Annotated in this window: 53 protein-coding genes; 35 read left to right on the top strand and 18 right to left on the bottom strand. The window is 38.1% G+C overall.

Features of this window, described 5'->3' with window-relative positions; translation table 11 throughout:
* Positions 1-403 precede the first annotated feature (403 nt).
* From FNN09_RS05205 to FNN09_RS05185, 5 genes are all read right to left on the bottom strand, one after another.
* Entirely contained in the window at positions 404-724 is a 321-nt protein-coding gene (locus tag FNN09_RS05205) for a hypothetical protein (RefSeq protein WP_143300431.1), read from the bottom strand.
* Positions 725-1,020: 296 nt separating this feature from the next.
* Positions 1,021-3,504, bottom strand: a complete 2,484-nt coding sequence (locus FNN09_RS05200) for a TonB-dependent receptor (protein WP_255434037.1) — start codon at positions 3,502-3,504, stop codon at positions 1,021-1,023.
* A gap of 33 nt (positions 3,505-3,537) precedes the next feature.
* The gene (locus FNN09_RS05195; protein ID WP_143300430.1) at positions 3,538-4,419 is read right to left on the bottom strand and encodes a FecR family protein; all 882 of its coding nucleotides are present in this window, start codon (positions 4,417-4,419) and stop codon (positions 3,538-3,540) included.
* Positions 4,416-4,904 (bottom strand): RNA polymerase sigma-70 factor, encoded by a 489-nt coding sequence (locus FNN09_RS05190; RefSeq protein ID WP_221932422.1) that lies wholly within the window; start codon positions 4,902-4,904, stop codon positions 4,416-4,418. The genes FNN09_RS05195 and FNN09_RS05190 overlap by 4 nt, the downstream gene beginning before the upstream one ends.
* Before the next feature lie 151 nt (positions 4,905-5,055).
* A complete protein-coding gene (locus tag FNN09_RS05185) occupies positions 5,056-6,000 on the bottom strand; it encodes a hypothetical protein (RefSeq protein ID WP_143300428.1) in 945 nt (314 codons plus the stop codon).
* Positions 6,001-6,458: 458 nt separating this feature from the next.
* Here FNN09_RS05185 and metH point away from each other — a divergent pair, with 458 nt between their 5' ends.
* Positions 6,459-10,196, top strand: a complete 3,738-nt coding sequence (metH, locus tag FNN09_RS05180) for a methionine synthase (RefSeq protein WP_143300427.1) — start codon at positions 6,459-6,461, stop codon at positions 10,194-10,196.
* 143 nt (positions 10,197-10,339) lie between these two features.
* A complete protein-coding gene (gene metF / locus FNN09_RS05175) occupies positions 10,340-11,293 on the top strand; it encodes a methylenetetrahydrofolate reductase [NAD(P)H] (protein WP_143300426.1) in 954 nt (317 codons plus the stop codon).
* Positions 11,294-11,353: 60 nt separating this feature from the next.
* Here the strand turns inward: metF and FNN09_RS05170 are convergent, their stop codons facing one another.
* On the bottom strand, positions 11,354-12,766 hold the full coding sequence (locus FNN09_RS05170) for a carbohydrate porin (protein WP_143300425.1): 1,413 nt from the start codon (positions 12,764-12,766) through the stop codon (positions 11,354-11,356).
* Positions 12,767-12,940: 174 nt separating this feature from the next.
* Between FNN09_RS05170 and FNN09_RS05165 the strand changes: the two genes are divergently transcribed.
* Complete coding sequence (locus FNN09_RS05165) at positions 12,941-13,555, top strand: ankyrin repeat domain-containing protein (protein WP_143300424.1); 615 nt, start codon at positions 12,941-12,943, stop codon at positions 13,553-13,555.
* Here the strand turns inward: FNN09_RS05165 and FNN09_RS05160 are convergent, their stop codons facing one another.
* The 6 genes from FNN09_RS05160 to FNN09_RS05135 form a co-directional block, all read right to left on the bottom strand.
* Positions 13,556-14,572, bottom strand: coding sequence for a glycosyltransferase family 9 protein (locus tag FNN09_RS05160; RefSeq protein ID WP_143300423.1), 1,017 nt, complete (start codon positions 14,570-14,572; stop codon positions 13,556-13,558). It abuts the gene before it with no gap.
* 111 nt (positions 14,573-14,683) lie between these two features.
* The gene (atpC, locus tag FNN09_RS05155) at positions 14,684-14,935 is read right to left on the bottom strand and encodes an ATP synthase F1 subunit epsilon (protein WP_143300422.1); all 252 of its coding nucleotides are present in this window, start codon (positions 14,933-14,935) and stop codon (positions 14,684-14,686) included.
* A gap of 4 nt (positions 14,936-14,939) precedes the next feature.
* Positions 14,940-16,448 carry a F0F1 ATP synthase subunit beta gene (gene atpD / locus FNN09_RS05150; protein WP_143300421.1) on the bottom strand — a complete coding sequence of 503 codons (1,509 nt, stop codon included), beginning with the start codon at positions 16,446-16,448 and terminating at the stop codon, positions 14,940-14,942.
* 34 nt (positions 16,449-16,482) lie between these two features.
* Entirely contained in the window at positions 16,483-17,457 is a 975-nt protein-coding gene (locus tag FNN09_RS05145) for a polyprenyl synthetase family protein (RefSeq protein ID WP_143300420.1), read from the bottom strand.
* A gap of 12 nt (positions 17,458-17,469) precedes the next feature.
* Entirely contained in the window at positions 17,470-19,881 is a 2,412-nt protein-coding gene (locus tag FNN09_RS05140; protein WP_143300419.1) for an RND family transporter, read from the bottom strand.
* Between the two features lie 70 nt (positions 19,882-19,951).
* Entirely contained in the window at positions 19,952-20,992 is a 1,041-nt protein-coding gene (locus tag FNN09_RS05135) for a hypothetical protein (RefSeq protein ID WP_143300418.1), read from the bottom strand.
* Positions 20,993-21,211: 219 nt separating this feature from the next.
* Here FNN09_RS05135 and FNN09_RS05130 point away from each other — a divergent pair, with 219 nt between their 5' ends.
* The 18 genes from FNN09_RS05130 to FNN09_RS05045 all read left to right on the top strand — a co-directional run bounded on the left by FNN09_RS05130 (position 21,212) and on the right by FNN09_RS05045 (position 38,678).
* Positions 21,212-21,724, top strand: coding sequence for a YfiR family protein (locus FNN09_RS05130; RefSeq protein WP_143300417.1), 513 nt, complete (start codon positions 21,212-21,214; stop codon positions 21,722-21,724).
* Between the two features lie 9 nt (positions 21,725-21,733).
* Positions 21,734-23,452 (top strand): methyl-accepting chemotaxis protein, encoded by a 1,719-nt coding sequence (locus FNN09_RS05125; protein WP_143300416.1) that lies wholly within the window; start codon positions 21,734-21,736, stop codon positions 23,450-23,452.
* A gap of 9 nt (positions 23,453-23,461) precedes the next feature.
* A complete protein-coding gene (locus FNN09_RS05120) occupies positions 23,462-23,782 on the top strand; it encodes a hypothetical protein (RefSeq protein ID WP_143300415.1) in 321 nt (106 codons plus the stop codon).
* Between the two features lie 15 nt (positions 23,783-23,797).
* Positions 23,798-24,163 (top strand): response regulator, encoded by a 366-nt coding sequence (locus FNN09_RS05115; protein WP_143300414.1) that lies wholly within the window; start codon positions 23,798-23,800, stop codon positions 24,161-24,163.
* A gap of 1 nt (position 24,164) precedes the next feature.
* Entirely contained in the window at positions 24,165-24,530 is a 366-nt protein-coding gene (locus FNN09_RS05110; RefSeq protein ID WP_143300413.1) for an Hpt domain-containing protein, read from the top strand.
* A 12-nt stretch (positions 24,531-24,542) separates the two neighbouring features.
* Positions 24,543-26,579, top strand: coding sequence for a chemotaxis protein CheA (locus FNN09_RS05105; RefSeq protein ID WP_143300412.1), 2,037 nt, complete (start codon positions 24,543-24,545; stop codon positions 26,577-26,579).
* A 4-nt stretch (positions 26,580-26,583) separates the two neighbouring features.
* Positions 26,584-27,030 (top strand): chemotaxis protein CheW, encoded by a 447-nt coding sequence (locus FNN09_RS05100; protein ID WP_185968879.1) that lies wholly within the window; start codon positions 26,584-26,586, stop codon positions 27,028-27,030.
* A gap of 6 nt (positions 27,031-27,036) precedes the next feature.
* On the top strand, positions 27,037-27,516 hold the full coding sequence (locus tag FNN09_RS05095; RefSeq protein WP_143300410.1) for a chemotaxis protein CheW: 480 nt from the start codon (positions 27,037-27,039) through the stop codon (positions 27,514-27,516).
* 9 nt (positions 27,517-27,525) lie between these two features.
* Entirely contained in the window at positions 27,526-28,383 is an 858-nt protein-coding gene (locus tag FNN09_RS05090) for a protein-glutamate O-methyltransferase CheR (protein WP_143300409.1), read from the top strand.
* Positions 28,384-28,409: 26 nt separating this feature from the next.
* Positions 28,410-29,309, top strand: a complete 900-nt coding sequence (locus FNN09_RS05085; protein ID WP_143300408.1) for a sensor histidine kinase KdpD — start codon at positions 28,410-28,412, stop codon at positions 29,307-29,309.
* 11 nt (positions 29,310-29,320) lie between these two features.
* Entirely contained in the window at positions 29,321-29,797 is a 477-nt protein-coding gene (locus FNN09_RS05080) for a chemotaxis protein CheD (RefSeq protein ID WP_143300407.1), read from the top strand.
* Between the two features lie 257 nt (positions 29,798-30,054).
* Positions 30,055-31,134, top strand: a complete 1,080-nt coding sequence (locus FNN09_RS05075; protein ID WP_143300406.1) for a chemotaxis response regulator protein-glutamate methylesterase — start codon at positions 30,055-30,057, stop codon at positions 31,132-31,134.
* Positions 31,135-31,185: 51 nt separating this feature from the next.
* Entirely contained in the window at positions 31,186-33,063 is a 1,878-nt protein-coding gene (locus FNN09_RS05070; protein ID WP_143300405.1) for a PAS domain S-box protein, read from the top strand.
* Positions 33,064-33,085: 22 nt separating this feature from the next.
* Positions 33,086-33,928, top strand: a complete 843-nt coding sequence (locus tag FNN09_RS05065) for a protein-glutamate O-methyltransferase CheR (protein WP_143300404.1) — start codon at positions 33,086-33,088, stop codon at positions 33,926-33,928.
* Position 33,929: 1 nt separating this feature from the next.
* On the top strand, positions 33,930-34,754 hold the full coding sequence (locus FNN09_RS05060; RefSeq protein WP_185968878.1) for a CheR family methyltransferase: 825 nt from the start codon (positions 33,930-33,932) through the stop codon (positions 34,752-34,754).
* A complete protein-coding gene (locus FNN09_RS05055) occupies positions 34,751-35,323 on the top strand; it encodes a chemotaxis protein CheB (RefSeq protein WP_143300402.1) in 573 nt (190 codons plus the stop codon). Before FNN09_RS05060 ends, FNN09_RS05055 begins: the two co-directional genes overlap by 4 nt.
* Before the next feature lie 4 nt (positions 35,324-35,327).
* Positions 35,328-36,053, top strand: a complete 726-nt coding sequence (locus FNN09_RS05050) for a GAF domain-containing protein (protein ID WP_143300401.1) — start codon at positions 35,328-35,330, stop codon at positions 36,051-36,053.
* A gap of 21 nt (positions 36,054-36,074) precedes the next feature.
* Entirely contained in the window at positions 36,075-38,678 is a 2,604-nt protein-coding gene (locus FNN09_RS05045; RefSeq protein ID WP_143300400.1) for a PAS domain S-box protein, read from the top strand.
* A gap of 136 nt (positions 38,679-38,814) precedes the next feature.
* Here the strand turns inward: FNN09_RS05045 and murC are convergent, their stop codons facing one another.
* The gene (murC, locus tag FNN09_RS05040) at positions 38,815-40,173 is read right to left on the bottom strand and encodes a UDP-N-acetylmuramate--L-alanine ligase (RefSeq protein ID WP_143300399.1); all 1,359 of its coding nucleotides are present in this window, start codon (positions 40,171-40,173) and stop codon (positions 38,815-38,817) included.
* Positions 40,174-40,349: 176 nt separating this feature from the next.
* On the opposite strand from murC, the gene FNN09_RS05035 reads away from it, so the two are divergent.
* Both FNN09_RS05035 and FNN09_RS05030 read left to right on the top strand, forming a co-directional pair.
* Positions 40,350-41,201 (top strand): MBL fold metallo-hydrolase, encoded by an 852-nt coding sequence (locus tag FNN09_RS05035; RefSeq protein ID WP_185968877.1) that lies wholly within the window; start codon positions 40,350-40,352, stop codon positions 41,199-41,201.
* A gap of 169 nt (positions 41,202-41,370) precedes the next feature.
* Positions 41,371-41,826, top strand: a complete 456-nt coding sequence (locus tag FNN09_RS05030; RefSeq protein WP_143300397.1) for a toxin-antitoxin system YwqK family antitoxin — start codon at positions 41,371-41,373, stop codon at positions 41,824-41,826.
* 69 nt (positions 41,827-41,895) lie between these two features.
* Here the strand turns inward: FNN09_RS05030 and FNN09_RS05025 are convergent, their stop codons facing one another.
* Positions 41,896-42,246, bottom strand: coding sequence for a carboxypeptidase-like regulatory domain-containing protein (locus FNN09_RS05025; protein ID WP_143300396.1), 351 nt, complete (start codon positions 42,244-42,246; stop codon positions 41,896-41,898).
* A 340-nt stretch (positions 42,247-42,586) separates the two neighbouring features.
* On the opposite strand from FNN09_RS05025, the gene FNN09_RS05020 reads away from it, so the two are divergent.
* On the top strand, positions 42,587-43,180 hold the full coding sequence (locus FNN09_RS05020) for a ComF family protein (protein ID WP_185968876.1): 594 nt from the start codon (positions 42,587-42,589) through the stop codon (positions 43,178-43,180).
* Here the strand turns inward: FNN09_RS05020 and FNN09_RS05015 are convergent.
* Both FNN09_RS05015 and FNN09_RS05010 read right to left on the bottom strand, forming a co-directional pair.
* Complete coding sequence (locus FNN09_RS05015; protein WP_143300394.1) at positions 43,175-43,831, bottom strand: porin family protein; 657 nt, start codon at positions 43,829-43,831, stop codon at positions 43,175-43,177. The two genes, FNN09_RS05020 and FNN09_RS05015, sit on opposite strands and share 6 nt — an antisense overlap.
* On the bottom strand, positions 43,824-44,525 hold the full coding sequence (locus FNN09_RS05010; protein ID WP_143300393.1) for an NAD-dependent deacylase: 702 nt from the start codon (positions 44,523-44,525) through the stop codon (positions 43,824-43,826). Before FNN09_RS05010 ends, FNN09_RS05015 begins: the two co-directional genes overlap by 8 nt.
* Before the next feature lie 371 nt (positions 44,526-44,896).
* Between FNN09_RS05010 and dnaG the strand changes: the two genes are divergently transcribed.
* From dnaG to FNN09_RS04990, 4 genes are read left to right on the top strand one after another with little or no spacing between them, the layout of a single operon-like run.
* Entirely contained in the window at positions 44,897-46,882 is a 1,986-nt protein-coding gene (gene dnaG / locus FNN09_RS05005) for a DNA primase (RefSeq protein ID WP_143300392.1), read from the top strand.
* Positions 46,883-46,899: 17 nt separating this feature from the next.
* Positions 46,900-47,421: a pyridoxamine 5'-phosphate oxidase family protein gene (locus FNN09_RS05000; RefSeq protein ID WP_143300391.1), complete on the top strand. Its 522-nt coding sequence runs from the start codon at positions 46,900-46,902 to the stop codon at positions 47,419-47,421.
* A 49-nt stretch (positions 47,422-47,470) separates the two neighbouring features.
* The gene (locus tag FNN09_RS04995) at positions 47,471-48,166 is read left to right on the top strand and encodes a hypothetical protein (RefSeq protein ID WP_143300390.1); all 696 of its coding nucleotides are present in this window, start codon (positions 47,471-47,473) and stop codon (positions 48,164-48,166) included.
* A 6-nt stretch (positions 48,167-48,172) separates the two neighbouring features.
* The gene (locus tag FNN09_RS04990) at positions 48,173-49,405 is read left to right on the top strand and encodes a nucleoside recognition domain-containing protein (protein ID WP_143300389.1); all 1,233 of its coding nucleotides are present in this window, start codon (positions 48,173-48,175) and stop codon (positions 49,403-49,405) included.
* A 60-nt stretch (positions 49,406-49,465) separates the two neighbouring features.
* On the opposite strand, the gene FNN09_RS04985 is transcribed toward FNN09_RS04990, so the two are convergent.
* A complete protein-coding gene (locus FNN09_RS04985) occupies positions 49,466-50,485 on the bottom strand; it encodes a DUF4097 family beta strand repeat-containing protein (RefSeq protein WP_185968875.1) in 1,020 nt (339 codons plus the stop codon).
* 187 nt (positions 50,486-50,672) lie between these two features.
* Between FNN09_RS04985 and FNN09_RS04980 the strand changes: the two genes are divergently transcribed.
* From FNN09_RS04980 to FNN09_RS04960, 5 genes are all read left to right on the top strand, one after another.
* Complete coding sequence (locus FNN09_RS04980) at positions 50,673-51,026, top strand: hypothetical protein (protein ID WP_255434031.1); 354 nt, start codon at positions 50,673-50,675, stop codon at positions 51,024-51,026.
* A 36-nt stretch (positions 51,027-51,062) separates the two neighbouring features.
* Positions 51,063-51,878: a peptidylprolyl isomerase gene (locus tag FNN09_RS04975; RefSeq protein ID WP_143300387.1), complete on the top strand. Its 816-nt coding sequence runs from the start codon at positions 51,063-51,065 to the stop codon at positions 51,876-51,878.
* 120 nt (positions 51,879-51,998) lie between these two features.
* Complete coding sequence (locus tag FNN09_RS04970) at positions 51,999-52,802, top strand: peptidylprolyl isomerase (RefSeq protein ID WP_143300386.1); 804 nt, start codon at positions 51,999-52,001, stop codon at positions 52,800-52,802.
* A 22-nt stretch (positions 52,803-52,824) separates the two neighbouring features.
* A complete protein-coding gene (locus FNN09_RS04965) occupies positions 52,825-54,099 on the top strand; it encodes a peptidylprolyl isomerase (RefSeq protein ID WP_143300385.1) in 1,275 nt (424 codons plus the stop codon).
* 135 nt (positions 54,100-54,234) lie between these two features.
* Positions 54,235-55,257, top strand: a complete 1,023-nt coding sequence (locus FNN09_RS04960; protein WP_143300384.1) for a phenylalanine--tRNA ligase subunit alpha — start codon at positions 54,235-54,237, stop codon at positions 55,255-55,257.
* Between the two features lie 110 nt (positions 55,258-55,367).
* Here FNN09_RS04960 and FNN09_RS04955 read toward each other — a convergent pair whose 3' ends face one another.
* Positions 55,368-55,784: an OsmC family protein gene (locus tag FNN09_RS04955; protein WP_143300383.1), complete on the bottom strand. Its 417-nt coding sequence runs from the start codon at positions 55,782-55,784 to the stop codon at positions 55,368-55,370.
* A 112-nt stretch (positions 55,785-55,896) separates the two neighbouring features.
* On the opposite strand from FNN09_RS04955, the gene FNN09_RS04950 reads away from it, so the two are divergent.
* On the top strand, positions 55,897-56,604 hold the full coding sequence (locus FNN09_RS04950) for a Crp/Fnr family transcriptional regulator (RefSeq protein WP_143300382.1): 708 nt from the start codon (positions 55,897-55,899) through the stop codon (positions 56,602-56,604).
* A gap of 182 nt (positions 56,605-56,786) precedes the next feature.
* Entirely contained in the window at positions 56,787-57,467 is a 681-nt protein-coding gene (locus FNN09_RS04945; protein ID WP_143300381.1) for a phospholipase D-like domain-containing protein, read from the top strand.
* Positions 57,468-57,671: the final 204 nt, after the last annotated feature.

Here is a 57,671-nt window from a genome sequence, read left to right as displayed (position 1 = left end):
CAAGCATGAGTTAGCTTTCATAAAAATACCTGCGTAATACGACCACTTATAAACATCGATTTTCTGCGTCATATTCGTTCGACATAGCCCGCTATGCCTTCACAAATAGTCCTTGAAACTCATATTTATAAGCGATCTGAGCAATAAATTTTATGTCGAACTCGGGTTATTAATGCGCTGGTAAAATACCGCAAGGTAATCAACGTGGTTTTCGAAATGGAATACTCTAAAGGCACATTTTGGTTAGTATATAGCATAAGTACATAACCATGCCGCCTCTGACACCCATCTATATAAAGGAGGGGAATAGGTTAAATATAGTTACAAAAAAGAGTAGCTACAAGTAACTACTCTTTTTCTTCCCTATACTAAATGAGATGTTTTCCTGAAAAGCAATACTTGCTTATCCTTCTTTCTCACACTCTTTCTTTTCTTTATCGCAACAAGCCTTTTTCTCAGCACATTCTTTGTCTTCAGTGCATTCTTTCTTGTCAGCACATTCTGTTTTATCAGTACACTCTTTGTCGCACTTAGCTTCGCAAGCTTCCTTGTCAGTTTCAGCTGTAGCTTTATCTTTTGAACAACATGCTTTTTCGGCACCTGCTTCTACAGTTGCCTCAACAGCTGCTTTGTCTTTTGATTCTTCGTTTTGAGCCTTAGTTTTCATTCCGCATGATGACGCCACCATGGCTACTACTGCTAATACTAAAAGTACTTGTTTCATGTGTTTAATAGTTTGAGTTTATAAAATTGTATTAAATAGTTTTGTGTTAGAGACTACGCTATTAATACCAAAGGGTTACAATAATAGAAAAAAATCGTTTATTAATAACCTTTCATCCTTTAATTGTAATTTTTAAACGATTAAATATTGCCTTTTTTTTTGTGTAAATAATTTGAGGAGATAAACGATAGTCTTGTATGACTTACTAACAGTATGAGCATTGTGAAACTACTACCTAAATAATAACTAGCTTAGAAAAACATGATTAGGCACAAAATTCGATGGTTACAGCGAGATTAAAACTGGACTTTTAAATACAGTAGTGGTGTAAAAGGTACTGCTTCGGAGTTAATGTATACTGAGTTAATTTGATCGAGGGGTACACGGTTAAACTGGTTGTATTTAATGTTATCGGTATTGGTAACATTGAGTACGGAAAGCCCCACTTCTCCACTAAATTTTCTGGATGATAATTTATACACAATGGATGCATCCAATCGGTTGTAATCTTTTTCGGTATATTCCTGATTAATGTAGTCGCTAAATAAGGGAAACCCCGAGCCATATACATAGCTTGATGATAAATGGAATCGTCCCAGGTTAAATAATCCTGCCAGCTTTAGTTCGTGCCGTTGATCTTGCGATGATCGTCTGTATTCATCATCGGGGAAAAATGGAAAATACTCCTCCGTTTTGCTTAATGAATAGGACGACCAGATGGAATGACCTTTAAAATCTTTTTTGGCATAAAAATCTATACCATAGGAATGACTATCGCCCGTAAAAATGTAACTGCTTTGCCTGTAACGAACATAGCGTGTTAAACCATCGTTTTGCTTGTTAAATACATCAATGCTAAATAAAAAATTGCGGCGGGTATAGGCTGCTCCCAATACCAGGTGTTGCGATTCCATAACAGGTATCTCATCGTTATCAGCCAATGTCCAACTATAGCGGAAATTACCATTTTCATCCTCAATGGAGCTTTTAACCAAAAACTGATGGTACAGTCCCCAAGAGGCATTTAGCTTTATGTGCGCACCTAGCTTTTGACTCAGGCTTAATCGAGGATCTAAATACAGTTTATTAATAAAAAATGAGTGATTATAGCGCAAACCTGCAGTCATAGCCAATCTTTTGGTAATCTGCCAGCGGTCTTGTGCAAATAAACTAATGCGATTAGCGCGTTCCGATAGATCGATATAACGGTAGTTAAAGGTATCTTCAGTTAGTTTAACCTCGTTATTAATGTATTCACTACCTAGTGTAAGGGTATGTTTTTCTCCTACCAAAAAGTTATTACTCCATTTAAATGAAAGCTCTCCAACGTCATTTTGCGCTTGCTCATCTCTGCGTAGCCAAACCAGTTTATTTTTTTTTCGTTCAATCTGTCGTTGTAAGGAATAATCGGTTTGCAGGGCTGAATAGCTAAATTTGATAGTTGACTGATTACCATTGAGCCATGTTTTGCCATAAAATACACTCGCTCCCAGTTGCTTGTTATCCTCCTGCGAGTTTTGTTGCCAATAGCTCTTCTCCGTTTCTTGATTCCACTGTGCTTTAAACTCATCTGCTCCATGAAAAGCACTTACAAAAAATAAATCGCCATTATTACCTTGCAAGGAGTATTTTAGGTTGAAATCTTTGAATTGATAATCGGGTACAGCATCCACTCGCATGTTTACGTTCTGGTCCGAAGGGTTGGATGGCAAATCATCAGCATTAAACAAGTTATAGTAAGTATGCCTGAAAGCCAACATTATGGCTGATTTTTGGTTAACAGGTAACTCAAGCATACCATTGAGGGTTTGATTATTGATAAACAGATTAATACCCGCCTGTTGCGTGTTTCCTGTTTTACCCGCAATTTTAACAATTCCGCCTGTTACATCATCATTGGTAACACCGTATCCACCTTTTTCTATTTCAATATTTTTAGCCAGGAAGGGGTTAACTGCGCTTATGTTATCATTAAAATTCTTTAGTCCCCAAATGGTAAAACCATCGAATGTTACCCGACTGGTACCTTCGGGGCTTCCCCAAATAATTAAATCGTTGGGTTGTTCGCCTGCGGCTAATATACCAGGCTGGAGACGTAATAAGTTAAATACCGAATTATCGCCATTACCTGGCAGGTAATTGGCGATATGGTGATTTAAGCTTGTTAAACCAGGCGACTCTCCTATTTGTGTTGATTTTTCAACAATGTTATTGGTTACCACTACTTCTTTAATGCCCACCATTGATGGTGTAAGTGTTAGGGTGTGTGTGGTTCCAGCAACCAGCACTGTATCCAGTAGGTAACATCCCAAATGAGAGGCTTTCACCTGGTAAATACTATCGTTTTTAAATTGAAAGCTAAACATGCCTTTCACATCGCTTACCGCTTGCTGGTTATTGGCACTCACATGTGAAAATGGTAATGGTTCGCCCGTACCTGCCTCAATTATTTTACCGATTAGGAGGTAGTTTTTAGCTTGTTTTTCTTTTTTATCGGGATAGATGATGTAAACACCAGCATTATACTCAAAGTTAAGTGGCAAACCGTTTAGTAGCTTTTTGAGGGCTTCGTCGGGCGTATTAAAGCGCTCGTTAATTGTAATTGTATACTTTGCGAGCTCCTTGTCGTTAAACGAAAATTGAATGCCATACTGCTCTCGCCATTCTACCAAAAGTTCATTGAGAGGCATAAACTGGCAATCCACCTCAATTGTTTGTGCTAAAACAGCTGAGATGGATAGGCTCCAAATACATATAATTAAGGCAATAAATTTCTTCACTCAAAGTCCTCTTGAGTTCGCTATTAATTTCTCTTACTTACTAATGAGGTATCCGTTTGATACTTTTTTATGATCGAGTCCCATGGATCGACAAATCATGTTAACCACATCATCAACCGATCGATCACGTGTAAAGTTACCACTATATAAATAATCAAGGTGTTCAGTTGTTTTAATGCTTATTCCGTACTGTCGTTCTACTTCTTCAAACACCATATGTATGGGGGTGCCGGTAAAAATGAACATGTCGTTAACCCAAGAGATGGTTTCACTGGTGTTAACATTGTTATGGCTACTAACTGTTCCATTGTTTACTACAGCCTGCATGTTAGGAGTAATATCAGTTGAGGCACCACTGCTTGTACTAACGACCCGTACTTTACCAGTGTAACATGTTACTTTATAATCGTTTTTACGGGCATAAATATTAAAGCTTGTACCTAGTACAATGGTACGTCCCAATGATGAAACAACCTCGAAAGATTCGCCTTTTTTCACTTTGAAAAATGCTTCTCCCTCAAATTGAACTTCACGTTCGAAACGCCACCAATATGGTTTGTACTTGATAACCGATCCTGCATTAAGTTCTATGCTTGAACCATCGGGTAAGAGGGCTGTTAGGTGCTGGCCTGCATGGGCATTAATTGTTTTGGTATAAAGGCGAAAAAAGGTTCCAGTGCAAAGAGTAAAAATAATTACTGCTGCTGCAGCCATCGCCCACGATCGCATGTTGATGGTTTTTCCTTTTGTCTCTGTTGTTGTTTCTTCAGATTGCTTGCCATTGTCCATCATGGCCTCCATGTTCTGCCACACATCTTCTTTAGAACGCGAGTAAGGCAGCTCAACTTTTGGCAACGACTGCAAAAATTCCTGATCGTTGCTTAAAGGTTCGTTATGTGAGTTTATGTTTTTCATTGTACTGCCAGTGCTTGTCTTAAAAAATGTAATGCGTTTGTCATGCGTTTTTCAACGGCTTTAATGCTTAGTTCCAGTCGTTCGGCTATCTCGTGGTATTTTAGCTCTTCCATCCGACTCATTAAAAATACCTCTCGTTGTATTTCAGGCATTTCTTTTAAAGCTCGTTCGTAATTATTTTTTAATTCTTTATAGTTTAGTGTTTCTTCTGGTGATTGACTTTCGGTAATATCGGGTGGTCGAGCTATAAAGGCTTGCTCAGTTTGTTGCCGTCGGTATTTACTTATAAAAGCATCTTTGGCCATTTTGTATAGTAAACCGATGAGTTCTTTGGGAGGTTTGTCAATTTGTTTTTCCCACAATTTCATAAATGTATCCTGCGCTATATCAGTTGCTAACTCAGTATCACTACAGCGGTAGTAGATGTAATTACGCAAGGCGTCAAAATGTTCGTCAAATAATTTTTTAAACTCTTCCCGATTCAAAATATTCTAATTGTTTGTCCTTTACTCCTAAGCTCTATCAATACGTAAAAAGTAAGACAATTTGTTACGTTGTTGCTTTGTTTTTTTCTAAAAAACCCGGAGAAGTAAGGCACTTCTCCGGGAAACTTATTTAGAGTGAACGGGAAGTTGCTTATTGTCCGTTTTGATTTCTTTCCTGGCGTCTTTCACGTTTGCGTTTACCAATTTCAATTTCTTCGCTTCCTTCTGCAGTGGTCATGATCGCAATATTGTCACATTCCCCATCTCCATAATTGATTGTTGCAAAGTCTACACCATTTTTAGTGCTCGATAATGTTACCTCACCAGCCACAATGTAACGGCATCCACCTTTTTTAATTAATGGCGTTGTAATTAATCGGCTGTATTCGTTTTCATCTGAATCAACACATGTTACAGAACCAGTTATTTCAAAGATATCATCTGTATGATCTAGTGGAGTATCCATACCTTGAGTCCATGTTCTAACACGTACGGCCTCACGGTGTATTGTTGTTCCATCTTCAAGTGTGAATGTTAAGTCTCGTACAATGTCTACTTTAAACTCATCCTTTTTAAATGTTTTTTCGCTTGTACCTGCGATACCAACTGCATCAACACTAAATTCTTTAAAAGTTACTGTGCGTGTAGCACCATTTACTTTGCGTGAAGCTGTTTGGTATATTTCGATAATACCTGAAATTACACGACCATTTTCCAATTCAGTTGATTCACCATAATTTAATGTGATTGTACGCGGCCATCCACCTTCTTCTTTTACAATATGAATATCCGGACATTTTCCCCATTTGTAACGATCACGGTAACGCTTCTTGCTTCCTTCGCCGCCAGCTTTTAATTCGATACCGTCTTGCTCTGCGGCTATAGTTGCCATGGCTTCATCGGTTCCGGTAAATAAATCCACTTCGTATTCTGCTGCTTCGGCTAAATCATCTAACGAAGCTTCAGTTGTTACCACAGATTCTGTTGTTGATTTTAATTCTATATCAGCCAGTGGCATTTCCTCAATTAGTTGATCGTTCTTGTCGCAGGCTGATAATGCCGCAATAACTGCTAATGATAATAGTACCTTCTTCATAATTATAATTTTATGTGATTAGTTATTTTCTTTTTTGCTCAAAACGTCGTGTTTCGAGTTGCTTTACATGTATACACCGCACACAATGTAAAGTACCCTACCAAAAAAATCAATTATTTTGCATTTTGATATGTATGTGTCAGATATTGAGGCTTTAATAAAGAGAATTTATTTATAAAAAAGAGAGTTTAAACGATAATCTGGCTATTCAAATAAGTTTATCCATCGTTCAATCTATCAAATTTCTACGAAAAGAATCTAAACGCTGTTATACTTCATGTTTTGAAAGTGCTACGAAGGTCAAAAAATATCGTAATTTTGTGTGTTAAGGAGCTAACCTTTATAAACAATGATTGTTAGCATAGGTAACACCACCTTTTTACTGCTCCGTGGAGTTGAAGTAAGAAGTACCGAAACCATAAATACAGTAACCACAATTTTCAACAGAATAACGCAATATGACACAAACGGAATTGTTGTATAAAGTCATTAAGGAACGAGTATTGTTGCTCGATGGCGCCATGGGTAGTCTTATTCAAAATCATCAATTGGAAGAGGATGATTTTCGTGCTGAGCGATTTAAGAACCACCAGTCACCATTGAAGGGTAATAACGATTTGCTATCCATTACCCAGCCTGAAATTATTAAAGGTATCCATATACAATACCTTGAGGCTGGTTCTGATATTATTGAAACCAACACATTTAATGCTACCTCCATATCCCAAGCTGATTACGACATGGAAGCGGCGGTAAAAGAATTAAATATTCAGTCGGCTAAAATAGCACGTGAAGCGGCCGAAGAATTATCAACACCAGATAAACCACGTTTTGTTGCAGGGGCTATTGGTCCTACCAATAAAACAGCATCCTTATCGCCTGATGTGAATAATCCGGGTTTTAGAGCTGTTACTTTCGACGATTTAAAAGATTCATATAAGGAACAGGTAGAAGGTTTAATTGAAGGTGGGATTGACTTATTTTTAGTTGAAACCATTTTTGATACACTGAATGCCAAGGCTGCTTTATTTGCAATTGACGAAGTGCTGGAGCAAAAAGGCATTGATAAAATGCCTGTTATGGTTTCTGCAACGGTGGCCGATGCCAGCGGTCGAACACTATCGGGTCAAACCATGGAAGCCTTTTTAAATTCTGTTTCGCATGTTGACCTTCTTTCTGTGGGACTTAACTGTTCGTTTGGAGCCAGTGACTTACGTCCTTACATCGAAGAACTAGGAAAAAGAGCACCATTCAAAATTAGTGCTTATCCAAATGCTGGTTTGCCTAACCAGTTTGGTGAGTATGATGAAACGCCGGTTCAAATGGCACCTCAGGTTAAAGAGTACCTGGATAATGGCCTGGTTAATATACTAGGAGGTTGTTGTGGTACTACACCCGATCATATTCGTGAGTTTGCACGTATGATTGATGAGGCTCAGGTTCACAAAGCTGCAGAAAATGATCACACCACGCGATTGAGCGGATTGGAAGGCCTAACTTTTTCAAAGGAATTTAACTTCATTAATGTTGGTGAGCGCACCAACGTTGCTGGCTCGCGTAAGTTTGCCCGCCTAATACGTGAAGAAAAATACGAAGAAGCCTTGACCATTGCACGCGATCAGGTTGAAGGTGGTGCACAAATAATTGATGTGAACATGGACGATGCCATGTTAGATGCTAAAAAGGAGATGGTTACTTTCTTGAACTTGATGGGTTCGGAGCCTGATATCGCCAAGTTACCAGTGATGGTGGATAGCTCTAAATGGGAAGTGCTGGAAGCAGGATTAAAGTGTTTGCAGGGTAAGGCTGTGGTTAATTCTATTAGCTTGAAAGAGGGTGAAGCGCCGTTTTTAGAGCAAGCATCAAAAATTAAGCAATATGGTGCCGCTGTAGTGGTTATGGCTTTTGACGAAACGGGTCAGGCGGATACTTTTGAGCGACGCAAAGAAATATGCCAGCGTGCCTATGATTTATTGACGAAGAAAATTGCTTTCCCACCAGAGGACATCATTTTTGATCCTAACATATTAGCCATTGCCACAGGTATTGAGGAGCATAATAACTACGGTGTTGATTTTATCAATTCTACACGATGGATTAAGGAGAACCTTCCATATGCCAAGGTTAGTGGTGGGGTTAGTAATCTGTCATTCTCGTTCCGAGGAAACAATGTGGTGCGCGAAGCTATTCACTCGGCATTTTTGTTTCATGCCATTAAAGCTGGCATGGACATGGGTATTGTTAACCCGGGTATGTTACAGATTTATGATGATATACCTGCCGACTTATTGGAGCATGTTGAAGATGTGATATTGAATCGCCGAGATGATGCAACAGAGCGCATGATTGAATTCGCCGAAAAACTCAAAGATCAGAAGGTAGAAGGAAAAGAAGACAACCGTTTAGCATGGCGCGAGGGCAATTTGGAAGAACGTTTATCGCATAGTCTGGTAAAGGGTATTCCTGACTTTTTGGATGTTGACCTGGCAGAGGCACGCGAAAAGTACGCTTATTCCTTAGAAATTATCGAAGGCCCATTGATGGACGGCATGAATGTGGTAGGTGATTTGTTTGGCTCGGGTAAAATGTTTTTACCACAGGTTGTGAAAACAGCGCGTGTAATGAAAAAAGCAGTGGCTATTCTTCAACCATTTATTGAAGATGAAAAAGCTGCTACGGGATCAGGCGGTTCATCAGCTGGTAAAATACTAATGGCCACGGTTAAAGGCGATGTTCACGATATTGGTAAAAATATTGTAGGCGTTATTCTGGCTTGTAATAATTACGAAGTGATTGATCTGGGCGTGATGGTGCCAACTGAAAAAATATTGGCAGCAGCTGTTGAGCACGATGTGGATATCATTGGGCTGAGCGGTTTGATCACACCATCTTTGGAAGAAATGGTAAGTGTGGCGCGCGAGATGGAGAAACGGAATATGAAGTTGCCATTAATGATTGGTGGTGCTACTACTTCAAAAATACATACAGCGGTTAAAATAGAACCGAACTATAGTGAGCCTGTGGTGCACGTTAAAGATGCTTCAAAAAGTGTACAGGTGGTAAGTGCTCTTTTATCAAAAAAGGATAAAGAGAACTTTGTAATTGATGTGCGTAAAGAGTACGAAGGCTTGCGCGAGCGAAACGCCAATAAAAAGAATATAGCCCTATTACCAATTGAAGAAGCTCGCAAGAAGAAGGCTAAAATTGATTGGAAAAATACCATACTACCATTACCTGCCGAAGTTGGAGTGCGAACCTTGGAGGATTACCCAATTAGCGAGATACGTAAGTTTATCGATTGGACATTCTTCTACCAGGCATGGCGCCTAACAGGTAATTATGCCGATATGGATGCCGTTACCGATGCCGCTTCTGAAGCCAAGTGGTTGGAGCGCTATCGTACCGACGATGCTAAGGCAAAAGCCAAAGAAGCATTAAAACTGCATAAAGACGCCATGGCCATGCTTGATCGTATTGAGAAAGATCACATGTTACAAGCCAATGCGGTGTTTGGTATATTTCCAGCGCACAGTGTAGGCGACGATATTGAACTATATACCGATGAATCTCGTCAGGAAGTATTAAAGACTTTCCACCATTTGCGCGAACAGCAAAATAAGCCTGGCAAAGAGGTATTCCATTGCTTAAGTGATTATGTGGCGCCAAAAGAGAGTGGGCGTTTTGACCATGTGGGTGGTTTTGCTGTTACAGCTGGTATTGGTATTGAAAAATGGATTGAACAATATGAGGCCGACCACGATGATTATAGCAGCATCTTGTTAAAGTCATTGGCCGACCGTTTGGCTGAGGCTTTTGCAGAGTTACTACATTACAGGGTGCGTACCGAGTTTTGGGGTTATGCACCAGATGAAGTGATTGATCATGAGAATTTAATTCGTGAGCGTTACCGTGGAATACGTCCAGCTTTGGGTTATCCCGCTTGCCCCGACCACAGTGAGAAGCGTACGCTTTTTGATCTACTGGATGCGGAAGAAAATGCTGGTATCACACTTACAGAACATTATAGCATGTATCCTAATGCTGCAGTAAGTGGTATTTACCTGGCACATCCTGAAGCCATTTATTTCGGTCTTGGTAAAATTGGTAAAGATCAGGTGGATGATGTTGCCAATCGTAAAAATACCAATGCTGAAGATATTGAAAAATGGATTCCTTTAAATCTAGATTATAAGTAAGATAAATAGCATAATCCCTCTTAATCTCACAATAGGGGGTATGCTGCACATATCAATTGTCCCAATTGGGTTAGAGTGTATAACCCAGTTGGGTCGTGTTGTATGTTCAAGTAAGCAAATAAGTAACCCTTAAGATATTAAACATGACCGTTGCCGAATTAATTAAATCATCAAAACAAACTGGTTTTTCATTTGAGTTATTGCCTCCTTTAAAAGGTAACAGCATCGATAAGGTGTTTAAAACCATTGAGCAGTTAAAGGAATTTAATCCTTTGTATATTAATATTACTTCGCATCGCGATGAAATGCAGTACAAGGATACGGCCAATGGTTTATACGAACGTAAAGTAACGCGCAAACGTCCTGGAACAGTTGCTGTGGCAGCTTCCATACAGCATAGTTATGGCATAAAAGTGGTGCCGCATATTATCTGTAGTGGCTTTACAAAAAGCGAAACCGAGTATGCGCTCATCGATCTAAATTTTTTGGGGATACACGATATTTTGGTTTTACGTGGCGATAACTCTAGCAAGGAGCGTTTCGCATCGGCTGGTCAGGAAGGTAATGCTTATGCCATTGATTTAGTTAATCAGGTAAATGAGCTCAATACGGGGCAGTTTTTAGACGGTACTTTGCTTGATGCTTTTGATACACCTTTTAGTTACGGCGTGGCCGGATACCCCGAAAAGCATGAGGAAGCACCCAATATGGATTCGGATTTATTCTGGCTGAAGCAAAAGGTGGATGCAGGAGCTGAGTACATTGTAACCCAGATGTTTTTTGATAATGCCAAGTATTTCGATTTTGTAAAAAGGGCTCGTGCCATGGGTATAACTATACCTATAGTTCCAGGTTTAAAGCCAATTACTTTAATGAATCAATTGACTGTGTTACCAAAAATCTTTCATGTGGATATTCCAGAAGATTTTGCAAAAGAAATACGCAAGTGTAAGAACAATGATGAAGTGAAACAGGTAGGCGTAGAGTGGTGTATTCATCAAGCCAAAGAGTTGATACAGCACAATGTGCCCATTCTCCACTTTTATACCATGATGGCAACCAATAGCACACGCAAAGTGGCTGAGGCAATTTATTAAAGCATTCAAAAGGGCAGTCATCCAATTTTGATACTGCCCTTTATAATTTTTAGTTGGGGTTTAATTCCACACCCACCACTCCATTTTAATACCAAAATAATTACCAAAACGACGGTCTCCTACTACTTGTAGGTAAGGAGAATATAATTCATCAGAAGCATATTGATTGTAATACGCGAAAGAGGCTACAAAACGTATTTCTGGGCGCGCCCAAAAGCTTTTATCACCTGTAGGTGTTAAGGTGGGTGCAAAGCTCATTTTAGTAACGTTAGCCCATGGATTATCACCATCCTTGCGTTGCGAATAATGGATATCGGTCAATAATTTAAAGTATTTGCCAAAGCATCGTGAGTTACGCATACCAAGTGTGAAATCTTCCTTTTTATTATAAACAAGATCGCCAAAATAACTTTCTTCCAGACCATTGGTAGCACCTGCTCCTTTACTGTTTGTATAAATGAGATAGGCACTTGTGCTGTTATTTTCGTTATGCTGAATAAAAGCACTGTTAACAATAGAAACCGAGTAGGCTTTTTGGAAATTTAGTTCGTCTAAATTGGGGGCCCCAAAGGTTAAATGAGTGGATGATAAACCACCATCACCTCCATTGGCAATACCTTTTCCTAATCGTGCTGCAAACTCATTTGTAACACCATCAAACCAGTTTATATTTGATTTTAAACGCCCGCCTATGACATAGCCCCAGTCACTTGGGAAATCATATTCTTCAGGTAATAACTCTTCTGAATCTTGTCCTTTACTCATGTAGTGGAATTCAGCTAATGCTGTTAAGGTATTGTTTTCATTAAGATGAAAATCATACTCAAAAAAGCCTTTCATGCGCTGACGTAGCTCAGCCGATGGTGTACCGGTTGCAATGTTAATGTAGAAATAGGGTGGGTAGGTGGTGGTGGTATCTGAAGAAGCAATAAACAAGCCGCCAAAGCGCATGTTTTTATATTCTGCACCAAAGCCTTGACCTGAGTGATCGTTAAAATAAAAGTGATCGGCAATATGTATATCTCCGCCTCGGTATAAGCGTGCTCCTACCCAAACGGTCCAACCCGAACCGCCAATATTTTCGGCTTCGGCATATAATTCGGGCATCACAATGGTTAAACCAGTTGAAGCACCAGTTGACGTGTAGGCCACATGCGTTAAGTCGCGCGAAAAGGCAGATATGCGCATTTGTACATTTATTTTGGTTGGGTCATCGTCACCGGCTGGTTGAAAGTGAAAGGCTGGTGCAATCTCCATGTAATCCTGCTCTTCCATTCTACCTCCAATGGAACCCATACCATTTAAATTAAGGCGCCGTCCTATAGATCCACTTTCTGTAGCTGACCAATCAACACCGGCACGACCGTATGATCCAATTGAAAAGTTTTTATTGCTAACACGCTGGTAGGCAATTTGCGCATTACTCGAAAAGCTTAAAAGTATAAATACGATAGCAACTCCGAAATACTTCATAATTAATAGGTTTATGATGGTTAATTACCCAATTTAAGCAAAAACAAACTAAAATGTAATAGCTATGTGAAATCACAGCTTGTCTTTATTGTTGTTTTATATTTCTTTTTACTTCAATTATGAATTGATACTAAATCAAAAACTTTACTTTCGTTTTAAATTTACAACTAAGGTATGAGAGCAATTTATAAAATTGGATTAGTGTTGATAAGTGTATCAATGGCATCTTGTCAGTCATCAACAAAAAAAAATACAGAGTATAAGGAAACTATCGGCATAGAATCAAGTGCTGAAGTAGAAGCACCAACTATTGATTTAGAATTGTATTTTCAATCGGCTTTAGATGGTAATATTGGACCTGTTGAAGAAGCTATTAAGCAAGGGGTGGATATTGAGGTTAGAGATCAAAATAACTATACTGCTTTAATGTTGGCTGCTTATAATGGTCATCATCATATAATTAAATTATTACTTGATAAGGGGGCTCAAATTGATGCCAAGGAAAACCTTAATCGCACAGCCTTAATGTTTGCCTCTACTGGTCCGTTTGTTCAAGCTGTTGAGTTACTTATCCAATCGGGTGCTGAGGTCAATGCTTTTGATAATCACGAAAACTGGACGCCTGTGATGTTTGCTGCTGGCGAAGGACAACTAGAAGTAGTAAAGCTACTGATTGCAAACGGCGCCGATTTGTCAATGCTCGATACCGATGGTGAATCGTCTTTAGATTTTGCTAAATCAAAAGGGCATACCGAAGTTGCTGCCTACCTGCAAACACAGATGAAATAACTAAACATCAATTGTTTTAGCTACCATACGGGGAGAAATGTCCATAATGCACTTTCTCTCCTCTTTAATTTTACATTTGGTACTACCGTCTTTTGTGCAAGGACGACAAGGAAGATCAACTTCCATAATTTTCATTTTGGGGTTGGAAGGATAACCAAATGCTGTTGGTCCTATAATGGCTTGTCCGGGTTTTTGAAAGAGATCAGCTGCATGTAAAAAGCCCGTGTCACCACTTATTACGTAAGGCGAATGCCAAACGGTGCAAAAGCTTTCCATTAAGGAAGTTTTACCTGCCAGGTTAATAACGCGATCGGGAGCTGCATTTTTAATGTCTTCACAAAACGCATCACCGGGTCCACCCAATACTACAAAATGTAGATTCTTACGAATAGTGACTAACTGTTGCCAATAGTTAACTGGCCAGCGCTTTAATTCCCATGCAGCAGATGGTACTAGGCTTATCCATTTTTGACCTTCTGGAATTTGATTTAAAACCAAATCGGCAATTTTGTCCTCTGTTTCTTTTGGAAAATTCCAATCTTCAAATGGCGTATTAAATTCCGTTACTGCCCATTTTTTAAGCGGATGACGAAATGAATCCAATGCTTTAAATGGTTTAGGTAGCAGGTTAATGCCAAATTTGAAAAGCAACAAACGCTTTAAGCGATCTTTGTGACGCGTAATCAGTTTTGTTTTTCCAATTACATTGCATAAGCCAAAGGGGCATAAAAGCAATTTAAGTATGTTGGAACGAATATTACTATGCGCATCGTATATCAAGTCAAACTTTTGTTTTTTAAGCTTAGAACCGAGCTTAAAAACGCCTGCGAAGCCTTCTTTACGGTCGAAGGACCAAATGGTGTTAATACGAGGATCAATCTTTACTAGCGATTCCATATCGGCCCTTACAACCCAATGTATTTCTGCATCAGGAAATTTGTTTTTTAAACCAGTAACAACCGACATGCATTGGATAATATCTCCAATGGAGCTTAAACGTATAATTAGGATCTTCATATTTCTTGTATCAAGGCAAGTGCCACTGTTTACCTTATTTTGGTGCAAAAGTATAAAAAAAATCCCGACGTAATGCCGGGATTTCAATCTGCTAATATTCTGAAGTAAGCTCTAACTCTTATGAATTAATATGGTTACTTTGTTATTCTCACATTCTAAAACACCACTTTTACAATCGAAAAACTCTTCGTGCCCTGTTTTACCAATCACGCGTATTTTGCCTTCTTTAAGAACCGAAATAATAGGGGCGTGATTTTTTAATAGCGTAAATTGTCCCTTATCGCCAGGTACTGTTACCAAACCAACAGGAGCATCGTAAATGACCTTTACTGGTGTTACTATTTCGCAATACAGATCTTCCATAAGGCTATTTGGCTTGTTCTAGTAAATCTTTTCCTTTGGCAATTGCTTCTTCAATGGTACCAACCAGGTTAAATGCTGCTTCAGGGTATTCATCTACCTCGCCGTTTAGGATCATTTTAAAACCTTTGATGGTATCTTCAATAGAAACAAACACACCTTTAAGACCTGTAAATTGTTCTGCAACATGGAATGGCTGCGACAAGAAGCGCTGAACGCGACGAGCTCTATGCACCACTAACTTATCATCTTCTGATAATTCTTCCATACCAAGAATCGCAATAATATCTTGAAGTTCTTTGTAACGCTGAAGTATTTCAATTACCGCTTGTGCTGTATTGTAATGGTCATCACCTACAATATCAGGTGTTAACATACGTGAAGTTGAATCCAAAGGATCTACCGCCGGATAAATTCCTAGCTCAGCAATTTTACGACTCAATACTGTTTTGGCATCCAAGTGGGCAAATGTTGTGGCAGGTGCAGGGTCAGTTAAATCATCCGCAGGCACATACACAGCCTGTACCGAAGTAATTGATCCATGTTTGGTTGAGGCAATACGCTCTTGTAATGCACCCATTTCCGACGATAGTGTCGGTTGATAACCTACTGCTGAAGGCATACGACCCAATAGGGCTGACACCTCTGAACCAGCTTGAGTAAATCGGAAAATATTATCGACAAAAAGCAGTACATCTTTACCTGTTCCTGTGCCATCGCCATCGCGGAAACTTTCGGCAATGGTTAAGCCTGATAAGGCCACACGAGCACGTGCTCCTGGAGGCTCATTCATCTGACCAAATACCATGGTCACCTGCGATGTATCAAGCGCTTTTTGATCTACTTTAGAAAGGTCCCAACCACCTTTCTCCATATCTTCTTTAAACTCATCGCCATAATTTACAATGCCCGATTCAATCATCTCGCGCAGTAGATCGTTCCCCTCACGGGTACGCTCACCTACACCAGCAAATACCGATAGTCCATCGTGGCCTTTGGCAATGTTATTAATTAGCTCTTGGATTAATACGGTTTTACCTACTCCGGCACCACCAAATAAACCAATTTTACCACCCTTGGCGTAGGGTTCAATCAAGTCAACCACCTTAATACCTGTAAAAAGTATCTCAGCTTGTGTTGATAAATCTTCGAAAGCAGGAGGATCTCTGTGAATTGGACTTCCGCCATCTTTGCTTACGTTGCCAATACCATCAATGGCATTTCCAACAACATTTAACAGGCGACCTTTTACATTTTCACCAGCAGGCATGGTAATAGGGCTACCCAAGTGAGTAACCTCAATACCTCGGTGCAAGCCGTCGGTTGAATCCATAGCGATGCATCGGATTGTATTTTCGCCAATATGCTGTTGGCACTCAATGATGATTGAAGGATGACCTTCGCGCTTAATTTCTAAAGCGTCTAAGATACTTGGTAACTCCTGATCGTTTAAATCAAAGCTAACATCTACTACAGGACCAACAATTTGAATGATGGTACCAACCAATTTTTCCATATTCTGCGTATTATTCTCGCGTTGTTAATGTTCCTTATCGGGAACGCTCAATCAGCTTAACAGCAAACTGACGAAGTTCTTCTTTCATACTGTCCCGTCCTTCAACTTCATTAAGAGCTGCAATGGCTTTATCAAAATAGTAGTTCATCTTATTTCTGGCTAACTCATCTACTTTAAGTGAGTTATAAATATTACGAACGGCTTCTATTTTTTCGTCATTATTAAAATCTACAGCATTAATCCAAGTTGACAAGTCGTTTTGTAATGAACCCGACGCCAATTGTAACGCATTAAGTAGTAAAAATGTTTTCTTGTTGGCCACAATATCGCCACCAATTGCTTTTCCAAACGTTTCAATGTTACCGTAAACGTCTAAAAAGTCATCTTGCAACTGAAAAGCAAGGCCAATATTTTCGCCAAATTGGTATAATAATTCGGCATTTTTATCATTAGCTCCACCAAGTATAGCGCCTGTTTTAAGACTGGCAGCGAGCAGCACAGCTGTTTTTAAGCGAATCATTTTAAGGTAGTCATCTACCTTTACATCGTCGCGATTTTCAAACTCCATATCGTACTGCTGACCCTCGCATACTTCAATGGCCGTTTGGCTAAAAATATCCAATACCTTTTTTAGGTAAGCACCATCAATTTCAGTTGCGTATTGGTATGCTTTTATCAGCATGGCATCGCCTGATAGGATACCAGTATTTTCGTCCCACTTTTTATGAACCGTTGGTTGGTTACGACGAACATCGGCATTATCCATTATGTCATCGTGTAACAAAGTGAAATTATGGAATATCTCTAAGGATAAGCTGGGTTTAACAGCTTTGCTAATATCATCGGAAAATAAATAGCAGCCTGCCAAGCATAGAGTTGGGCGTATGCGTTTACCACCCATTGCCATTACATATTCAATGGGCTCGTATAAGCCTACTGGCTCAGTTACAAACTGCTGATTGCTTAGTTCTTGTTCAACAATTTTCTGAAGGTCTGATATCTTATACATAGGATCTGTGTGTTATTCTGATTTTAGCTGCTTTTTATTCTCTATTTTTAATTCTTCCAATTCAATGTCCTCATCCTCATCGTAAATATGTAACAAAGGCTCTTTAAACGATTGATTGGTAATCGATTTTTCGAGTGTTAAAAGTAATGATGGTAGTAAAATAAGGTTTGAGCAAAGTGCAATTAACAGTGTAATGGCAACTAAAATACCCAGTGCAACGGTACCGCCAAATTGAGAAACACTAAAAATGCCAAAGCCAAAGAATAGAATAATGGATGTGTAAATCATACTTACGCCAGTTTCTTTCAATGCCAAAACAACAGCGGCGCGTATACTCCAATTGGTCTCAGATAATTCTTGTCGGTATTTGGCCAAATAGTGAATGGTGTCATCAACACTTATACCAAAGGCAATACTAAAAACAAGAATGGTTGAAGGCTTAATTGGAATGTTGAAAAAGCCCATGAGGGCAGCTGTCATAATAAGTGGGAATATATTTGGAATTAGCGACACCAATACCATACGCTTAGATGAAAACATCCACGCCATAAATGATGCAATTAGTATAACAGCTAATAATAAACTCGTGAAGAGGTTACGCACCAAATAATCAGTTCCTTTAAAAAATACAACACTGGCCCCTGTTAATGAGGTGTAGTATTTTTCACTTGGAAAAACTTTGGTAATGGTTTCTCTAATTTTTTCATCCAGTATAGCCATTTCTGTTGTGCCAACATCTTTCATTCTAAAGCTTAAGCGAGCACGCTGCTTGGTAGAATCGATAAAAGTGGTAATTAAACCATTATCAGCAGCACCCTCCGCATTGCTTCGGTTTACATACGAAAGGATGAAATTACGCTCTTGCATACTCGGTACTTTGTAATGGCTTTCTTTTCCATTATAAAAGGCCTGACGAGCAAATTTTACCACTTCAACCATCGATAGTGGGTGTGAGATCGCATCAAATTCCTTTAACTCTTCCTGAAGCTTATCCATTCGTTTTAGGTTGCTACCACTTATGGCTCCATTGGGCTTCTTAGTGTCAATCATTAGTTCCAATGGCATTAATCCATTAAAGTTCTCTTCAAAAAACTTAAGATCGACATATAAAGGATCATGATGCGGAATATCATCCAGCATGTAGCCTGTGGTTTTAATATTGGCTATGCCAATAATACCCAATACTAACATGGTGCCGGCCACCCAATAAACTTTGGTACGATGGTTAAGCGATATTTTAACCAAGCCGTTTACTGCATTGCCAATTAGCTTATTATCGAGGTGATTAAGATGACGTTCTTTTGGACCATCTAAAAAGCTAAAGATGATAGGAATTAATAGAATTGATAAGATAAATACCACCATGATATTGATAGCAGCAATAACACCAAACTCAACCAAAATTTTACTACTGGTAAATATAAAGGTGGCAAAGCCCGATGCAGTTGTTAAGTTTGTTAAAAAAGTAGCATTTCCAATTTTGCGAATAACGCGTTGTAGGGCTTTTATTTTGTTTTGATGTTTTCGATATTCCTGATGGTATTTGTTGAGTAGAAACACGGAGTTAGGGATGCCAATCACAATAATGAGGGGTGGTATCATTCCTGTTAAGATGGTTATTTTATAACCAAACATGGCCTGAATACCTAGTGCCCAGATAACAGCGATACCAACCACCAGCATGGAGAACATAACCACCTTAAATGAACGGAAAAACAGGAAGATAATTAGTGCTGTAATGCCTAAGGCAAGGAAAATAAACATATTTAACTCACGCTTAATCATTTCGGCAGTTACTACGCGTATATATGGTAGTCCCGAGAAGTGTAGTTCGCGCTTGTGTTTTTCAACAAATTGTTGGCCTACTTCTTGAATTTCACTAACAAGCTTAACGCGTTTTTTACTGTGTAAAATATCGTCATCTAAGGAGATAGCTAATAGAAAAGCATCTTGATTATCATTATATAACAATTCCTTGTAAAAAGGTAAACTATAAAACACATTCTTAAGCGAATCAAGTTCGGTTTGGTAGTTTACTTTATTTGGAAATATTGGACTGATCTCAAAATGTTTTTCTTTCGTGTTTTTCTTGAGGTTATAGGATTGCCCTACAGAAAAAACCGAAGTAACACCTTTTATTTCCAGCAGCGATTCAGAAAACTCTTGCCAGGCATTAAAGTCATTCAGTTCGAAAAAATCCTCGTTTTGAACCCCAACAATAACCATGTTTCCTTCGTTGCCATAGATGCTCAGAAATTCTTGGTATTCCACATATGTTGGATCGTCCTCAGGAAGTAATGGAGCATACTGGTAAGACATTTCTATGCGCCTTGACATGATGCCCATGAAAGCAGTTACTAAAAATAAAGCAACTAAAATGGCAATTCGGTTACGTAATATAAAGCGTGCTATATTAATCCACATCGGTTATTCTTCTCCTTTTATTAATGTGCAAAACTAGGGAAAAAGGGTGTTATCAGCAATTGTAGTTCTATTAGTCGACAGCGACTTTTATGTCCATGTTGAATAGGTAATTACTGTCTTTAAATATGACTGTAGAATCAGACTTAAGCATGGATCTCAACGTTTTTTCAAATGCGCTAATTTCCACTTTGTCATTCAGATTAATTCGAACTTCTCTTATCTGCTTATCTACTTTAAGTCCGCATGCTTCTATTGTTTTTTCCATTTGCGATGTGGCTTCTTTTAGCTGGTCGTTAATGGATGATTCACTTTTAAGCTTTAGCTGGCCAATTAGTAACAAGTTTAAACCAGGCAAATAACAGCTGTTCGTTTCAAGTTCTTTTGAGTTATTTCCTTTGTTAAACTGAGCTACTGGAAAGCCATCTTTATTAGCAGCTATAAAATCGATTTGGTATCCTCCGAATTTAACCTCGTTAACAGATTGTAACGGATATCCATGTCTAAATAAATTGGGATCGAAATATAAAGAACGAACTTCACTTAAAGTTTGAGAATTAGTCCATCCTGTTGTCACATCAACTTTATCGCTGCTTAAATCCTCGATGTAATTTATTTGATGAGCAATATGCCCAAAATGCATTTCTTCATGATCCAGTAGCTGCTCAGCAAAATCAATAGATAATTGAATATTTCTGAGCATTGTATCATCGTCGTTAAACAAGATGCCTCCTGAAATAAGTACTTTCTCTCCATTAGCATCAAGTGTTACATAATGGTGCTTCTGAAATTCTTTGTAATTAATTGTTACTGATGAGCTATCGACCATCGTAAAATACAAAATGCTCTCTTCCTCATTGTTACCAGGCTCTTGAGCTACAATTGTATTAGCTGGTATTTTTGTTTTGAATACCTGGCCAAGGCTTGATTGAAAACAGGTGTTACAAGATAGGTACTCTTCATTATTACTGTAGGGTACAAAACATTCTACTTTAACAATTGAATCTATTGAGATGGATAAATCGCTTAAGAACAAAGAAATTTCTTGAGCTAAATCTTTATTTTTATCAACAAATAATAATTCAGATGGAACCTTTAATGAAGCGTATTTCATTATTTAATATGTTATTTGGCAGTTGTGTTTCTTAAAAATAAGCGATTAAGAGTGGGGAAAAGTTGCGACAAAGTTAATTGAATTGCCTCAAAAATAATGAATACAAGAACCTTTCTTTTCCTTTAAAAATCAAAAATAATGACGCAAAAAGAAACTTAATAGCGTTAAGTGCGTACCAAATGCCATTAAGATGTTGAATTATTGTAGGACAGATTTATTATGAAAAAGGTTTTGTTTTTTATGGCTTTGATGCTTTTACCATTAGCGGCTCAGTCGCAGGTGGCAAAGTTTAAGTCAGTATTTACTTTAAGTTTCATCAGGCATATTGGGTGGACTGAGTCAGCAAAAAAAGGTGACTTTGTTATTGGAGTTGTGCGTGATAGAGAGATTGCCGATTGGATGACAAAGTTATCTGCAGGCAAAAAATTTGGTTTTCAAAATGTTGTAATCAAGGAGTTTAAATCACCTGAAGAGGTGGTAGACTGCCAGGTTGTTTATGTGTCGTCTAACGTTAATTTTAGTAAGCACGCATCAACAATTGTTAATAAAGTTAACGGTGGTAGTACTCTGATAATAACAGAGTCAGAGGGAGCTTGTGGTTCAGGTTCGATGATAAACTTTGTTGTTAGAGATGATAAACTTAAATTTGAGATCCACAAAAGCAACGCAGCTAAGTTTGGTTTGCAAGTTAGCTCTAAGCTTGAAGGGATGTCAAATGCAATTAGCTTATAAGAAGTAATCATGAAAAACATCAAACTTAATATTGCTCAAAAATTACTAGCCGGTTTCGGTATTATTCTTTTACTTATTATTGTACAGGGTGTTTGGAGCTTTTCAACCTTGACGAGTAGTAAGAATAAGAACCGCGAATTAACTGAGATTTACTCTCCATCGTCTGAGAAACTTAATGGATTAAGTGACTTAGTGATTGACACAAAAATGTTGATAAGGAGTTGGGTGTTTATCGATATTCAAACTGATACTCCAGATAAGATTTACCTAAAAGAACTTCACTCGAAGGAGTTTCCGCAAATTAAGGAGGAATTACTTGCCTTAAGTAAGCAGTGGAAAGATCAAGAGGATGTTGATAGATTAAGTCATATATTCCATGATGTTGATTCTTTATTTGAGATACAGCAATATGTTATGAGTAGCCTTAATTCATTCGAAGCTTATGAAGATGTAATGATTAAGTTTGATACTGAGGATAAGGTTCAGGATGGTGGCGAAATAATTACTTTAACTGGTGAAGTTGATAACTTGATAAAAGAGTTAGCAACTAAATATGACGACGCAACTAAAGAGGCTTTAAATGAAAGTAATGGTAGTTTTACTGTATTGCAGTATGTTATTATTATTATGAGTTTATTGGTGATAATTGGAGCATTAGGAACTGCTTATATTTTATATAACACAATTGTAGTGCCACTAAATAAAGGCGTTACATTTGCACAATCAATTGGCGATGGTGATTTAACTGCTACAGTTGATGTTGATCAAAACGATGAAATTGGTGCTTTAGCTAAAGCATTGGTTAGTATGGCCAATAACCTAAAATCAACGGTTAATACGATTAAGTCAAATGCCAACGATTTGGTTACTTCAAGTACGCAGCTTAAGTCAAGTTCATTGCAGCTGTCAAAAGGTTCTGCTGATCAAGCTGCTTCAGCCGAGGAGGTTTCAACTTCTATTGAAGAGATGGTAGCCAACATTGATCAAAACACCGATAACTCTGTTCAAACAGAGAAGATTACTGTAGAAACAGCTAAAGATGTTGGTGTTGCTGATGAATTATCATCACAAGCAGCTAATGTTATGAAGACTGTATCTGAAAAGATTACAATTATTGGTGATATTGCATTTCAAACGAATATATTAGCGCTTAATGCAGCTGTTGAAGCAGCACGTGCTGGTGAGCATGGTCGAGGTTTTTCTGTTGTTGCTGCCGAGGTTCGGAAGTTAGCTGAGCGAAGTAAATCAGCTGCTGATGAAATTGTTTCCTTGGTAAAAACTGGTTTAAAAGTATCAACAGAAGCTGGTGAAAAATCCAAAGCATTAGTTCCGGATATTGAGAAAACAACTCAATTAATCAAGGAAATTTCTGCAGCGAGTATGGAGCAAAAAACTGGTGCTGAGCAAATTAATTTAGCTATGCAACAGTTAAATATGATTACTCAGGAAAATGCTTCTTCTTCGGATGAATTAACACAGAGCTCTGACCAGTTAGCTGATTTAGCTGATAACTTAAATGATGCGATAAGCTACTTTAAGGTGGATGCAGAGGACCTTAAAAAAGGGAAAGAAAAGCCAGCTAAAGTAGAAAAAGTAAAAAGTGAAGCACCAAGGGCTGCTGCCAAAAAAGAAGTGGCAAGTAAACCGGTTGAGCGTAAAAAACAAACAGAAAATCCATTCTCAAATTTTGATAAGGATTTTGATTTAGATAATTACGAGAAATTCTAAGGTATTACAATGGATAATTTACCATATACAGTCATTTATGACGAGTTACCCGAAAAGTCGATTCTTCGATTTTCGGGTCAACTTATCATTAATCATATCGAAAAAATTACAGAGGCCGTTAACAAGCTTATAAACGTTAACAAGAATTTGCAAATTGAAGTAGATAACCCCGAAAGTGTGGATGTAACTTATATTCAGCTATTGTTGGCTATTAAAGCAACACTATCGGCCAATGGTAAGTCCACCGAAATTAATGCCGAGTTAAAAGAAGAGATTCAAACTCTGATTAAAAACTCTGGATTTCAATACGTACTTAAGCAATCAAATTAACTAGAATATTATATTATGGCTAAAACAGTTCTCATCGTTGATGATTCAGAAAGTATCCGCGAAGTAGTCAACTTTACCCTACAAAATGAGGGTTATGAGGTATTAGTAGGTGTCGATGGAGAAGATGCTCAACAATTTTTGGATGGCAGAACTATTGACATTGTTATCACTGACTTGCACATGCCTAATCTTGATGGTTTAGGATTAATCCGCAAGATTAGAGAGATTGATGCTTATAAGCATATTCCTATTTTATTTTTAACAACGGAATCTCAAGCATCTAAAAAAATGGAAGCAAAACAAGCCGGTGCAACAGGATGGATCATTAAGCCATTTGTTCCAGCTAAGTTGTTAAGCGCAATTACTCGTGTCTTAAGGTAAGATGGACGTTAAGAATATTTTTATCAAAGAAACATCTGATAATTTAGCTGTTCTTGAGCAAGAGCTTGTTGCCCTCGTTCAGCCCTCTAAGAGGGCTCTCGAGATAGTAATTAGAACCATGCATAATATTAAAGGAACAGCACCAATGGTGGGGTATAATACATTACCAATTATTGCCCAACCAATTGAAAAGGCTTACAACAAGGCCTTAAGTAGTGGTGAAGATATCGACCATACCATGGTTGATAAAACAATTCATGCAGTTTCGATACTTAAAGATTTATTAATAAGTGAAGAAGCGCATACACCACAAACAAAAGAAGAACAGAAGGTTTTGGTAGACTATTTTAACAGCATCAACGGTTAAAAGCAGAAGCAAATGATTGATAGGTTTAAAGCAAAATTTGTAGAAGAGTCGAATGACAACGTTCATGACTTAGAAGAGGCGTTGTTGCTTCTTGAAAAAGATACGAGCAATAACGAAATTATTGAACGTATTTTTAGAGCAATGCACACGATTAAGGGTGGGGGAGCAATGTTTGGCTTTAATCAGTTAAGCGAGTTTACACATCATCTTGAGACTGTTTTCGACCTGATACGAAACAATAAGCTTGCTATTAACGATGATATAATATCACTTACCTTTGAGTCAATTGATCACATTAAGCACATGCTTGAAATGGGCGATGTTGACGATCAGGACGAACTAGATAATCAAGCCGCATTTATTCAGCGCGTTCGACGTGTTTCAAATAGCGAAAGTGATACTCCGCAGGTAAAGCCAAGCACTGGCCAAGCACCGGTAATAAAAAATGATGGTACTAAAACATATTTAATTGGCATCAAGCCCAATGAGGAGATTTTGCGTAATGGTACCAATCCTTTTTATTTGTTGGATGATTTGCATGCAATGGGTGAAGCCAAAGTGGTAGCGTTGCATACCAATGTACCAGCTTTAAGTAATTTTAAACCAATTAACAGCTACTGTCATTGGCAAGTGGTACTTAACACTAACGAAACCATCAACGAAATAAAAGATGTATTTATTTTTGTTGAAGATGAATGTGAAGTTAGTATAGACGAAATTGGCGAAGGCAACTTACTTTCAACTGAAGCTATTGGTAAATACATCGACATCGCTTCTGAGCAGCAAAAAGTACTTAGTAAAGTAGATTTAGTAGCACTATCAAATACTGCGACTGGTGCTGCAAAAAAAGAAATCAAAAAGAAGGTACAGTTAAAAGAGCATAAGATTTCTAGTATCAGGGTTAATTCAACAAAAATTGATGAATTAGTAAACTTGGTTAGTGAGTTGGTAACGATTCAAGCTCAGTTAAACTTATTTGCCGAAAATGACGGCAACCCTGCTGTTTTAGCCTTAGCAGAGAATATTCAAAAATTAAGTCGCCAATTGCGCGATAATGCATTTTCAATTAGTCTGATACCACTACAGAGTGAGTTGATGCGTTTTCAGCGCCTGGTGCGAGATTTATCAAAAGAGCTTGATAAGGAAATAGAGTTTGTTATTGAAGGTGGAGATATTGAGCTGGATAAGAACATTATTGAGCATTTGACTGATCCATTAATGCACATCATACGTAACTCTGTCGATCATGGTATTGAAATGCCCGATGAGCGTGTTAAAAATGGGAAGTCGCCAAAAGGAACAATCGTTTTCAAAGCATATTATTCAGGAGCCAGTGTGATGGTCGAAGTCATGGATGATGGTAAAGGTATTGATCCTGAATTTATCCGAAATAAAGCCATTAGCAAAGGATTAATTGATTCCAAGACTGAATTAAGCCGTAAAGAAATATTTGAGTTGGTATTCCTGAGTGGATTCTCAACCAAAGAAGAAGTAACAGATGTATCTGGCCGTGGTGTGGGTATGGATGTTGTGAAAAAGAAAATTGGTGAAATTCGTGGTGAGGTATCTCTCGACTCAGAAATGGGAAAAGGAACCACCTTAACACTTGAACTACCAATGACCTTATCAATTATCGATGGTTTATTGGTTGATGTTTCTAAAAATCAATACGTAATTCCATTGTCGAGTATTGAGAAGATATTTGCACTTGATACTGTTTCCTTTGGTAAAACATTTAATCATGTTGTCAATATTGACGATAACCAATATCCATTTATTGATTTACGTGAAACCTTTGAGCAGGAATTAACTAATAAAGGAACTGAACAGTTGATATTAGTTAAATATGAAGATAGAAAAGTCGGTTTGTTGGTAGATCAGGTAATTGGTGAATATCAAACCGTGGTTAAGCCGCTGGGGCGTTTCCTTAAAAAGCAGGAAAATATTTCAGGTGCTTCTATAATGGGTGACGGTACAATTGCCATGGTAATTGATACCAATCGCTTAATCCATAACAACGCCACCAAGAAATACCGAACAAAGAATTAAGATGATGAAAGAACAGATGACGTCCATTATATCGTTTTTAATTAATAACGAAGTATTTGCTTTCGATACGCTAAAGGTTCGAAGTATTCTGGAGTTTGATAAAGTAACTTTGGTACCAAATACGAAAGAATATTTGCTGGGAGTAATCAATCTTCATGGTAATATTATTCCAATTGCCGATTTAAGGGTGATGATGGGAGTAGAGGATGTTGTAAACAATGTTGATACGGCTATAATTGTTGTTTCTGATGATGATAAAACGGATTCATTAATCGGATTGGTTGTTGATGGAGTAAAGGAAGTTTTTGACCTTGATGAGTCAGAAATACGTGAGTCGGTTATGAACGGAAATACCGGATTGGTACACGCGTTTAGCGGATGTATCCATCAAAATGATGAGTTTGTTCACATCATTGATTTAAAAGAAGTTGTACAAGAAATTGAAAAATAGATAAGGATGAGTCAGGAAGTTAATGCATATCTTACTTTTTCGATTGGTGATAACCTGTTTGGTATTCATGTAGAAAAGGTGATTGAGATAAAGGAGTATACTCAACCTAAGGCAGTACCAGAAAGTATGGCCTATGTAAAGGGTGTAACTGACCATCGCGAACAAATAATACCGGTTGTAGATGCAGCAGCTAAGTTTAATTTAGGGCAGATTGAAATAACGCCTCAAAGCTGTATCGTTGTTTTAGATATAAATAAAGCCGATGGTTCAGGAATCATGAGTGTTGGTGTTTTGGTTGATAATGTGTCCGATGTGTTTGAAGCTGATGAAAGTAAACTTAGAGCCATCGATAACGATTATAAGCCAGGGTATATTTTATCATCGTACCAAAATAATGATGATCTTATAATGATCTTAAACGCCGATAAAATCTTTAGCGAAACAGATATTATTAGTATCGGCGAAATAATGAATGCTGTAAAATAAATTGAATACATGTTTACAGCTAATAATAAAGATAAAGAATTAGATGCATTTAAGGCTGAATTGTCTGATAAAGACTTCCAGGCTTTTAGTGACTTTATTTATAACGAATATGGTATTAAAATGCCTCCTGTTAAGCGCGTAATGTTGCAGGGTAGGTTATTAAAACGTATTCGAGAGCTAAATATGAATTCATACTCTGAGTATAAAGAGTATTTTTTTAGTAAAGACGGGCAGAAGAAAGAGATATTTAATTTTCTGAATGTAGTAACGACTAATAAAACAGATTTCTTTCGCGAACCAGTTCATTTCGATTTTTTGCGAGATGAAGTATTGCCCCAACATCAAGGTAGTGGCTTTTTTAAGGTATGGAGTGCAGGTTGTTCAAGTGGCGAAGAACCGTATACCATTTCTATGGTGCTTAACGAATACAAGAAAAGCAATGTGAGCTTTAATTTTTCTATCCATGGATCTGATATCTCCAATAAAGTACTGTCAAATGCAGCCAAGGGAGTATATGGAGAAAGTAAAATTGCCCTGCTACCATTAGAATTGAAAAAACGCTATTTTTTGAAAAGTAAAGACAGGATGAATCCCACTGTAAGGGTAAAGCCCGATTTGCAACGAAATCTAGTGCTAAAGCATGTCAATTTAATGGATAATCATTACGATATGAATGAAACGTTCGATGTGATATTTTGTCGTAACGTATTAATCTATTTCGATAGAGCCACACAGGAAAAAGTGATAAGTAAATTATGCAATTACTTGCGCCCAGGAGGAATCTTTTTTATTGGTCACTCCGAGTCATTATCAGGAATGAATGTGCCGTTGGAACATATAAAACCAACAATTTTTAGAAAAATATAAATAGTCCGGAATATAAAAAATTAATTATGAGCAACTTGTCTGACAAACAACTTTTACGTGAACTCAGGTTACGACTTGAAGAAAGGAAAAAGTTAGATAATGAGATGAAAGAATTGTCTAAGGATTTTCAGAGTGTGACTAAAAAGCTGAAAGAATCTGAGGCATTAAAGAGTCATTTTATCTCAAATATCTCTAACGAAATAGTCAACCCATTTACCTCTATTCTTGGTTTATCTAAAGCGATTCTTTCGGTTGAGAAAAACGACTGGAAAAAGGTTGTTTCAATGGTTGCACTAATTCATAGTGAAGCATTTAACCTTGATTTTCAGTTGCGTAATATTTTTGTAGCGGCTAAAATTGAAGCAGGTGAAATTGCTCCTAATATTACAAAAGTCAACATTCGTAGCCTTGTGCAAACAGTGGTTGACGCTTTCAATATCATCTCTCGAAAAATGGGTATTGATATTAAAGTTGAGTTTAATATAGAACACGGATTTGGCAAGAACTTCTATTTTAAAACCGACTCAGAAAAGCTGAAGTTAGTTTTAAGTAACTTGCTTAATAATGCACTTAAATACAGTTATAAAGATAGTCAGGTGATCCTAAAAATGTGGGTCGACGAAGATATCTTACATGCTTCGGTACAGGATTTCGGAACGGGTATATCAGAAAAGAATCAGAAGATTATTTTTGAACGATTCAAGCGTTTAGACTCAGGTATTAATTCAATTAACCGAGGTCATGGTTTAGGCTTATCAATCACTAAAGCGTTATTAGATGTACTAGGTGGTGATATTGATATCAAGAGTCAAAAAGGCGAAGGTTCAATATTCTCAATTGCACTTCCAGAGGCACGTAACATTGTTGAAGGATTTAGTGGTGACGGTAATGACGTATTCTTTGATGACGATGATGAGATTTTTTAAGACAATGATAGATGGAAAATAGATATTTACAACATTTTCTATACCCCTCTTCACTGTTTGTTGGCAAAGAGCCGTATGTTATCAAAACCATACTAGGAAGCTGTGTAGCCATTTGTCTATGGGATAAAAAGCTTAAAATTGGTGGTATGAACCACTATATGCTTCCCAACTGGAATGGAAACGATTTGGCATCACCAAAATATGGGAATATCGCCATCGATAAATTGGTAGAGCGCATGCTTTACCTTGGGAGCGATATAAAAGATTTGCAAGCCAAAATATTTGGAGGAGGTGAGCTGCTTGAGTCAGCCACTGGTAACTCCAATATGATTGGAGAGCGAAACATAAGAGTTGCTCGATTAATGTTGGAAGAGAAGAAGATTCCAATAGTAGCATCAAGCACTGGTGGAAGAAGGGGGCGGAAGATCATTTTTTTTAATGATACAGGAGAAGTCAGGCATAAGTTTCTTGAAAAAAAGGTATATTAAACCTGTTATAAAATAGCTGAACCATTAGTAGGTTTAGCTTTTATAAATGTTGACAGGGTTTAGTGGAGTGTAAAGAGATGAAGCGGAGGATGTTCAATATATTTAATGAACATTTTTGCATAGTAAATCGGGTATTCTGAAATTGAATATTATTACAACTATTGCTCGTAATGCTTATTAACATTCATGAATTGCATTAAAGAATGATTAATAAACAATGTACGTAAGTAGTAATAATTGACTTTAAAATTGAAGACATGAAAAAAAAGGTTCGAGTATTAGTTGTTGATGATTCTGCGGTTGTCAGGCAGAGCTTGTCTTCTATCCTTGAATCTGATCCGGGCATTGAAGTAATGGGAACTGCTGCAGATCCTATTATTGCAGTAAAAAAAATCATGAAAGAAATTCCCGATGTTATTACGCTCGACATCGAAATGCCACGCATGGATGGATTAACATTTTTGCGAAAAATAATGTCGCAACATCCAATTCCAGTTGTGGTTATATCTAGTTTAACAACTGAGGGTACCGAGGTAGCAATGAAAGCCTTGGAGTATGGAGCCAGTGAAATAATTGGTAAACCTGCTATGAATGCCGCTCAATTTATCAATGAATCTAAAATTATGCTTTGTGATGCTGTTAAAGCGGCCTCACAAGTAAAGCTTAAGCGACGTAAAATTGCGTCTCCCGTTGCGCAGCCAACAGTTAAGCCAAAGTATTCTGCCGATGTTATTTTAAACAAAGCATCTAGCTTCAAGCAAATTATTGATACCGATAAAATTATTGTTTTGGGAGCGTCAACAGGTGGCACTGAAGCAATTCGTAATTTTCTGAAAGCATTGCCAAGTAAGGTGCCTGGTATTGCCATTGTGCAACACATGCCCGAAGGTTTTACCAAGTCATTTGCCAATAGTTTAAATAATATTTGTGGTCTTGAAGTTAAAGAAGCTGAAAACGGCGATAAATTATATCAGGGCAGAGTATTAATAGCGCCTGGTAGTAAACATATGCTTTTAAAACGAGTAGGTAAAGAGTACATGGTTGAAGTAAAAGAGGGGCCCTTGGTCAATCGTCATCGACCATCGGTTGATGTATTATTCCGTTCTGCTGCACGTTATGCAGGTAATAATGCAACCGGCTTTTTGTTAACAGGCATGGGTAACGATGGTGCAAAGGGCTTACTTGAGCTGAAAGAATCTGGTGCACATACTGTTGCGCAGGATGAGGCTTCATCCGTAGTTTTTGGAATGCCTAAGGAGGCAATTAAATTAGATGCAGCCGACAAAATTTTACCCTTGGATAGGATGGCATCCTACCTTGTCTCCCGACTGGGTTAAGAATATTTATTACTTTTAGTGATCGACTATTTTTTATAAGAATTAAATAATATGGCAAAGGTTAATATTAAGAATATCAGAAGCAGATATACTTTACGAGGATTTATGCTCGGTATTATTATTTATTTACTGACTATAATTTCGAGTACCAGTATTTTTGAACATGTTAACCAACCAGTAACCTTTTATAATCTATATAGGTTTTTCCCAGGTTTATGGTTTATAACATTTTTGCCTTTTATCACAGCTTTTGCTGGATATATAATATCAGGTAATTTTGCCTTTTTTATACGTAAGCAGCGCAAGCATATTAAGCAAGAAGCTAGTAAGAGCGAAACAGTACTTGAGTTTGTTGAAAATTTACGTCAGGATAATTTCGAGTCAGATCTTAACCTTAATCAACGTAAGGATAAATTAGCACAATCGTTATTGCGTTTGCGCGATTACCTGATCAAGAGTAAAAAGGACGAGGAGCAAAGACGAATTGAAGAAGAGCAACGTACTTGGGTGACTCAGGGTTTAGCTCATTTTGGTGAGCTCTTGCGTAAAGAAAATGATAATATTGAAGACTTAAGTTACAACATTATCAGATATTTGGTTGATTATATGAAAGTCAACCAGGCAGGTTTTTATCTCTTAAATACAATTAATAATACAGATAGGTACTTTGAGCTAACAGCCTGTGTGGCCTACGATCGCAAAAAGTTTACTGATAAACGCATTAACTGGGAAGAAGGTCTGGTTGGTCGTTGTGCTTTAGAAAAGCAAACCATCCATTTAACTGATATTCCGAACGATTATTTAAATATCACTTCTGGTTTGGGTGAAGCCAATCCTCGTTCGATATTAATTGTGCCGCTAAAAACCAACGACGAGATTTATGGTGTATTGGAAATGGCATCCTTTAAGGAATTTCCGGAATTTGAAGTGGAATTTGTTGAGAAAATAGCGGAGAGTATTGCCTTAACAATATCATCGGTACAAAATACTATTCGTACTACAAAGCTGCTAAAAGAAACGCAGAATCAGGCTGAACGCATGCTTCAACAAGAGGAAGAGTTGCGTCAAAACCTGGAAGAGATGCAAGCTACGCAGGAAGAGAGTGACAGACGTGAGGTGGAGATGAAAGGTATATTGGAAGCCATTGAACATGCCGCTATTAGTGCAGAGTTTGAAACTGATGGTACTTTAATTAATGTCAATCAAAACTTCTTAAGAACGTTTAGATATAACCCTGAAGAAATTGAAGGGCAAAATATTAAAATCTTTACTTTTAAAGATGATGTGGACGAGATGGAGCAGATTTTAACGGATTTGCGTAACGGACATAACTTTAAAGGTCGAGTACGTCGTCGTACTAAAATGGGCGACGAAGTGTATTTATTAACTACCTACACGCCGGTAATTGATCACGAAGGTGAGATCATTAAAATTTTAAGCCTGGAGAATGATGTGACCGAACAAGTGAAGATGGAAGAAGAGATGAAGCACAGTAAAGATGAGCTTGGTGTCTTATTAGAAGAAGCCAAGCAAGAAATTACTGAGCAGTTCAAAGAGGTGGAGGCAGTTAAAATTCGTAACGAAAAAACACTAGAAGGGGCCTTGGATGCTATCCTTACAACCAATCAGGAAGGTATAGTTGAGTTCTTTAATGTTGCAGCTGAAAAGCTTTGGGGTTACGAAAGAAGCGAAGTTTTAGGTCAGCATGTTTCGATGTTATTTGCCGAAGGTACTATAGCCAACGATGAGTTTATTTCTGCTTTTGTGTCTAACGATAAAGCAAAAATATCAGGTGAACGACGTGAGGCTCCTATCAAAAATAAAGTGGGGAACGAAGAATTTGTTTTATTCCTATTGTCTGAAGCAGAAGTTGGTGGAGATCATTCTTATACTGCCTTTATTCAGCAGGTTGAGGTTGAGTTGTTTTAAGTGAGTTAACGAAAGACCTGGGATGGATTTTAAACATTATTTGCAAGTATTAAAGGATCATACACCCTACGACTTTAGCAATTACTCCGATAACTCAATAAAAAGGAGGTTGCAAAAAGTGATAGCAGATAATGATTTATCGATAGATGAATTATTGGCGAAAACTCAAAACGATAAAGCTTTTGTAGAGCAATTGGTGGAGGATATTACCGTCAACACTACCGAGTTATTTCGCGATCCCGAAGAGTGGCCTGCTTTTTACGAAGTACTATTGCCTGCTCTAAAAGGGAAAAAAACATTTAACATATGGCATGCGGGCTGTAGTTCCGGCATGGAGGTATACTCCAATATGATCATATTAAATGAACTCGGTTTACTTGATAAAGCCAAAATATATGCCACTGACATTAGCCATGGCATGGTGCGTAAATGTAAAAATGGCAATTACCGATATGAATTTAACAAACGCCAATTACAAGCGTTTGAGACGATTTTGATTAAACATCCAATTGCTGGAATATCAAAAGTCGATTTCTCCAAATATTTTGATATTGATCATGAGAAAGATCAAATTACAGCAAAGGAATTCTTGCGTAAAAAGGTAGAGGTGAAGCAACATGACTTGGTTCAAGAGAAATCACCATTCTACTGTAAATTTGATATCATTTTTTGTCGTAACGTGTTGATATATTTTAACGCAACACTACAGTCCAAAATATATCAAATGTTTCATCGTCAGCTATACCCTAAGGGTGCAATGATACTTGGGAGTCATGAGAGTTTAACGGGTTTTTATAAAACCAAGTTTAAGAAAAATGGCCCCTTGTATGTTAAAACTAACGCTTTTCACTATAAATATCATTAAGATGGCGGTAAGTTTTAACATAAGTGAATTAAGAGCATTAGCACAGCAGTTAAGTAGTGACTTAAAGATGCCATTTGAGTATATGACTCATTCTTTTTTTAAGAGAAGAATGAATTTATTCCTTGACAAAAATGGGATTCGTAAGGTGGAACAGTTACATCAACTGCTTCAAGATAAAAATGAAGCTGACGAGTTTTGTCGCTTCTTTTCAATTGCAACAACAGAGTTATTTCGCGATCCATCCTTTTGGAGACAATTGCGAAAAATATTAAATGAAAAATATTCCACTTCAAACATCAATATTTGGTTGCCCGATGGTGCTTCAGGTGAGGAACTTTATAGCTTATTAATCCTGTTAGATGAAATTAAGCTATTAAGTAAAGTTAATGTTTGGGTTAATCATTGGTCTTCAAAAGCCATTGATAACTTACAGAATGGCCATTTGCAAATGCGAAAGCACGATGTTAACGCCTATAATTATAAGCGTTTTGAAGGAGTTAAGAGCATTGATAGTTACTTTACTGAGTTGGAGAACGAAGTGCATTTAAATACGGCATTGATGCATCAAGTGCATTTTACTCAAGGTGGTGTTAAACAAAAACCAACCGTAAAGTGTGATATTGTAATTCTCCGGAATAGTCTCATTTACTATACGAAGGATTATCATGAAGAGGTGAAAAATGAGATTGATAAGGCTTTGTTACCTGGTGGTTATGTTTGTTTTGGTGTAAAAGAACAGTTAGCTGCTCCGTACCAAAACCGTTTTGAGATAATCGATACTAAGGAAAAAATATATAGTAAGTTCAGTTTTTTAAAAGGCGAATGATAAAAGCAAATTATAAAGCAGTGGTTATTGGTGGTTCTGCGGGGAGTTTCTCTGTTGTATCTAAATTGTTATCTCAATTAAGAGAGGATTTTCCTTTGCCCGTAATAATTTGTCTACACCGTTTAAAGCATGTACGATCTGGTTTGGTCGAAAGTATCCGCTTAAAATCTAAGTTGGAAGTTATCGAACCCAATGATAAGCAAACAATTGTGGCGGGTAAAGTTTATTTGGCTCCATCTAACTATCACTTGTTTGTTGAATACGATAATACATTTTCTCTTTCAACCGAAGAACCGTTGAATCATAGTCGTCCATCAATTGATAATACTTTATCATCAGCCGCCTATGTGTATCGGAATAAATTAATAGGAATTGTATTGACTGGTGCTAATAAAGACGGTGCGAAGGGGATGAAGGACATTGCTGATAAAAAAGGACTGACCATTATTCAAGATCCTAAAACATGCGAAATGGATACCATGCCTAAAAGTGTGCAACGCCTCATTAAACCTGAGAAGGTCCTTTCGCCCGATGAAATATCAAAGTTTTTAAACCAATTAGCTATATAAGAAAATGAGAAAGAATAAACATATCTTTTTGCTGGGAGCCTTGTTCTTCATTTTTGCATTGGTGAAATATGCTTTTATGCCCGACCAAATGCCAACATCCTTTATTATTTTTGAGGTATTGTCATTCTTGGTAGTGCTATACATTATCTATTATATTCTTAACTTTTTTGATACTTGTATGAATGGTGCGAATAGTGCATCTAAAAACAAGGAGTGCATACAGCGCCAATCAGAAGTTAGTAAGTTAAAAGCTAAGTTAGAGGCTCTAAACAAAGCTAATAGTGAAAATAGTAGCGAGCAAAGTGATCATGAGCTTTTGGTACGAGATATTAAGAACTGTATTAGCGATGATCAACTAAGTTCTGTTAATAATATTCTGAATGTGCTGAAAAAACAATTTGAGTTGATGGTGGCTATTGCTTACACATCCAATTCTGAAAAAGTATTTCAGCCGATTAAGTCCATTGGTGTTGATGAGGAAGTAGAGTTACCAGCTATTGATAATGAAGAAGGTTTGCATGGTCAAGCAATAGCAGATAATAAAGCGATGGAGATAGAAGATGTACCAAGTGAATACCTACAGGTTGGATCTGGTATAGGTGAGGCAAAGCCCTGTTACATTTATATTCTTCCATTATTGAATGAGGATAAACAAGGGCTTGTGGTTGAATTGGCAAGTTTTAAACGCTTGGATTTAGTTAATGTGTGGAACAAGGTTATTCAGTCTTAAAAACACCAAGAAACGTTTGTTATGGCTAGATTATCAAAAAAAATAAAACAGTTGTTATCAATGTCGGTGTTCAGCGAGCGCGATTGGTATTTACTGTCACTCGGATTACTGTTTTTACTATTTCTTATTTGGGCAGGGTTCATGTCATTTAACGACTTGTACTTCTCAAGTAGAAATATCATTCTAATACACCGTTCATTATTGGTGTGGGGTATTGATCTTCTAGTTATTTCCATCCCAATTGTTATTCTGGGTATACTTAATTTCAATCTGGAGCAAAAACGAAAGCTACAGACTGAGATTGATCAACTGAAAGATCAACTAAGTCATAATGTTGAATTAGCCGAGAAGATTGGTCGTGGTGAGCTAAACGATATAAAATTAGTTGATGGAGACCTTTCAGAGGCGCTCTATAATTTAGGATCGAACCTTAAAACAACCAAATCCAAAGAGGAGACATATAGTTGGATTTCGAAGGGTAAAGAAAAAATATCTGATATTCTGCGAACACATAATAAAGTGACTTATCTGGCCGATGATGTAATTCGCGGGATAATTGAATATTCAGGAGGTCTTCAGGGCTCTTTGTACCTGCTGCAAGAAAAGGAGTTAGTAAATATTGCCACGTATGCTCATAATCGCAAGCGTTTTGAGAAGCAGGTAATACCTATTGGAAAAGGCTTAATTGGCGATGTAGCTTTTGAAAAGCAACTAATCTACCGAACAGAGATTCCAGATGATTATTTTCATATTACATCGGGCTTAATGGGCGATCAAAAGCCTAAAAGCTTATTGATTGTGCCTTTGTTGCAAGAGGATGAATTGCAAGGTGTATTTGAAATCGCTTATCTTCAGAATGGCTTGCCAAAGCACGTGTTAAAATTTGCTGAGGAGTTGAGTACCGTTATTGGACGTACTTTTTATAACCTGAAAATAAATGAGCGCACCGAGTTACTCTTACAAGAGTCGCAAGAAATGACTTTGACCCTAAAAGAGAACGAGAAACAGTTGCAAATGAATGCTGCTGAAATGTTGGAGGCGCAAGAAGACTTGGAGAAGTCAAACAAGCTACTCGAAGGACATATTCAGGAAGTGGAACATGCTCAACAGCGTTTGGAGGCTTTATTAACCAATGCATCCGAGTTTATATCAATTTACAACGAAAAGCAGGAGTTAGTATTTGAAAGCCCATCGGTAAAGCAAATTTTAGGTTACGGACCAGATGATGAAGTGCAGGGTATGGATCCTGAGCTGATGACACCACGAGGTTATAAAACCATTAATAATTTATTCCAGTATTTACTAGAGACACCAGGTGGTGAACAAAGCGCTCAGTACACTTATTTAAAAAAGAGTGGTGAGAAACTATTTTTAGAAACGAAGGGTAAGAACTTGTTGCACGACCCTGCTATTAAGGGTATTATTTTCAACACCCAGGATATTACAGAACGTAAGCGTGCTGAGAAGGAAGAGCAGATGAAGAGCCGCATGCAATCGCTTTCTGAAAACTCTCCCGATATGATTATTCGCCTTAATACTGGCGGTAAGCTGGTATATGTCAACCCAAAGGTGGAGGATTTCATTGGCGTTCAAGCAGCTAGTTTGGTGAAAAAGCGTGTTACCGAACTAAGCATCGATGAGCGTTTTAAGAATTACATGTTGGAGGCCTTAAAACAAATACGCTCAGAGGAGCAGCAGATTATATCTGAAATAGAGGTAGAGGCGGCTGAGCAAACTCTCATCATGGAGATTAAGGCCATTCCAGAATTGAATGAGGAAAAGGAGTTAGAGTCTGTGCTATTTGTGGCGCACGACATGACTGACTTTAAGAAGATTGAGCAGGAGATTAAAGAGAAGAACAAAAAGATATCAGACAGTATCAATTATGCACAACGTATTCAAACGGCTATTTTGCCCGATACGAACGTTCTGCAGCAGTTCTTTCCGCGTTCGTTTATCTTCTATCGTCCAAAAGATGTGGTAAGTGGCGATTTCCCTTGGATGTTTAAAAAGGACAACCATTTTTATGTGGCAGCGGTTGATTGTACAGGTCATGGCGTGCCAGGTGCTTTGTTATCGTTCATTGGTTATTTCTTGATGAATAACATTGTGAACGCTAGTGCTGATGTTACTGCGGCTGAGCTATTGGACAAGCTTCATTTAGATGTACGTCGTACCCTACGTCAGGATCAAGAGGGATCCAATGGCCGCGATGGTATGGATTTGGCTTTGGTTAAAATTGATATGGAATCTAATGAATTGCAATTCTCAGGTGCTCATAATCCATTGTATTACTTGAGTGATGGAGAATTATCTGTTTACAAAGGTTCTCGTAAAGGTATTGGAGGTAAACCACTCAAGCGTAAGGTTGAAAAAGATTTCGAAAACAACATAGTACAATATAAGCAGGGAGATCAATTCTTTATTTTCTCCGATGGTTTACCTGATCAAACGGGTGGGCCTAAAGGACGTAAATATCAATCGAAGCGAATTAGAGAGGCCTTAGAGGTAGAACCAAATCAAACAATGGCTCATTTTGAGCGTCATTTCTCCAATGATTTTTACGATTGGATGGGAGAGCATAAACAGGTTGATGATGTGCTCTTAATTGGTGTTGAGTTGTAGGCACTGCACAACTAGCCCATTGAAACAGATTTTGTCAACTGATTACTACTCTTAATTTATAGGAGCTTATCTTACGAGATGTAAATAATTGCGTCAAGCTCCTCCTGGTAGAGGAGGAGTGTCGCAAAGGTTTCGACTATGAGAGTAATTCTTTAGCCAGTGCTTTAATATCTTGGCCAGATAAATTCCCCGATGTCATAATCAGTAAATTCTTGTGAGTGTAATCTTGTTCCTTAAGCCATTGAACTAATTCACTGGAATCAGTCATGACCAACAAGTCATCCCGATCAAAAGCCTTCAGAACCGTTTCTTTCGATAATTCAGGTAGTTTTTTATGCTTCAATACCTCTGGGTTAAAATACACGATGGCCTGATCCGCTTCGTCCATTGTGCTTTTGTACTGGGGCAGAAAATCTTGATTTAAACTACTAAAGGTATGTAGTTCCATTACAGCAATTAGTTGTCGGTCTTTAAACTGTTGTTTCATGGCCGATGTGGTTGCCTTAAGTTTACTCGGCGAATGCGCAAAATCAAGGTAAATGTTTGAATGATCATTTTTCTGCAATAGCTGTAGGCGTTTAGCTGCACCTTTAAAGCTTTGCATTGCCTTTAAAAACGCATCATCGCTAATACTCAACTCCTGACAAATTAAACGGGCGCCATTCATGTTTTGCAGGTTATGATCGCCAAACACCTCCATTGGATATTCTTCGTTATTCCATTGGATGATGGTTTGCCCATTGTTATTTACATGATCAATGGTATCATAGGCTTGCGTTTTTAATCTATTGTTCTGCTGTTCGGCAATGTTCACCAATTCAGTATCAGCATCAAAATAAATAAGCGAACCATCCTTTGCTATACTATCGGCAAATATTGAAAACTGACTGATGTAGTTTTCCCATGTAGGAAATACATTCATATGATCCCAGGCAATACCTGTGAGCATAGCAATATGAGGTTTATACCAATGAAATTTGGGTGTTAAATCAATGGGCGAGGATAAATACTCATCTCCCTCAAAAATGGCGATTGGAGCCTCTTTACTTAGTTTTACCATGGTGTCAAAGCCATCTAACTGTGCGCCTACCATGTAGTCAAAATCCATGTTTAGTTGCATCAATACATGCATAACCATGGCTGTGGTGGTTGTTTTGCCATGGCTACCGCCAATAACTACTCGCTTTTTATCTTTTGTTTGCTCGTATAAGTACTCAGGATATGAATAGATGTTAAGCCCTAGTCGTTGCGCTTCTAATAGCTCAGGATTATCCTTGCGCGCATGCATGCCCAGTATAATAGCGTCCAAATCGCTGGTAATATTTGCCGTATCCCATCCTTCATTTAATGGCAATAAGCCATGTTTCTTCAGGCGCGATTTCGATGGTTCAAATATTTCATCATCCGAACCACTTACCTTAAATCCTTTTTGGTGCAGGGCTATGGCCAGGTTGTGCATGGCACTTCCGCCAACGGCTATAAAATGTACTCTCATATCAAGCTATGTTTAATCCAATTTTACACTTCAGGTCAACTCATTTGTTACACTTTGGTCTAATACTTAGTTTCTGAAAGAAAATTCAGTATTTCTCAACTACTTAAATGTCTACCTTTGATGCCTGGTATTTTTTATCAAAGGTAAATGTACTTAATAAACCAAAAAGCAGAACAATGAAGCTTATTAAAATAGATACTGGCAATTTTATGGTGGATGGAGGCGCTTTATTTGGCGTTATTCCAAAGGCGATGTGGCAAAGCAAGTATCCGGTTGATAATGATAACTATTGTAATTTATCTATGCGTTGTTTGCTGGTGGATACAGGCGATAGAAAAATACTAATTGACACAGGCGCAGGAGCTAAGCAAAGCGATAAGTTTTTCTCGTGGCATCGTTTAAATGGTAATGACAGTCTACTAAAGTCGTTGAGCAACAATGGTTATCACCCCGATGATATAAGCGATGTAATATTAACACATTTGCATTGGGATCATTGCGGTGGCTGTGTTTATTACGATGATGATAATATGCCACAGGTAACTTTTAAAAATGCCACACACTGGGTATCAGCAAGCCAGTGGGCTAATTACGAGCAACCAAACTCACGGGAGGGAGTTGTTTATTTCCCCGAAAACATGCGACCCGTTTACGATGCAGGTTTACTTCAATTGGTGGATAATAATGAAGAGATACTCCCTGGAATTGAAGTGCGTTTACTTAATGGTCATACCCAAGGTAACTTGCTGCCTATCGTTCACACACCATATGGCGCTATTGCTTTTATGGGGGATTTAATACCTGTTGCACCAAGCGTTCGAACACCATGGGTGGCCGCCTACGATACGCAGCCTTTAATTAGTATTGAAGAAAAACGCTTGTTTTTGCAAGAAGCGCTTGAAAAGGATATCACACTGTTTTTTGAACACGATTTATATACTGAATGCTGCTCGCTAGTTCAGACTGACAAAGGCATTGCCATAAATGACGTTTTTACTTTAAATGAGTTCATTCGAGAACAGCCATAAACTGTTGTTGAGCAGAAAACGTTAAATCACAGGATGATGATTACATTATTGTAAATTAAGTGTTAACTTTGCGTTAACTCATTCAGGGTTTCGTACGTCATATTGATACGAAAAAAAGTATACACACAGGACTTTTGGGATTAGTATAAACGTTTTAAAAGGAGGCCTTATGAAAAAGTTAGTTTTGTTCATGTTAGTGATCTTTGGAGTTGCTGGTGCAAATGCCCAATTGATCGAGAAAGATGGTAAGTTTTACGACAAGAATAATCAGTTATATTCGGGAACACATGTAGAATATTACGAGTCGGGAAGTAAAAAAGTGGAGATGACAGTGGTGGCGGGACTGAAACAAGGTCCAACAACACTTTATTTCGAAAACGGTAAAGTACAAGAAGTTCGTAGTTTTGATAAAAACAAAATGAACGGCACTTGGCTAACGTTTGAAAACAACGGTTTAAAAACCGGAGAAGCCAACTACAAAGGTGGTAAAAAGCATGGCAAATGGTTTATTTGGGACGAGAAAGGTGTAAAGCGCTATGAGATGTCTTATAACAATGGAGCTAAAGATAGCACATGGACCATTTGGGATGAATCAGGAAAAGTAGTTGGAACAAAGAATTATTAAAAGTGAAGTAGCATAAATAAGAAAGGCGACCAATTTGGTCGCCTTTCTTATTTATATCCAATACGTTTTTTACATGTCTGAAGTTAAAGCGATGTTTAGGTCTTTTTGCTTGGCCGTATTAAGAGAAAGAGTGTTTTCAGTGTTATACGATACGTAGTCGGTTGATACTGTATACTCACCATTTGTAACATTGTTAAATTCAAAGTTGCCATCAAAATCGGTGTAAACAACCGCATTAATTTCCTCTAAAACTACCTTCACACCAACCAGGATTTCACCAGTTGCTGCATCTGTAATTGTTCCAGAAACTGAGGTAGTTAAATTTGCTTTTGTCTCTTTGGCTTCTTCATTGTTGTCAGCATTAATATTTGAGATACCAACGAATAAAAGAGCGGCTAATAATAATATTTGAGTTTTCATATGTCTTAGTTTTTTGTTTTTAGTTAATCGAATTTCTTAATTGAAATCCTTAATTGTTTGATTACAAAACTACAGCACCTATGTTAGCTAATTGTTAAGCGCACTTTATTGGATGTTTAAAAGTTTGTTAAGTCAGTATGACTTGATATTGGTGTTTAGCTTAAATAACTTGTATTGAAACTATTTGAGACAGCCCTAAATGGAAATGCTTTAAACCGACTAAATGAACCTAGCCCAACATGTCATCAACATAAGTTCAGCGGTAACGCAATTATTTTTCCCACCTATTTGCATATCGTGTGGTACCCATTTATTTAAACACGAAATAGAAATATGTCAAATGTGCATTAGACGTTTACCGCGTACTTATTATGAGCGATGTCCAAGTGATAATCAGGTATCCATCCTTATGTGGGGTCGCTGCAAAATAGAATATGCCTATTCCTTGTTCTTTTATAAAAAAGGAGAAACTGTTCAGCGCCTACTCCATGAAATAAAATACCGTAGTAATAAACCATTGGGTACGGAGTTGGGACGTCAAGTAGCCAAAACTATTGCTGAGTCACAAAGAGAAGAAATAGATGTGGTGGTACCCATTCCTCTTCATCCTAAAAAAGAAAGAAAAAGAGGTTTTAATCAGGCGCATGTAATTGCTCAGGGAATAAGTGAGGTTTTGTGCAAGCCGCTAATTGATTCAGCTGTATACCGAAATACGCACACTGCCTCACAAACTCGAAAGGGTAGATACGAACGATGGCAGAATGTTGAGAATATTTTTAATGTGAGAGCGCCCGAACAATTGGAGGGTAAACACGTGCTGCTGGTTGATGATGTCATCACCACGGGATCAACCATGGAAGCGTGTATTAATCAACTCAGAACCATTGAGGGTGTAAAGGTGAGCGTTGCAAGCATTGCTTATGCTGTTTTATAGTAATTTATTGATGGAATAATATAGCGACACCACAAAGTTATTATTGTACTGGCCAGGCTTACGACTGAACCAATGGGGTTTGGGGTTATAGGCTGGTATGTCCCCATCATACGGTATACGAACGCGATTAATGGAATACAACCAACGTGCATTAATCCAGAAATAGTCGTTAAAATGGTAGTTTAAACCAAATACCGTAGCCCACTCAGTACTTTGAAAGGGTACCACATCATGCGAAGGTAAATCTTCAATGGGGGTGCCATCTATTTCTTCCTCACTCGTGAGAAGAGCCCCAATGGAAATGCCTGCTTCGCCTGAGAATTGTTTGTAACGATATCTGGCAACAAGTGGAAACTGAATATAACTGAGGTGTATTTTATAATCATCGTATTGCTCTTTGTCGGGTTTTGGTGCCTGGCGACTACCTTTTTGAATATAAGCAATGTCCAATTGTAATTGCCACTTTTCACTAATGGGGCGACTAACAAAAGCCCCCAAGTTTAGGCCCACTTTATTGTATCCTGCGTAGTTATCGCCATCAACTTGAGAGAATGAGGTACCAAGTAGTGGACCAGCTTTAAACTCCTGAGCCTTACTGGTACTTAAACCCATAATTAGAACGAGGAACAGTGATGTTAGTATTTTATACATAGGATGAGTTGCTTAAAAGGTTAATGAGTTTAGGTACGCCTACAGTACCATTATCATTTATGAACGTAATATTTTCGTTTGCAGTATACACTGGTTGATTGGGGTCAATAATATAGATTGGGGTGCCAGCTTTAGCGTAGTTTAATAAACCTGCTGCCGGGTATACATTTAACGAGGTACCAATTACCACTAATATGTCGGCCTGCTCTACTAATGTTATGGCGGTTTCAATGGCGGGTACTGCTTCGCCAAACCATACAATGTGCGGACGCAATTGCGCTCCCTTTTCACAAGTGTCACCCCATTTAAGCTCCCATCCGTCGAGGGTATACACCAACGATTCATCTTTGGTGCTTCGTACCTTTTTTAATTCACCATGCAAATGCAATACCTGGCTGCTCCCCGCCTGCTCATGTAAATCGTCAACATTTTGAGTAATGATTTGCACATCAAACATCTCTTCAAGTGCTACCAAGCCATGATGTCCTTCGTTGGGGCTGCACTCTAGTAGTTGCTTACGACGTTGGTTATAAAACTCCAGCACCAAATGTGGGTCACGAGCCCATGCTTCAGGACTGGCCACTTCCATTACGTCGTGGTTTTCCCATAGACCGTTATTATCTCTAAAGGTTTTTATGCCACTCTCGGCACTTATGCCAGCACCTGTTAATACGGCCAACTTTTTTTTACTCATAGCAAACTTGTTTGCAGCAGTGTGACTTTGGTTAAATAAAGAATCAACTATAAAAGTAAACGAAAAGCCTGAGTATTCAAACTTGTTAATTCTCCCGACAAGGGCAGGAACACTTCCGCTCATTCTGAAATGCTCGCACCGACGGCAGGAGATTTTTCTGTATTATACAACCTCGCCTGTCTGTACTTCTCCTAAAATTCAGGGGGGGGCGGTTTTTCATCCCTCTCATCCTTGCCCAAGGGGAGTACCACAAAGTGGGGAGATGGTTCAAATGTTTGTAAGCGAATTCCCTGAATGGAGACCACTGTTTCAATTCAAAAATGGCTTATTTTTCTATCTTTGTACACCGCAAAAAACAAATAGTTCCATACATGATTGATCAGGTTACAGTAGATAAAGTTTTGGAAACAGCCAATAGTCAAATTATTGAGGTTGTATCCGACTATGTAACACTGCGTCGACGAGGAATTAATTACTTGGGTAATTGTCCGTTTCACAACGAAAAAACTCCATCGTTTACTGTATCGCCCCACAAGGGAATTTTCAAGTGCTTTGGCTGTGGCGAGGGAGGTAATGCCCTCAACTTTGTGATGAAACACGATCAGCTTTCGTTTGTAGATGCTATTCGTGCTTTGGGTAAGAAGTTCAATATTGAAGTAGCTGAGGAGGAGTATTCGCCTGAGCAACAGAAGCAGAGGAACGAACGCGAAAGCATGATGGTTATCAGCGAGTATGCTGGTAAATTTTTCGGTAAAAACTTAACCGATACCGATGAGGGAAAGTCGGTAGGACTAAGTTACTTTCGCAGTCGTGGTTTTCGCGATGATATTATTGAAAAATTTCAATTGGGTTATTCGCCTGAGCAGCGCGATGCTTTTACCAAAAATGCCCTAAAGCAAGGTTATAAAATTGAGTACCTTGAGAAAACAGGATTAACCATTGTGAGGGACAATTATCAGGCCGATCGTTTTCGAGGTCGCGTGATGTTTCCCATTCACAGTTTAGCTGGTAAAGTTATTGCCTTTGGAGGGCGTATACTTAAGAACGATAAAAAAACAGCCAAGTATCTAAACTCGCCCGAGTCGGACATCTACCATAAAAGCCGTGTGTTATATGGTATTTTCCATGCTAAGCAAGAGGTAACACGTCAGGATCGTTGTTACCTGGTAGAGGGCTACACCGATGTACTGTCGTTTCATCAGGCTGGTATAAGTAATGTGGTGGCCTCATCGGGTACTGCGCTTACATCTGATCAAATTCGTTTGATAGCTCGTTTTACCAAAAACATTACCATTATTTACGATGGCGATCCAGCTGGATTAAAAGCATCATTACGTGGTATTGACCTAGTACTAGCCGAGGGCATGAATGTGAAAATTCTTCTTCTGCCCGATGGCGAGGATCCCGATACATTTGCCAAAGAACGAAACGAAGAACAACTTAAACAATATATTGAGGCCCATCAGCAGGATTTTATCAAGTTTAAAACCTCTTTGCTATTAGCCGATGCGCAAAACGACCCGATAAAAAAGGCTCAACTTATTCAGGATATCGTACGAAGCATTTCGATTATACCCGATACGATTACGCGATCGGTGTATGTGAAGGAGTGTAGCACCCTGCTGAAAGTTGACGAACGGGTTTTGATGCAGGAAACAGGTAAGCTGCAAAAGAAAAAGCAGGAGGAGGATTTTAGGCGTAATACGCCAAGGCCATCGAATGGGCCGCCAGATATGCCGCCTCCTGAAATTTTTAATCAACCATCGTCAGGCCCTTCTGCCCCTTCGGCATCACCATCGCCTGGTATTACCGTTAACCCACTGGAGTTGGAGGAGCGCGAAATTTTACGCTTTTTGGTAAAGTTTGGCGAGTTGCCACTTAATCCCGATGAGGAAGAAAAAGTATCGGTGGGACAGTATATTTTACACGAACTAAAGCAGGATGATCTTATGAGTACCAATCCTCTTTATAACCAAATGATGGAAGCTTATGATGCGGTAAGTGAAAACACGAGTACTCCTGCGCTTAAGTTTTTTGTAAATAATTCGAATCCTGATTTAAGTCGACTGGCATCTGATCTGATTGGAAAGGAGCATGATTTAAGCCGAATACATCATAAATTTGGAGTGGTAACCAACGTAGAGGAGCTATTGCCCACATTAGTGCCTAAAATTGTGATGGAGCTTAAATGGAAAAAGGTAAAGATTGTGGTTAAAGAAAAGCGTCAGCAACTGCAGCAAATAGAGATGGCTGGTGGCGACATGGAGGCGCTATTAGAGCACATGAAAGAGGTAAATACCTGGCAACAGGTGCTAACCCATATATCCAAGGAACTTGGCGGACGAACCATTGTATAAAAATAAAAAAGAAAGATATGCAAACATTGAATCATACCGATGTAGAAGTAATTGAGGCTGTTATTAAAAAGGCCAATATATGCTTTGTGGGTGTTGTTGACCCAAACAACAAACCCTATGTATTACCAATGAACTATGGTTATAAAAACAATGTAATTTATCTGCATTCGGCACCCGAGGGTCGCTTAATCGATATCGTTAATAATAACCCAAGTATTTGTATCACATTTTCAATCGATAACGATTTGGTGTTTCAACACCCTGAGGTGGCCTGCAGTTACCGCATGACATCGAAAAGCGTGGTAGTGAATGGTACTGTGCAGTGGATTGAGGATATGGATGAGAAGCGCGAAGCTTTGGACATTTTGATGCAGACCTACAGTGAAAAGAAATTTGAATACAGCGATCCTGCTGTTAAAAATGTGAAGATGTGGAAAGTGCCAATGGATGAGGTTACATGTAAGGAGTTTGGAGCGCCGCACGATGAGTACAAGCTCAAGCGTAACATGGAAAAACTAAAAGGGCATCCGGGTCAATAGTATTTTATATCTTTAAGTTGATTTTTTAACCCAAATAATGGCATTTAGAATGAGAACCTCACACTTGTTTCTACTAATGGTTTTTACGTTATCCACTGTTTGTCGCGCGCAAACAACCATCGATAAAATATATAAAGTTGTTTACTCACAAAACTTTAGCAAGGATAAATCCACCAATGATTTTGATTTTTCCGATGATTCAAAGTGGTTAATAAGTAAAAACGGAAAGCCAGGTAAAGCATTAAAATGTTTAGGAAAAGGCGAGTATGAAAGTGCTCATTCAGGTCCTGCAGTAGTGGCTGTTTTAAAGCAATTTGAACTCAGCGATTTTATCCTGGAGATGGATGTGGTACAAAATGGTAAGGACTTTAGCTTGCTCGATTTCTGTATTTTCTTCGGTATTCAGGATAGAGAGCATTATTGTTTTGCTCAGTTAGCCAGCAAGGCCGATAAGAAGAACCACAACATATTTATGGTAGATGGCGATAAGCCTAAGCGTGTGGGTGCCATTAACGAGAAAGGCGTGATCTGGAAAATGAAAACGTGGCAAAAATTACGCTTAGAACGCTTAGCAGCCGATAAAAGTGTAAAGGTGTACATGAACGATGAGTTAATTTTAGAAGCCACTGATGAATTATTTAATACGGGACACATTGGCTTTGGATCATCTAATAGCGCCATTAAAATTGATAACCTGAAGATTAGTGCACCTTCGCACGAGATTAATCCACAAACTTTCTTTTAATCGCTTATGGCACTTAATTATCTCTGGATAGCTTTCTTTCTTATAGCCTTTGTTGTGGGCTTGGTACGCCTCATCTTTTTGGGCGATATGAATGTGTTTCCCGAGATGATGAATGCGACCTTTGACAGTGCCAAAACAGGATTTAATATTTCTTTAGGTTTAACTGGTGCACTCACGCTTTGGATGGGTTTAATGCGCATAGGCGAAAAAGGTGGGATGATAAATGTGATGTCCCGTGTGATTGGTCCATTTTTTAGTCGCTTGTTTCCTGAATTGCCTAAAAACCATCCGGCTTATGGAAGCATGATGATGAACATAGCGGCCAATATGCTTGGGCTCGATAATGCAGCAACGCCGGTGGGTTTAAAAGCCATGCAAGAGCTGCAAACATCCAATAAAAGCTCCGATACAGCATCCAATGCACAGATAATGTTTTTGGTGTTGAATACCAGTGGACTTACCATTATTCCAATTAGTGTAATGGCGATTAGAGCCACCGAATTAGCTTCGAATCCCTCCGATATATTTCTACCCATTTTATTGGCTACCTTTTTCAGCACCATTGTTGGTATTGTTGCCGTGTCACTGGTTCAGGGTATTAACCTGTTCGATAAAGTTATAGTAGCCTACTTAGGTGGGTTTACTGCCCTTATTGGTGGTTTTATTTATTACCTCACTACCTTAAGCAAGGATGAGGTTAATACCGTTTCCCTATTGGGAGCCAATCTTTTACTGTTCTCCATTATCATCACTTTTATATTAATGGCTATTCGTAAAAAGGTAAATGTGTACGATGCTTTTATCGATGGAGCCAAGGAGGGTTTTAATATTGCCGTTAAGATTATCCCGTTTTTGGTTGCCATATTGGTTGCTGTGGCCGTTTTTAGGGCATCAGGCACCATGGATTTTTTACTGGAGGGCGTGCGAAGTATATGTGCCTTAACAGGTGTTGATACGCGCTTTGTTGATGCTTTACCAACCGCTTTTATGAAACCCTTGAGTGGGGGAGCTGCTCGCGGCATGATGGTGGAAGCCATTAATACGCATGGAGTTGATTCTTTTGCGGCTCGAATGGCCAGTACTATCCAAGGCTCAACGGATACTACTTTTTATGTATTGGCTGTTTATTTTGGTTCGGTGGGCATTAAAAAAACACGGCATGCATTATCATGTGGTTTAATAGCCGATTTTGCTGGTATAGTGGCATCCATTCTTTTGGCTTACCTGTTTTTTGGGTAAAAAAAATCGCCAGACAAATCGTTCCGAAGAATTCATCATCTGGCGATAGAACCGTTTCTTTTATCTGTATGACTGACTGCCCGAACTACTGTTACCAGTAATTTTTATTGGACCTCGTTCGATGATTAGGTTTTTACGTCCGCTATTTCCTTTAGCGTTTAAGCTTCCCGATGAGGCTTTTAAAGCAAAGCTCAACTCCTCGGTATCGTTGCTTAATTCCATATTTACACTGCCCGATGAAGATTTAAACGTAGAGTTACCAGTTAGCTTAACATTGCTTCCGCGTTGGCTTCCACTGGTTGATGAAAGGTTAACAGCACCAGTTACATTATTCAAACTCATGCTTCCCGATGACGTTCCTGCTCTCACATCGCCTCTCACATCATTTATTTTTATTCCACCCGATGAAGCTTCGGCATATACATTATTACCTATCGAACTAATATTCTGACTTCCTGATGAGGTTCTGACTTCAGCTTCTCCGCCAACACCTTCAATACGAATACCACCCGATGATGCTTTTGCTTTGAGGCTACCACCAATTGTGGCATGTTTTTGACTTCCCGATGAAGTGGTTGAGCGAACATCGCCCGATATATTCGAAAGGGAAATACTACCCGATGATGCGGTAGCACTTAGGTTGGTATCTATATCTTGAGCTTTAATACTACCACTTGATGCCTCTAGTTTAACCACAACCTGGCCAATGTTTGAAACGTGGACGCTTCCACTTGAGTTATCCACATCAATGTTTGTATTGCTTGGTACTTTAAAATCTAATTTACCTTTAACATTACGAAGCGAATTGGGGCGATCGATCCATACTCGCAGCGTTCCACCACTCATATTGTGTCTGATTTTAATGTCATATTTTTTCGAACCAGTAACTTCTCCAGTTAGCTGAACATCATTGCCACTGCCACCAACAATATTAACCGAGCAAAAAGATCCCTCTACTTCAATTGCTGTAACGTTATTGTAGGTTTCATTGACTTGGTCTATTACATCCTGCGCTTCAATGCACGATAGGCACAACACAGAAAGTACGGTCATTAATAAGCTGAGTTTTTGGAATTTCATCATAGTATCATTTGGGTAAAACAATCATTTTGAAATGGGACAATTTCTTCTCTATCAAATAGGACGCTTAAAATTTAGGAGAAGTTACAGACATTTGTAAAAAAGTCAACTTTTTATTGAGCGCGTTGTTTGCTTTCTATTAAAACTAAACGCTTGTGCTTTACAAGCGATTGATTAATTTTGAAACATGGCAGATATGACAACCGACGAGTTTGAGCAGGAATGGGATAAATTGATATTGAAAATTAGTAAGCACTTTAAGGTAAGTGCCGAATATGAATTTATTTTATTTGTACTAGGAATTAAGGAAATGGGATGGGGCTTTAGAGAGTATTCTAAAACCGAGAAGATGGATTTAATTAATGTGGCTCGCTGCAGGATTTTAGTACGACAGGGAATAATAAAAGAAACAGGGATTGATGCAGATGGATTTCCTATTTTTGAAGCATCGGCTAAGCTAAAATCGATGATGCCTTCATACCAGAATCAAGTCATCAAAAAAGGACTGATCGAGTATTTTAGAGATGTTGAGTTTGCCTAATATCCACTAGAATGAACAAACAAATTAGATAAAAGCATGAAGTATTTATTGACTATGACTTTGGCTGTTGTTTTGCTTTCGGCATGCAATACCAAATCTCAAGAAGGTGTTTTGCTAATGATGGAAACATCAAAGGGTAATATGAAAATTAAATTGTACGACGAAACACCACAACATCGCGATAACTTCGTAAAATTAGCCGAATCAGGTTACTACGATTCATTGTTGTTTCATCGTGTTATAAATGAGTTTATGATTCAAGGTGGCGACCCGGATTCAAAAGGTGCAGCACCGGGCGTTATGCTTGGTAATGGTGGTCCTGGCTATCAGATACCTGCCGAGATCAATTATCCTACATTATTTCATAAAAAAGGAGCGTTGGCAGCTGCTCGCACTGGCGATAACGTGAACCCTGAACGTAAATCATCGGGTTCTCAATTTTATATTGTTCAGGGAACAAACTATAACGACGAGAAATTTCAATCGATAGAGAAGCGTTATGTTGATATGAAGCGTCAGCAATTATTTTATAAAACACTAGAGGCTTATAAAGATACTTTACAGGCTATACAGCAAACTGGCGATCAGGAGGCTTTTATGGCTATGCGCGTAACAATAGAGGAAGAAGTAGATGCTCAAATGGCAAAAGAGCCAAAGCAGACCATTCCTGAAGAGGTAAAAGAAGTTTACCGTACCCTTGGTGGTGTTCCGCATTTAGATGATAATTACACTGTATTTGGAGAAGTAGTTGAGGGATTGAATGTAATCGACTCAATTGCCTCTGTTGGCACTGCACAAGGCGATCGCCCATTGGAAGACGTTTACATTATTTCACTTGATGTGATTAACTAGTTATTGCCCAACACAAATAAATTGTGTTCGCTTAAAAATGATACCATCCAGTAACTGACTATGACAGGTCGGTTGCTGGATTCTTTTTTTTGTATCTTGCCATTTCAAAACTTAGTATCAATGCCACGATTATTTCTACTTTTAGTATGTTGTTTTAGTTTGTTCTTGAGCCAGGCTCAGGAACCTGTTTCTTACGTTCATATTTCTACCAACCTGGGCACGATGAAGGTAAAATTGTACAACGAAACGCCAGAGCACAGAGATAACTTTTTAAAATTAGTAGGTCAGAAGCATTTCGACGGTACTTTGTTTTATCGGGTGGTAAAGGGCTTTGTCATTCAGGGAGGTTCGTCCGATTCGCGCAATGCTGCACCAGGTAGAGCCATAGGTTATGGTAAAGCGATAAATATCGATGCTGAATACCACGAGAATTGTTTTCATAAACGAGGGGCTCTATGTGCGCCACGTCAGCCCGAAGAAGTCAACCATTTTAAGATGTCTGATATCTCACAGTTTTACATTGTGCAAGGTCGAAAATATAGCACGGAGGAGCTTGATTTAATAGAAAAGGCAACCAATAATCCCATAAAAATAGAGTTAAAGAAGCAATACTACTTGCCTCATAAGGAGGAACTGGCACGATTGAAAAAGGAGGATCCTAAGGGCTTTAATAAGTTGTTGCGCGAGATTAAAGACAAGATTAACTTTCAATACAGTTTATCGGATAAAATCGAATTTACCGAAACACAGCGTCAAAAATATACAACTGTAGGAGGAACACCTGAATTAGATGGTGATTACACGGTTTTTGGAGAAGTGGTTGAGGGAATGAGCGTGCTAAATAAAATTGCATCATCTCCTGTTGATAAAAACAATCGGCCGACAAGTAATGTAACGATTAAAGTGAGCATTGTAACCCAGTAAAAGTTTTAAATTCAGTTTAGCGATGCGTAAGTTACTCTTAGTTCTATTTATTATTATAAGCGCCTTATCCTGTAAAAATAACCGACAGGCAAACAAGGAGATCGACTCTTTTAAAGGTTCCTATCAAACAAATGTAAAAGGTATAGTTAGTCTCCGCACCTTTGATCATTATACGCGTGCCTTAAACGATGGATTTGGCTTTTATGTGGCGCCCAACCTGGTTGTTACTAACCTGAGTTTTATAAAAGGTGCTGCTAAGGTTAAGGCTTCGCCAATGGGATTGGAAGATTTTTCCTTGGTTCAAGGTTTTGTGGCCTACGATCTCAATCTTGATTTGGTTCTGCTCAAAGTATCACGCCGAAATCTCAATTACCTAAGTTTAAATGATGCCACTTTCAAAATGGATTCTGTCTATCAATTATATCGTAAAAAGCGAAAGTTGTATATCGAGGATGATGTTTGTGGTCAGGTAAATAAAACAGACAGTATCGCATTTAAGGATTATAGTGGTGGTCTTAAATCTGGTAAACCTGTTTTTGCTAATAGTCATCGTTTGGCAGGTTTGGTGCAGGAAATAGAAGGTAAAAAGCGTATTCTGGAGCCGAAGTGGATTCAACAACTAATTGATCGGCAGGATAAGACACCAAAGTCGATTTACGAACTTCGCAATAAAAGCAATAAAGTCTATATCTCTCATACCAAAGTGAAGGGATTTCGGATCATTACCAATAAAGGAAATATTGAAATTGCCTTGTCGGACAAAACTCCAATTTATCGCGATAATTTTATCAAACTAGTGAGTGATCAGTTTTACGACAGTTTGTTGGTACACCGTGTCATCAATAATTTCCTGATTCAAACAGGTGCAGCCGATACAAAATACGCTAAAAAGGATGATGTAGTTGGCTGGCAAGGCCCTGGTTATACATTAAAAATGAATGTTGTTCCAGGCTTGTACCATCGACGAGGTATGATAGCTGCGTCTAAACTACCAGCTGATAGAAATAAACATAATAGAAGTGACGGTTCGCAGTTTTATATTGTTGCAGGACGCTTGTTTACGAATACTGAGCTGAATGATTTGGAAATAGAAAAAGGGATTAAGTATACAGGAGCCCAGCGAAAGGCCTACACCACTTTAGGGGGTGCACCTTATTTGGATGGTGATTATACCGTGTTTGGCTGGGTAAGCAAAGGAATGGATGTGGTTGATAAAATAGCTGCTTCTAAAACCTATGCTGTTGATCGTCCCATTGATGAAATACGCATTAAAACCATTCAGATTATTAAAAAATAGAAGTTCCATCCGCTTTTTAGTGGATGCTTGATCAATTGTAGTTTATTTTAAACTCAAAAAAACAAAGTCAGGATACGTCCATCCCAATCGTTTTATTAATTTTGCAAGTCGCTATAATAAAGTAATTAAACAATCATGTTAGATAAAATTAATCAATTAGTTGAGGAGATTAAAAGTCTTGCAGCTTCATCGGCTGAAGAGGCTGAACAGCTGAGAATAAAATATTTAAGTAAAAAAGGTTTGGTTTCGCAGCTATTTGATGAGTTTAAAACCATCCCTAACGAACAAAAGCGTGAAGTAGGTCAGGTGTTAAATGTGCTAAAAACGCAGGCGCTTGATAAAATAAATGAGATTAAGGAGGGGTTCTCTGCCAGTGGACAAAGTGATGTAGGGCTTGATCTAACGCTTCCTGGATCATCTTTTGAGTTAGGTAGCCGTCATCCTTTATCAATTGTAAAAAACGAGATCGTTGATATTTTTTCGCGTTTAGGTTTTACGGTGGCCGACGGACCTGAGATTGAAGATGATCATCACGTATTTGAAGCACTAAACTTTCCACCAGAGCATCCGGCGCGCGATATGCAAGATACTTTCTTTATCGCTACTAATCCTGATGTTTTGTTACGTACGCATACATCATCTGTTCAGGTGCGTGTAATGGAAAAGCAAAAACCACCTATTCGTGCCATATTCCCTGGCCGTGTATTCCGTAACGAAGCTATATCTGCACGAGCACATTGTATCTTCCATCAGGTAGAGGGGCTTTACATCGATAAGAATGTATCGTTTGCCGATTTAAAGCAAACCTTGCTATATTTCTCAAAGGAGTTGTTTGGTGCCGATACCAAGATTCGTTTGCGTCCATCGTATTTCCCATTTACCGAGCCATCAGCTGAAATGGATATCTCTTGTTCATTGTGTGGTGGTAAAGGTTGTAATGTATGTAAATACACCGGTTGGGTTGAAATTTTAGGTTGTGGTATGGTTGATCCTGCCGTATTGGAAGCAAGTGGTATTGATAGCAATGAATACACTGGTTTTGCTTTTGGTATGGGTATAGAGCGCATAACCATGCTAAAATATCAGATTAAAGATATTCGATTGTTTTTTGAAAACGATAAACGCTTTTTAGATCAATTTAAGTCAGCTGGTCAATAGTGTTTACCACGCTTTTAAAAAGATAAAAAATAAACCCTGTTCTATGTGAGCAGGGTTTTGTTTTATGCATCCAGTACTTACAAAAATGATGTTTAACAACATTTTTTGTGTTAATCTATAAGTTGTATTTCGGTTGTTACTGGAATTGCTTTTTTGTATAAGGCTGATACACCGCAGTATTTTTCTTCCGAAAGGTTCACTGCTTTTTCCAGTTTATCTATTGGTAAATTCTGTCCTTTAAACTGGTAGATTATGTGCATTTTTTCATAATATTTAGGATGTTCTTCCGTCATATCTCCCTCTACAATTATCTGTAAATCTTCTACATCCACTCTCATTTTCTTTAATATCGAAACAATATCCATTCCCGTACATCCAGCTAAGGCTGTTAACATAAGTATCTTTGGTCGAGGTCCTTTATCTTCTCCACCATTGTCGGTTCCGGCATCGAGCGTTAGCTTATGACCGAATAATTCTGTCTCAAAAGACATGTTTCCTGTCCACTCAATTTTAGTTGTAGTTTTCATATATCTATATGTTTAAATATTTAATGTAATGTAATTATCTGACCTTTTTATATCTTTGCTTGCAAATTATGACATTTATCACTTTTTTATTCATTCAGTTGTTAATTAAGTTATGAAAAATATTCAAAGTGTCCCTTTCAGCGATGAGGTAGATTTACTCTCGTATGAAATCTTTAGCGGTTTAACAGAGGAGGAATTACTTTCTTTAACGCAGTCGATGAGCTGTACGTTACATAAGCGGAACAATATTTTGTACCACGAGGGTAGTCGTATAAACGGTGCTTATATTGTGATAAAGGGGATTCTGAAGATATATAAAACCGGCTTTGATGGTAAAGAGCAGATCATTCGATTTGCCAAGGATGGTGATTTAATTGGGTTTAGATCTGTTGTAAGTGATGAGTTAGCTTGTACTACGTCTAAAGTTGTTAACGATGCTGTACTGTGTTACCTGCCTTCAGAGGTACTAACCAGTTTAATAAAGGTAAATCCTGAGTTTGCAATGTCGTTAATGAAATTAACGTGTAGAGAGCTGGGAGAGTCCAATAAGTTCTTAACAGATATTGCTCAAAAAACGGTGCGCGAGCGCTTAGCTGAGGTATTACTTCTGTTAATGGATACCTTTGACTTGGATGAGGATTGTACACTTCAGATTTCATTAACCAGAGAGGAACTTGCCAATATGGTAGGTACTGCTACCGAATCTGTCATTCGTTTGTTATCGGAATTTAAGGCTGATAAGTTAATTGAACTTAATGGTAGGAAGATTAAGCTGATAAATATTCCTAAGCTTATTAAAATAGGTAACGTATATATTTAAGCGATATAAAAAAGTTTCACATGAAATCCTCAAGGTAATCCTTGGGGATTTTTTGTAGGTTCTTCTCAAACTATTTAGCGATAGGATTGAGCTCGTATTATTAAAATTGATTGTTTACATGATTGATATTGATTAATATTACCTGAAGTAAACTTCAACCCAATAATACACAATGCGTAACTATGAATGAATTAATCCAATACCTAAAACAAACCCTTGAAGATCGTATCTTTTCTAAAAGCGAGAAAAAAGCCTTAAAAGCGGTTATTAAAGATAAACAATTAAGTAAGCACGACTTAAGTCGTGTAAGAAGTGAAATATTTGCCGAAGCCAGAAGTCACTTGAAAGAATATAAGCAAGTTCAAATTATCGATTGGTTGGAAGAGGCCAATAAATTAATACTACCACAGCTTACCCAAGAGTTTTATTGTCATTCTTATTTTAGTCCAGGGCCGGAGTGTGTCAACACCATTCTTACTCAAATCAGTTATGCCCTTAATAAGATCGATATCTGCGTTTTTACCATTAGTGATAACGATATACGTGATAAACTGGTTTATGCCTTAAATAAGGGCGTTAAAATTAGAATTATTACCGATGATGAGAAGACCCATGACTTGGGTTCGGATATTGAATACTTGCAGAAGAAAGGAGCTGAGGTAAAAGTGGATAATTCGAGTCATCACATGCATCATAAATTTGCAATTTTTGATAATGAGGTTCTACTTACCGGGAGTTATAACTGGACGCGAAGTGCTGCTCAATATAATCAAGAGAATATTCTCGAAACCAACGATACTAAAGCAATAGAAAGTTATCAGAAAGAGTTTGATAAGCTTTGGAATGTGATGAGTGTCTACTAGTGCTATTCTAAATAGCAACGACATATGATTATATATTTCAATATCTATTAATTTACTAATATACAAAAGAGGGTGTCCAAAATTACGGCATCCTCTTTTTTTATGTTTTAAAATTGAATCGCGTTTGTTAATATGCTATACCGCTGAGAGGCTGTAGTTGAGCTGGTATTTTGTTTTAAAGCTAGATATGGAGGCTATTATTCG

Source organism: Carboxylicivirga sp. M1479 (genome assembly GCF_007097485.1).
Lineage (GTDB): Bacteria > Bacteroidota > Bacteroidia > Bacteroidales > Marinilabiliaceae > Carboxylicivirga.
Note: the sequence above shows the minus strand (reverse complement) of the source record. Positions and strands in the feature narration are given on the sequence as shown.

Excerpts from the sequence above, each read along its gene's own strand:
- FNN09_RS05195 (WP_143300430.1), bottom strand. The coding sequence starts at position 4,419 with ATGAAAAACATAAACTCACATAACGAACCTTTAAGCAACGATCAGGAA.
- FNN09_RS05060 (WP_185968878.1), top strand. The coding sequence starts at position 33,930 with ATGGCGGTAAGTTTTAACATAAGTGAATTAAGAGCATTAGCACAGCAG.
- FNN09_RS05205 (WP_143300431.1), bottom strand. The coding sequence starts at position 724 with ATGAAACAAGTACTTTTAGTATTAGCAGTAGTAGCCATGGTGGCGTCA.
- murC (WP_143300399.1), bottom strand. The coding sequence starts at position 40,173 with ATGAGAGTACATTTTATAGCCGTTGGCGGAAGTGCCATGCACAACCTG.
- FNN09_RS05010 (WP_143300393.1), bottom strand. The coding sequence starts at position 44,525 with ATGAGTAAAAAAAAGTTGGCCGTATTAACAGGTGCTGGCATAAGTGCC.
- FNN09_RS04960 (WP_143300384.1), top strand. The coding sequence starts at position 54,235 with ATGTTAGATAAAATTAATCAATTAGTTGAGGAGATTAAAAGTCTTGCA.
- FNN09_RS04980 (WP_255434031.1), top strand. The coding sequence starts at position 50,673 with ATGGCAGATATGACAACCGACGAGTTTGAGCAGGAATGGGATAAATTG.
- metH (WP_143300427.1), top strand. The coding sequence starts at position 6,459 with ATGACACAAACGGAATTGTTGTATAAAGTCATTAAGGAACGAGTATTG.
- FNN09_RS05170 (WP_143300425.1), bottom strand. The coding sequence starts at position 12,766 with ATGAAGTATTTCGGAGTTGCTATCGTATTTATACTTTTAAGCTTTTCG.
- FNN09_RS05095 (WP_143300410.1), top strand. The coding sequence starts at position 27,037 with ATGAGTCAGGAAGTTAATGCATATCTTACTTTTTCGATTGGTGATAAC.
- FNN09_RS05080 (WP_143300407.1), top strand. The coding sequence starts at position 29,321 with ATGGAAAATAGATATTTACAACATTTTCTATACCCCTCTTCACTGTTT.
- dnaG (WP_143300392.1), top strand. The coding sequence starts at position 44,897 with ATGATTGATCAGGTTACAGTAGATAAAGTTTTGGAAACAGCCAATAGT.
- FNN09_RS05135 (WP_143300418.1), bottom strand. The coding sequence starts at position 20,992 with ATGAAATACGCTTCATTAAAGGTTCCATCTGAATTATTATTTGTTGAT.
- FNN09_RS04955 (WP_143300383.1), bottom strand. The coding sequence starts at position 55,784 with ATGAAAACTACAACTAAAATTGAGTGGACAGGAAACATGTCTTTTGAG.
- FNN09_RS04950 (WP_143300382.1), top strand. The coding sequence starts at position 55,897 with ATGAAAAATATTCAAAGTGTCCCTTTCAGCGATGAGGTAGATTTACTC.
- FNN09_RS05065 (WP_143300404.1), top strand. The coding sequence starts at position 33,086 with ATGGATTTTAAACATTATTTGCAAGTATTAAAGGATCATACACCCTAC.
- FNN09_RS05000 (WP_143300391.1), top strand. The coding sequence starts at position 46,900 with ATGCAAACATTGAATCATACCGATGTAGAAGTAATTGAGGCTGTTATT.
- FNN09_RS04970 (WP_143300386.1), top strand. The coding sequence starts at position 51,999 with ATGCCACGATTATTTCTACTTTTAGTATGTTGTTTTAGTTTGTTCTTG.
- FNN09_RS05105 (WP_143300412.1), top strand. The coding sequence starts at position 24,543 with ATGATTGATAGGTTTAAAGCAAAATTTGTAGAAGAGTCGAATGACAAC.
- FNN09_RS05130 (WP_143300417.1), top strand. The coding sequence starts at position 21,212 with ATGAAAAAGGTTTTGTTTTTTATGGCTTTGATGCTTTTACCATTAGCG.
- FNN09_RS05115 (WP_143300414.1), top strand. The coding sequence starts at position 23,798 with ATGGCTAAAACAGTTCTCATCGTTGATGATTCAGAAAGTATCCGCGAA.
- FNN09_RS05075 (WP_143300406.1), top strand. The coding sequence starts at position 30,055 with ATGAAAAAAAAGGTTCGAGTATTAGTTGTTGATGATTCTGCGGTTGTC.
- FNN09_RS05015 (WP_143300394.1), bottom strand. The coding sequence starts at position 43,831 with ATGTATAAAATACTAACATCACTGTTCCTCGTTCTAATTATGGGTTTA.
- FNN09_RS05030 (WP_143300397.1), top strand. The coding sequence starts at position 41,371 with ATGAAAAAGTTAGTTTTGTTCATGTTAGTGATCTTTGGAGTTGCTGGT.
- FNN09_RS05165 (WP_143300424.1), top strand. The coding sequence starts at position 12,941 with ATGAGAGCAATTTATAAAATTGGATTAGTGTTGATAAGTGTATCAATG.
- FNN09_RS04995 (WP_143300390.1), top strand. The coding sequence starts at position 47,471 with ATGAGAACCTCACACTTGTTTCTACTAATGGTTTTTACGTTATCCACT.
- metF (WP_143300426.1), top strand. The coding sequence starts at position 10,340 with ATGACCGTTGCCGAATTAATTAAATCATCAAAACAAACTGGTTTTTCA.
- FNN09_RS05020 (WP_185968876.1), top strand. The coding sequence starts at position 42,587 with ATGTGCATTAGACGTTTACCGCGTACTTATTATGAGCGATGTCCAAGT.
- FNN09_RS04975 (WP_143300387.1), top strand. The coding sequence starts at position 51,063 with ATGAAGTATTTATTGACTATGACTTTGGCTGTTGTTTTGCTTTCGGCA.
- FNN09_RS04985 (WP_185968875.1), bottom strand. The coding sequence starts at position 50,485 with ATGAAATTCCAAAAACTCAGCTTATTAATGACCGTACTTTCTGTGTTG.
- FNN09_RS05145 (WP_143300420.1), bottom strand. The coding sequence starts at position 17,457 with ATGTATAAGATATCAGACCTTCAGAAAATTGTTGAACAAGAACTAAGC.
- FNN09_RS04990 (WP_143300389.1), top strand. The coding sequence starts at position 48,173 with ATGGCACTTAATTATCTCTGGATAGCTTTCTTTCTTATAGCCTTTGTT.
- FNN09_RS04945 (WP_143300381.1), top strand. The coding sequence starts at position 56,787 with ATGAATGAATTAATCCAATACCTAAAACAAACCCTTGAAGATCGTATC.
- FNN09_RS05120 (WP_143300415.1), top strand. The coding sequence starts at position 23,462 with ATGGATAATTTACCATATACAGTCATTTATGACGAGTTACCCGAAAAG.
- FNN09_RS05035 (WP_185968877.1), top strand. The coding sequence starts at position 40,350 with ATGAAGCTTATTAAAATAGATACTGGCAATTTTATGGTGGATGGAGGC.
- FNN09_RS05110 (WP_143300413.1), top strand. The coding sequence starts at position 24,165 with ATGGACGTTAAGAATATTTTTATCAAAGAAACATCTGATAATTTAGCT.
- FNN09_RS05055 (WP_143300402.1), top strand. The coding sequence starts at position 34,751 with ATGATAAAAGCAAATTATAAAGCAGTGGTTATTGGTGGTTCTGCGGGG.
- FNN09_RS05050 (WP_143300401.1), top strand. The coding sequence starts at position 35,328 with ATGAGAAAGAATAAACATATCTTTTTGCTGGGAGCCTTGTTCTTCATT.
- FNN09_RS04965 (WP_143300385.1), top strand. The coding sequence starts at position 52,825 with ATGCGTAAGTTACTCTTAGTTCTATTTATTATTATAAGCGCCTTATCC.
- FNN09_RS05070 (WP_143300405.1), top strand. The coding sequence starts at position 31,186 with ATGGCAAAGGTTAATATTAAGAATATCAGAAGCAGATATACTTTACGA.
- FNN09_RS05045 (WP_143300400.1), top strand. The coding sequence starts at position 36,075 with ATGGCTAGATTATCAAAAAAAATAAAACAGTTGTTATCAATGTCGGTG.
- FNN09_RS05160 (WP_143300423.1), bottom strand. The coding sequence starts at position 14,572 with ATGAAGATCCTAATTATACGTTTAAGCTCCATTGGAGATATTATCCAA.
- FNN09_RS05125 (WP_143300416.1), top strand. The coding sequence starts at position 21,734 with ATGAAAAACATCAAACTTAATATTGCTCAAAAATTACTAGCCGGTTTC.
- FNN09_RS05085 (WP_143300408.1), top strand. The coding sequence starts at position 28,410 with ATGAGCAACTTGTCTGACAAACAACTTTTACGTGAACTCAGGTTACGA.
- atpC (WP_143300422.1), bottom strand. The coding sequence starts at position 14,935 with ATGGAAGATCTGTATTGCGAAATAGTAACACCAGTAAAGGTCATTTAC.
- FNN09_RS05100 (WP_185968879.1), top strand. The coding sequence starts at position 26,584 with ATGAAAGAACAGATGACGTCCATTATATCGTTTTTAATTAATAACGAA.
- FNN09_RS05185 (WP_143300428.1), bottom strand. The coding sequence starts at position 6,000 with ATGAAGAAGGTACTATTATCATTAGCAGTTATTGCGGCATTATCAGCC.
- atpD (WP_143300421.1), bottom strand. The coding sequence starts at position 16,448 with ATGGAAAAATTGGTTGGTACCATCATTCAAATTGTTGGTCCTGTAGTA.
- FNN09_RS05140 (WP_143300419.1), bottom strand. The coding sequence starts at position 19,881 with ATGTGGATTAATATAGCACGCTTTATATTACGTAACCGAATTGCCATT.
- FNN09_RS05025 (WP_143300396.1), bottom strand. The coding sequence starts at position 42,246 with ATGAAAACTCAAATATTATTATTAGCCGCTCTTTTATTCGTTGGTATC.
- FNN09_RS05090 (WP_143300409.1), top strand. The coding sequence starts at position 27,526 with ATGTTTACAGCTAATAATAAAGATAAAGAATTAGATGCATTTAAGGCT.